Consider the following 57,671-nt stretch of genomic DNA (forward strand, 5'->3'; position numbering starts at 1 on the left):
GCGCTTTTTGGGTGTGTTTTTCTTGGTCGTTAAACATCCTACCCAAAAAGCGCTCTTCACTTACCCCCACAACGGCTCAACAACGAACTGCCACCCACGAAAACAGCAATAGAGCCAGATATCGGCATATGTCGTCCCGCCGTGGCGCGACCACCCTCCGGCGCTACGCGCCACCTCCCGCCAGCGGGAGGGAGATACGAATCACAACCGCACGGACCGGTGCCACACCACCTCCGGCCGCGACCACCCTCCGGCGCAATGCGCCACCTCCCGCCAGCGGGAGGAAGAAACGAAGGAACACCCCCTACCGCGTGGACTCGCGCGCCACCACCTCGGCCTCGCAGGTGAGCAGCTCCGGCTTCACGCTGTCCCCGTGGATGCGCTTGAGAATCCGGTCGACGGCGGTGGGCGCCGTCCATTCGAGACGCGACGACATGGTGGTGAGCGGAATCTGCAGGTACGGCGCCTCCTCGATGTCGTCGAATCCGATCACCTGCACCTGTTCCGGCACGGTCAGACCATTGGTGCGCAGCGCGGTCATCGCGCCGATGGCCAGTTGGTCGTTCAACGCGACGATGCCGTCGAACGGCACACCGGAGTCGATGAGTCGCTGCGTGACGCGCGCACCCGCGCCGATTGTCCAATCCATGTCCGTATCGCCGACGAGGCGCGCATCCAATGCGATGCCGCGGCGCCGACTCTCCTCGAGAATGCCGCGCAGACGCAACTGCGCGTTGCCCTCCTCCGCAGCGAGCAGCGCCGTCTCGTCGTACGAGCCGCGCGCACCCACCACGGCGAGACGCGTGGAACCGTGGTCGTACAGGTATCCGGCGGCGCGCGCGGCGGCGTCCACATCGTCGGGCGTCACATGGTCGGCCTTGCCCCACGTGGTGCGCGCACCCACCACGACGAGCGGGAAATCGACTTCGAGATCCTCGGGACGGATATCCTCCACCTCGCTCATGGAGAGGATCATACCGTCGGACACGGTGGCGTTGAAGTTCTGCAGCAGGTCGCGTGCGCCTTTCGCGGAGCCTTCCGCATACGTGGTGACGTACACCGAATAGTCGCGCTGCCTGGCCGCGTCGATGACGCGGTTGGCGAGTTCGGCCAGATACGGCGGGGTGAGCGACGGTACGGCGAGCGTGATGAAACCGGTATGGTCGCGGTTGAGGTTGCGCGCGGCCACGTTGACGCGGTAGCCGAGATCCTTGATGACGGTCTCGACACGTTCGCGCGTGGCCTCGCTCATGCGCCCACTACCGTTGATCACGTTCGACGCGGTTTTGAGCGAGACACCGGCCTCCTTCGCCACATCGCGCAAGGTGACGCGTCTTCTCGCGGATTTCGTCTCGCTCATAACCTCCGCCTTCCCGACCTCAGGCCTGTCGTATCGTCGCCATTGTACCCGTTCGACCCCGCGTCAACGCTCGACGGTCCTCGTGACGAGGATGGCGTTGCGCCGCAGAGCGTAGGACGCGGCCTCGCCGTCGGCGCCCGACGGAGCAAGCTCCGTGCGGTGCATGACGATCGGCTCGCCGGCGACGTCGTCCAGTTCGACCGTGTCGCGCGTGCGGTTCAGGTAGAAGTCGAACCGCATCGCACCATCCGCGCTTGCGCGCACGGTGTGGATGACGCGCGGATCGGCGTCGGCGTCGAATCCGATCGCGGGCGCCAGTGCGGCGACACCCTGACGGTCGAGGTCGCAGCCCACGTAGACCGCCTCGCCGTCGCCGTACGGATGACGGACGACGGCGGGCGTGCCGTCAAGCTCCCAGTCCGCGGCCGCGTCGCCCGCATACGCGGCGACGACGGTCGCATCCGGCGCGACGGCGGTCACGTCGGTCTGCCACAGGCGCGTGACGAGGCCGTTCGACAATCCGATCACGTCGGGCTCCCCTTCCGCCTCTTCGCCGAGGATGTTGAATTCCTCGCCGCGCACGCCGAGCACGTCGCGTAGCAGACCGTCGCCGGCACCCGGGTACCCGCCGAGACCGACATGGAAGCGTTCGTCGATGATGCCGGTCGCATAACCGACGACGACGCGGCCTCCGGACGCCGTGAAGTCGGCGATGCGACGCACGTCCCCATCGGAGAGGATGAGCACGCTCGGCAGCACGATGGTCGCGTAGCCGCTCCAGTCGTAGGCGAGCGGCGTCACGTCGGCGCGGACACCCGCGTCGAGCAGTCCCCGGTACCAGTCGCGCACGTCATGCCAGTGATCGAGCTTCATGCTTGGCAGCGTCTCGGAACGCGTGGCCCATTCGCTTTCCGCACTGAACAGAATCGCCGTGCCGGAGCGCTTCAGCTCCGTCCCCTGCAATCCGGCGTCGGAGAGGGCGGCAAGCGTCTCGCCGAGTTCGCACACGCCGCGGAACACCTTCGTGTCCTCGCCGGCATGCGGCACCATCGCGGAGTGGAACGCCTCGGCGCCGGAACGCGACTGCCGCCACTGGAAGAAGTTGATGGCGTCGGCGCCCATCGCCACGTGGGCGAGGGAGTCGCGCAGCAGTTCGCCGCCGCGCTTGCGCGTGTTGAGCGGCTTCCACTGGACGGCGGACGTGCCGTGCTCCATCACATACCAGGGCTTGCCGAGGGCGAGCGAATCCATGAGCGCGTCGGAGCAGACGAGCTCGTCGAGATGCGACTCCCCCTCGTGGAAGTAGTGGTCGTTGGAGACGAAGTCGACTTCGCCGGCCCACCGCGCGTAGTCCATGCAGCACTGGTCGGTGGAGACCATGAAGTTCGTGGTGAACGGCTTGCCGGGGCAGATCGCCTCGATCGCGTCACGCTCCGCCTTGTAGAAGTCGAGGAGCATGTCGTTGCCGAACCGCTCGTAGTCGAGCTGCTGGGGCGGGTTGACCATGCTGTCGCCGCCCATGTGGCGCGGCAGCAGCACCTCGTCGAACGAGTTGACGTGCTGGGACCAGAATGCGGTGCCCCACGCCTCGTTCAACGCGTCGACCGTGCCGTACCGACGCTCGCACCATGCGCGGAACGCGGCGAGCGCGTCGTCGGAGTAGTCGTAGCGGTTGTTCCAGCCGTACTCGTTGCCCATATGCCATGCGGTGACATACGGGTTGTCCTTGTAGTGTTCGGCGAGTTCGCGGCACAGGGCGAGCGCGTACTCCTTGAACACGGGGCTGGTGGGCCGCCACGACTGGCGGCTGCCGGCGTTGACGACGTGCCCGTACCGGTCGCGCGGCAACACTTCCGGATGACGCTCGTACAGCCAGATCGGCGCGGTGGCCGTCGCGGAGGCGAGGTCGACGGCGATGCCGGCTGCCCCGAGCCGTTCGATGACGGAGTCGAGCCAGTCGAACGTGTATTCGCCTTCGCGTGGTTCGATGCGGTCCCAGCTGAAGATGGCGAGGGCGACGGTGTTGACGTGCGCCTTCCGCATGAGACGGATGTCCTCGGCGATGGTCTCGTCCGGCCACTGGTCGGGGTTGTAGTCGCCGCCGAAGGCGATGCCCCGGCCGCCCTCGGTGAGAAGGGCCGGCCACTTGAACGTTCTTCTGGTTGTCATGATGCGAGGTCCTTTGTCGATTACGTCATCGGATCGGGCCGATGCGATCGGTCACTCCTTGACGGCGCCGGCGGCGAGGCCGGACTGCCAGTACTTCTGCAGGCACAGGAAGGAGATGACCAACGGGATGATCGTGATCAGCGAACCGGTGATGACGAGGTTCTGGATCGCCTGGCCGCCAGCCGTGCTCGCCTGGTCCTTCCACTGGTTGAGGCCGATGGTCAGCGGGTACCACTGGGAGTCCTTCAACATGATGAGCGGCAGGAAGTAGTTGTTCCACGTCGCGACGATGGCGAACAGGGCGGTGGTGACGATGCCGGGGGCGAGCAGCGGGAGGCTGATCTGGAAGAAGGTGCGGAACTCGCCGGCGCCGTCCACGCGGGCGGCTTCGAGCAGTTCGTCCGGCACGGCCTGGTCGGAGAAGATCCACATGAGGTACAGGCCGAACGTGGAGACGAGCGACGGGATGATCATCGACCACGGGGTGTTCGTGAGATTCAGCTTGGCGAACAGGAGGAACTGCGGCACCGCGAGGGCGATGCCCGGCACGGAGATCGCGCCGATGATGATCGCGAAGCACAGCTTGCGGCCGGGGAAGCGGAACTTGGCCAGCGCGTAGCCGCCCATGATGGCGAGCAGGGTCGCGCCGCCCGCGCCGACGACCACGTAGAGGATGGTGTTCACGAACCAACGTCCGAAGATGCCGTCCTGGTAGGTGAACACCGTGACGATGTTGTCCCACAGGGCGAACGTGTGGCCGAAGCCGAGACCGAACGTCGAGGTGAAGTCGGCCTGCGTCTTCGTGGCGTTGATCATCAGGTAGACGAACGGGAACAGGCAGTACACGGCGAAGATCGCGCACACCACGGTCAGGCCGATCGAGCGGGTGGGGTTCGCCGGGTTGGAGAATCCGGTCTTGGCGGCGCGCTTGCGCTCGGCGGCCTCGTCCTTGGCGATGCGCTTCTGGCGGGCCTTCTCGGCGGCCTTCGCGGCCTTCTCCTGCGCCTTCAATTCGGCGGGGGTCAGCGTCCTGATGGCGCCGGTTGCGGTTGCGTTGCTCACTTCATCTGCTCCTTCATGCTCTTGAGCTGGACGATGTACGCGATAGCCATGGTGATGATGGCCATGACGATGGCGAGGGCCGCCGCGTAGTTGGACTGGTTGCCGCTGAAGCTCAGGTTGTAGGCGTACATGTTCGGCGTGTAGTACGTCGTGATCGCGTTGCCCGGCACCATGTTCTGCAGGATGCTCGGCTCGTTGAACAGCTGGAACGAGCCGATGATCGAGAAGATCACCGTGATCGCGAGGCTGCCCTTGAGCTCGGGCAGCTTGATCTTCTTGACGATCTGCCATTCGGACGCGCCGTCAATGCTCGCGGCCTCGTACAACGAATGCGGGATGGTGGAGAGCGAGCTGTAGAAGATCAGCATGTTGTAGCCGGCGTACTCCCAGGTGTTGATGTTCGCGATGGAGGCGAGCAGCACGTCGGGCTTGAGCACGTCGAGGTTCGTGCCGAAGAAGTCGTTGAACGAGCCGACGAGGCCGTACTTCGCGCCGTACACGAAGCCCCAGATCATCGTGGAGACGACGGCCGGGACGGCGTAGGGCAGGAACGTGGAGATGCGGAAGAACTTCGTGCCGTGCAGCTTCATCGAGTCGAGCGCGAGCGCCATCGCCGCGGCGAGGAACAGCATGACCGGCACCTGGAAGATGGTGAAGATGGTGACGCGGCCGACGGAGGACCAGAACTGCCCGTCGGCGAGCAGTCGCGTGTAGTTCTCGAAGCCGACGAACTTGGTGCCGCCGATCATCTGGTTCTTGAAGAACGAGATGTAGATCGCGTACACGATCGGGATGATGAAGACGAAGACGAAGACGACGGCGAACGGCCACATGAACTTCCATCCTCGCCAATCGGCCTTGTGCTTGTTGATGCGGGCCTGCGCCGTGTGGCGTGCGGCCATGTCGGGCAGGAGGCCCGTCGCTTGTTCGGACATGATGTCGTACCTTCCGAAAGGGGGAAACTCTGGAGTGCGTCGCGCGGGGAACATCACGCCGCGCGGGAACGTCGATGGGCATGGCAAGGGCGGGGATGCCGGGAGCATCCCCGCCCCATGCCGCGTGTGATATCCGCGGCGGCCGAGGAAGGAGGACCGGAGGCGGAAGGAGGATATCGCCTCCGGTCTGATGCCGCCGCGAAGAGGTTATGCCGGGCGGGCGTCCGTCACTTGACGGTGACGGTGTAGCCCTGATCCTCGCCCTGCTTGGCGAGCTTGTCGCCGTAGTTCTTCAGGGCCTGCTCGAGGGTGATCTCCTTAGTGTAGGCCTTGGAGACCTCGTCGCCGTAGGCGGACTGGGCGAACGGGTTGTACGGCAGGTACTGGAACTTCTCGGTCGGGCGCTGCGCGGCCTCGGCGAGGACCTTGTTCACGTTCTGACCACCGAAGTAGTCGTTGGTCTTCTTGTTGGCATCGGTGGTCGGATCGGTGAAGGAGTCGGAGGTGAGGATCTTCTTGAGGGACGGGAAGGTGCCGGTGTCGGCCATCTTCTGCGCGCCGTCGCCGTGGGTGATGTACTCGACGAACTTGTAGGCGGCGGCCTGGTTCTTGGAGAGCTTCACCACGGACAGGGCGGAGCCGCCGTCCTCGGCGGACACCTCGGCGCCCTCCTCCCACTGCGGGAGCTGGGCGACGCGCCAGTTGCCGGCCTGGTCGGGAGCGCCGGTCATCAGGTTGATCGGCATCCACGCGCCGATGGTGAGCGAGGCGAGCGTACCATCGTTGAGCTCGCGGTTCCAGTCGTCGGACCAGTTCGGGGTCTTGGTGTCGACGAGGTCCTCGTCGATGAGCTTCTGGACGAACTTGATGTACTTCTGCATGCCCGCGTCCTTGGTCATGTCGATGGTGATCTTCTCGCCATCGACCTTCCACGGCTTGGCGCCGGCCTGCCAGATCTGCGCGGTGAACGGCTGGTAGTCGCCGGAGGTGCCGGCGAGGTTGGTGATGTAGGAGCCGGTGGCGCGCACCTTCTTGGCGGCCTGGTAGTAGTCGTCCCACGTCTTGATGGATTCGCCGTCGACACCGGCCTTGTCGAACACGGCCTTGTTGTAGAAGAACATCTCCGGGCCGGAGTCGATGGGCAGCGCGTACGGCTTGTTGTTGTACTGGAGCTTGTTCCACGGACCGGCGGCGAAGTCGGATTCGAGCTTGTCGGCGCCGAACTGGCTCAGGTCGACGAGGCCGTCGGTCACGGCGAACTGGGTGACGGTCGGGTCCTCGAGCATGACGACGTCCGGGGCGCCGTTGCCGGCGGCGATGGCGTTGGAGAGCGCGGTCGAGGTCTTCTCGGCGGTGCCGGTGTTGTTGAACTTGACCGTGATGCCGGGGTTCGCCTTCTCGAAGCCGGCGATGATGTCCTTCATCGAGTTGCCGGAGTCCCAGCCCCAGAACACGAGTTCGGCGTTGTCGGCGTCGCCCTGGCCGGAGTCGGAGCCGCCTCCGCAGGCGGCGAGTCCGACGAGCGTGGCCATTGCCGCGGCCGCCGCGATGACCTTCTTGACGTTGCGCATGGTATTCTCCTTAGCTTCCCATCGCGAAGACCGTTCTCCGCGATGCTCCTCCGGGTGCCTCACTGTGGTACACCCGTGTACCAACAATCCTTATGATACACCTGTGTACCAGTCCGTCAACCCAGCGTGTCGCACGAGGAGACGGGCGAATCCACGGCATCCAAGCGCACCCCCGAAACCTCCTTCCGAAACCGCGCCCCACCCCTGCGGCCGGACTAATCCAACATCCGGTCGTGGAACATACCATGGCGAAAACGCCGCACGCGGTTACACTTGATGCGTAAATCCCCCATCGATGCATTGAGAGGAAGGCGCATGGCGGGTCTGTTTCACGCTGCCTCGCAACAGCGGAACCCCTTGGGAACGGCGGTACGACCGCAGGGATCGGGACGATACACCTTCGGTCTGGCGTTGAGCGCCGGCCTCGCCGGACTGCTGTACGGATACGACACCGTCTCCATCTCCGGGGCCATCGAGTTCCTGCACGCCCGCTACCGGCTGGACACCATCATGGAGGGACTCGTCATCTCCTCGATCATGCTGGGCGCGGTCATCGGAGCCGCATGGGCGGGCTTCCTCTCCGACCGGTTCGGGCGCCGCCGCGTCCTCATCGCCGGCGGATGCTTCTTCTGCGTGTCCGCCGTGTGGAGCGCGTTCACCTTCGGCCCCTACGATCTGATCGCCGCGCGCGTGGTCGGCGGCTTCGGCATCGGCCTGACCGCCGCCCTGGCCGTCACGTACATCACCGAATCCGCGCCGACGAACATCCGCGGCACGCTCACCTTCTCCTATCAGATGTTCGCCGTATGCGGCATCTTCCTGACGAACGTCATCAACTACATCATCGCCTCCTACGGCACGCCCGCATGGGATCTGACGACCGGCTGGCGTTGGATGCTCGGTCTCGGCGCGATTCCCGCCCTCGCCTTCCTGGTCGCCATGTGGCGCGCGCCCGAAAGCCCGCGATTCCTCATCCAGCACGACCGCAGCGACGACGGCTTCCGCGTGCTCGAACACATTCTCGGCACCGAGGACGCGCGCATCCGCACCGACGACATCCAGGCGTCCGTCCGGTTGGAACAGGAGATGTCGAACGAGTTCACCGACCTGTTCCGCCCCGGTCTCGGCAAGGCCCTGCTCATCGGCATCTTCCTCGCCGTGTTCAACCAGGCCGTCGGCATCAACGCGATCTCCTACTATGGCCCCGTCATGTTCTCCCGGCTCGGCTTCGGCGGCGACACCGAATTCCTCACCTCCGCCTGCGTGGGCGGATTCGAGCTCGTGTTCACCGTGATCGGCATGTACCTGATCGACACGGTCGGCCGCAAACGGCTCATGGCCGTGGGCACCGGTCTCATGGCCATCTTCGCGATGTGCATCGCCGCCTCCTACGTCGTCGGCATGCCGCTGCTCACGCTCGTCTTCATCATGCTGTTCGCCGCCGCGTTCGCCTTCTCGATGGGACCGATCCCGTGGGTCGTCATCCCCGAACTGTTCCCCACGTTCCTGCGCGGCCGCGCGACCGGCCTGTGCATCATGTGCCTGCTGGCGGTGAACTGGGCGATCGCGCAGTTCACGCCGATGATGGTCGACGGTCTCGGCGGCGGCGTCACGTTCCTCGTCTTCGGTCTCATCGACATCGTCTGTATGTTCGGCATCGTCACGCTCGTGCCGGAGACGATGGGCCGCACGTTGGAGGAGATCGAGCACCTCTGGCAGCCGAAGACGCCGCTCGCCGCCGCGAAGTACGCGTTGAGCTCGGCGGACGCGAACATCCGCCACGCGGAGGCGACCATCGTAAGGGCCGAGAACGACCGTCTGCAGGCGATGGGCATCATGGAGGCGGCGGAACGCGCGCGCGTCGCCGCCCAGAAGCAGATCTTCGACATCCAGGCGAAGGAGCGGGCGAAGGCGGAACGCCTGTCCGCCGAACGCGCCGTCGAGGAGGCGCGGAAGGCCGCGCATACACTCATGTCCGTGCCGCTGCCGCCGAACACGTCCGGCACCTCCGGCACGGCCGGTGCCACCCGTCCCACCGCCGACGACTTCACCAGACGCGCGACGCACGACTTCACCGACGCGGATGACACGCTCATGTCCGCACCCGTCGCGATGGGACCGTCGAACACGCATCCCGAGGCGATCGCCGCCACGGAACGCGCGCACCGTATCGCCGCCGATCTCATGGCGGGCACGGTCACCGCCGACGAACTGCATAGCAGCGACGTACACCGCATCACCGTCGAATCCAATCCGATGAGCGACGCGGAAGCCGCCGCAGACACCGCCACGGCAGCTTCGGCAGCCGCGGCCGTCACCGAACCGGCGGCCCTTCCGGAACGCGATCTCGACGCGGACGCCGCGGCCGCCGTGAACACCATCGACCTGCTCGCCCCCGCCGTCAGAAACCATGACATGGCGAACATGAGGTCCGACGACGCCACGATCCCGCGGATCGCGGATCTGGATGCGACCAGACGTATGGAACCGCGTCGTCTCGCCCCCACGGCGAGCCTGCCCGATCCGGCCGTCTCCGCGCGCGAGCGCGCGCAGGCGATGGCTCTCGCGCGCGCCGAGGACGCACGCGAGGCGAAGGCCATCGATGACGCACTCGACACGCTGGACTCGTTCATCAAGGGATAGGCGGGAATCCTGCCATATACGAGAGAGCCCCGTCTCGTTGACGGGGCTCTCTCGTATCCGCTGCGGCCGCGGTCAGAACGTCACGACACGGTCGGCGATGCGCATCGCCGACTCGCGGTGCGAGACGAGCACGACGGCACGCCCCTCGGACGTGTCGCGGATCGACCGGAGAATCACCGCCTCGTTGAGCGCGTCCAACCGGCTCGTCGGCTCATCGAACAGCACGAGGGCCGCGTCGCGCAGGAACACGCGCGCCAAGCCGATGCGCTGGCGTTCGCCCTCCGAAAGCCGATCGCCGAGCTCGCCCACCGGGGTGTCGAGGCCCTTGGGCAGGGATTCGACGAGCTCCAGCGCGGATGCCTTGCGCAGCGCCTCGTGCAGACGGGCGTCAAGTTCCGCACCTCCGGCGAAGGAGCCGTCGGAGGAGTCGTTCCCGGACTGCGGCATCTGCGGCATCTGCGGCATCTGCGGCGTCTGTGGCATCTGCGGCAATGCGAGCAGCAGATTGTCGCGGATCGTCCCGTCGAACAGATGCGTCTCCTGCCCCATCAGCGCCTGCACGCGCCGACGATGATGCGCATCCACGTCAGGCAGCGGCGTGCCGGACATGGTCACGTCGCCCGACTGCGGATCCCAGTACCGCATGAGCAGCTTGACGGTCGTGGACTTGCCGCGCCCGGACGGCCCCTGCACGCCGAGGATGCCGGTTGCGGGAACATCGAGGGAACAGTCGGCGAGAACCGGTTCGGGTCGCCCCGGGTAGGCGAAGGTGACGCGGTCGAGACGCATGCCTTCATAGGCGGGCGTGGAGACGCCGGTTTCGGTGACGGCCGGCCGTTCGTCCGCGAGCGCGAACAGACGGCGTGCGGAGGCGAACGTCTGCGTGAGGTTCGCGGGCAGGGCGCTCAACGCCATCGTCGGGCCGAACGAACTGGCGATCAGCGTGAACGCGACGACCAGCGCCGGCCCATGCAAAGGCGTGCCGGCGGCGAGCGCGATGGCGATCACGGCGGCTGCCGTGGTGAGTGCGAGCACGAGCACGCCGCCGATGCCGGCGAATCGTCCGTTGACGCGGCTCAGCCGCGCGTGCTGCTCCCACAGTCGCTTCGTGTGTTCCGTGATCACGGCGACGCGCTCCTCGCCGCGTCCGAAGCGGATGATCTCCCCCAGTCCGCGCATGTCGTCGAGCATGACGTCGTCGAGCGACGACGCCTGCCTGCGGATCGTGGGACCGAGGTCGCGCACGCCGGTGGCGAAGAAGCGCGGCACGACGACGCCGATCACGAGGTGTGCGGCGATGAGCGCGAGTGCCATCCACGGGTCGAGCGTGAGCAGCAGCGCCGCGTAGACGATGGTGGTGGATACGGCGATCGCGATCGGGCTGATGGTGTGGGCGAAGAAGATCTCCAGCAGTTCCACGTCGGTGGTGACCAAGGCGATGAGGTCGCCTTTGCCGTGGCCGGCGAGCTTGGCGGGCGCGAGACGGCGCAGCGCGGCGAACGCCTTGGAGCGGAACAGGGCGAGCAGCCGGAAGGCGACGTCGTGGTTGAGGTACTGTTCGACGTAGCGCATGAGGCCGCGCAGCAGCGCGCATACGACCATGGCGACGGCGGCGGGGATTACGCTCATGCCCCACACGGGGTGTCCGGCGAGCGCGAACGCGCCGATCATGGCGAATACGGGCAGGAGCGTGGCGGCGAGATGGCCGATGGTGCCGGCGAGCGAGGCGGCCGCCATGTATTTCGCGAGCGGCCGCGCCTCCCCCAGCAGACGGCTGATGGTACGCGCGGTGGACATGGGTCGGGAGACGGATGCCGCGGTCGGCACAGGTGCGTCGGTCCCGGATACGTTGGACTCAGGAGTGCCGGGCACGGATGCGGGCATCGCGGCCCGGGGCGCGTCTGTCACCGGTTCGGCCACGTGGGACGCCTCTCGCGTTGTCGTGGAATTATCGTCGTTGGACTTCTCCTGCCCCGATGCCGGGCCGATCCGTTCGATGTCGGTCTGGGTGCGGACAAGCGTGGCGTAGCGGCCGTCCGCGGCCATGAGCTCGTCATGCGTACCGATTTCGGGCGTCGTACCGTGGTCGAAGACGACGATGCGATCCGCATGTTCGGCATTGGCCATGCGGTGGGTGATCATGATGACCGTCCTGCCGGCCGTATGCGCGAGCTCGCGGATCGTGTCGAGGATCAACGCCTCGCTTTCCACGTCGACGCTGCTGGTCGCCTCGTCGAACACGTAGACGCGCGCATCATGCAGCAGCGCGCGGGCGATGGCGATGCGCTGGCGCTGCCCGCCGGACAGGTTGGCGGCATCCTGGTCGATCGTCATGTCGAGTCCGTCTGGCTGTGCGCGCACGAAGTCGGCGATACGGGCGCGTTCCAGAGCCTCCCACATCATCGCATCATCGTCCGTCGTGCCGCTGCCGGTCATATCATCGTCGTCGCGTCGCGGCAACGCCATTGTGAGATTGTCGCGCAACGTACCGGCGAACAGGTGGCTGCGCGCGCCGATCAGCGCGACGGCGCGCGACAGCGCCTCGCCGCTGAGCGACGCGACCTGCGCACCGGCGAGACGCAGCGAGCCGGAGTATCCGGCGAGCGTGCCGGCGAGCAGCGCGGCCGCCGTCGACTTGCCGGAGCCGGAGACGCCGACGATCGCCGTCAGCTCGCCGGGCTCCGCGGTGAAGGACACGTCGGCGAGTGCGGGCGCTGCGGCAGCCGCATCACCGGCGACACCAGCGACACCGGAACCGCTGGATTCGACGGTATCGTCACCGGAATCATCGTGACCATCGGCGTACGTGTAGGTGACGTGGTCGAACGTGACCGTCGATCCGACACCGTCCCCATCCCTGTCGGGCAGGTCGGCGTCGCCGCGCACGGGTTCGGGTGCGTCGAGCAGCGCGAAGATGCGTTTCGTGGAGGTCATGCCGTTCATCGCGACATGGAAGAACGAACCAAGCTGGCGCAGCGGGATGAAGAAGTCCGCGGACAGCAGGACGATGAGCAGCAGCGAGGCGAGCGACAGCGACGTGCCCGCGAACGGGAGCAGGTAGGACAGCAGGTAGATGGGATAGGCGATCGGCCCTCCCACGCCCGATGCCCATGCCGCGAGGCCGCCGGTTCCGCTCATGGTCGTGCCGGAGTTGGCATACCGCCACAGGGCGACGCCGATGCCGGCCGCGGTGCCGCCGTAGGCGACCGCGTCCATCGCGGTGAGGGAACGCAATTGGATCTGCAGGACGCGCATCGTCATCACGCGGAAGTTCTCGGCCTTCACGTCGAGGTCGCGGGCGGCGCGGTCGTCGGCGTCGAACGCCTTGAGCGTCTCCAATCCCTGCAGGTCGTCGAGGAACGCGGCTCCCATGTCCGTGTAGCGGCCCCAGTATTTCTTGAACGTGCGGGCGGCGCTCATCGCGACCATACCGACCACGACGATGATGAGCGGCGCGCACACGAGGAACGTGACGGCGGTGGGCAGGTCCATCGGCGCGACCACGCAGAACAGGGTGAGCGGGGCGAGCACCGCGTAGAACAGCTGCGGCAGGAACAGTTCGAAGAACGATTGGATCTGTTCGATGCCCTCGCCGGCGGACTGCACGACGTCGGCGGTCTTCACGCGCGACGAATACGACGGGCCGAGCGCGAGCATCTTGCGGTACAGCCGTTCACGCAACGCGAGTTTGACGCGTTCGGACGCCTCGGTGCCCAGGCGCGCGGCGGCGCTCGTGGTCAGATACCGCACGATCGCGGCGACGACGATCACGCAGCCGTAGAACATCGCGTCGCCTGGCATCGGCGTGACGTCGACGTCGGGAGTCGACAGCGCGTCGGCGGGACATGTGGCGGGCGGCATGACGTCACAGGCGATCAGCCCCGGCGATGCCGCGTTCAGCAGATCCGCAAACAGGGCGACGACCGCGATCACGAACGCGATGTTGGCGAGCAGTCCCAGCCACATGCACGCGACCTTGCCGGCGACCAGCCGTGTGATGCCGGGCGCGAGCCGGAACAATCGTTTGTCGAACATGAATCCCCTTTCCTTGATCCTCAGCCACCGTAACGGAAAACGGGAGGGAATGGAAGAGTCTGCGAGGAAGGTCCTGTGGCGGATGGTTTGCGGCTAAGATCGCGTGGCGGACGGTTTGCAGCGGATGGTGACAATCCACAAAACACGACGCCGTGATTGTGGCATGGCGCACAACGCACGAATCACGGGCGCACGCGTACTCTTGGCGATGATCGGCCGGACTGCCGCCGCGATGGACGAATCGCGGGCGCACGGCCATGAGGAACGTAAGGAACGCGCACCATGCTTGACCACTACACCACCCCCGGATCGTCCGTCGAACTGCGCGACGACCAGACCATCTACTCGCTGCTCTCCGACCGTCTCGACCGCACCGGCGCGGACACGGTCATCGCCGAGAAAAAGCTCGGACCGGGCCACTGGGCCAACGTGACCACCGGCGAATTCCACCGCATGGTCCTGTCCGCCGCGCGCGGCCTCATCGCGCTCGGCATCGGCAAGGGCGACGCGGTGACGATCTTCTCCTCCACACGCCTCGAATGGGGCGTGCTCGACTTCGCGCTCGCCGCGATCGGCGCGGTCAGCGTGCCGATCTACGACACCGACTCCGCCTCGCAGGCCGAACGCATCATGAACGACGCGGACGTGAAGCTCGCCGTCGCCGACGACCGCACGCGCTTCGACCGGCTCGACTCGGTGAAGGACCACTGCCCGGCATTGAAGCAGATCCTCATGATCGAAGGCAACGCGCTGGGCGCGCTGGAAGGCCTCGGCGTGACCGTGTCGGACGAGGAGCTGGACGAGCGCATCGCCTCCGTGCGCATCGACGACCTCGCGACCATCGTGTACACGTCCGGATCCACCGGCACGCCGAAGGGCGTGGAGCTCACGCACCGCAACTTCGTGTCCGTCACCATCGCCGCCTCGGAGGCGCTGCACGAGATGATCACCGACGACCATCCGCGCCTGCTGCTGTTCCTGCCGCTCGCCCACTGCTTCGCGCGCTTCATCCAGTACGCGTCGATCGCCTCCGACGACGGCGTGGTCGGCTACCTGCCGGACACGAAGTCCCTGCTGCCGGACCTGCGCTCGTTCGAACCCACGTACCTGCTGGGCGTGCCGCGCGTGTTCGAGAAGGTGTACAACGCGGCCTCGCACAAGGCGGGCGCCGGCTGGAAGGGACGCCTGTTCCTTCGCGCGGCCGAGGCGGCGCGCGTGTGGAGCCGTGAGGAGCAGGCCGGCGAGAAGCACACGCTGAAGGAGATCGCCGAGCATGCGAAGTACGAGACGCTCGTCTACCGCACCGTGCGCGGCGCCCTGGGGCCGAAGATCAAGTACGTGGCGTGCGGCGGCGCCCCCCTGTCGCTCGACCTGGCGCACTTCTACAACGGCATTGGCCTGCCGATGATCCAGGGCTACGGCATGACCGAGACGGCCGCCCCGTTCGCGGCGACGCGCGTGCACGACAACGTGATCGGCACGGTCGGCCAGCCCGCGCCCGGCTCCTCGGTGCGTATCGCCGAGGACGGGGAGCTGCAGGTGAAGGGCCCGAACGTGTTCCGCGGCTACCACAATCTGCCGGAGAAGACCGCCGAGGCGTTCACCGCGGACGGCTGGCTGCGCACCGGCGACCTCGCGACGATCGACGACGAGGGCCGCATCACGATCACCGGCCGCATCAAGGACATCATCATCACGGCCGGCGGCAAGAACGTCTCCCCCATCCCGCTGGAGGAGGAGATCGCCAAGTGCCCGATCGTCGAGCACGCGGTCGTGGTCGGCGACCAACGGCCGTTCATCGGCGCGCTCGTCACGCTCGACCCGGAGGCGCTGGCCGTGTGGCTGCCCGCGCACGGGCTGTCGCTGGACACGCCGGTCGACCGCCTCGCCACGAACGCGGCGGTGCGCGACGAGATCCAGGAGTACGTGGACAAGGCGAACGCGACGGTCTCCCGAGCCGAATCGGTGCGCAAGTTCGTCGTGCTCGACGAACGCCTCACGCAGGAGAACAAGTGCCTGACGCCGTCGCTCAAGGTCGTGCGCCCGGCCGTGAACCGCGTGTTCGCCGACGTGATCGACCACGAGATCTACAACGGCAAGCGCTGACGCGGAGCCCGACCATTCGTGTCGGTCGGTTCCGTGCCATACGCGTCGGTTCCCGCCAGTCCATGGCACGGAACCGACGCCGATAAAACGGGTCATCAACGGCGGATCATCGGAGACGATGCCATACTGGTGTCCATGAACAACGACGTGCACGCATCTTCCAATGCTCCGGCAGACATACTGAAATACTGGAGGGCCATCGAACTACTGACGCCTCAGAACTTCAAACTCCTGGAGAATTCTCGGCGCACCGCTCCCTACGTTATGTACGGTCCGATCCCGGAGCCGGGAAACGAGTACGGCGATCATGAGCCTTGGCAGCCATTCGAGGTCGAAGTGCATATCGTTGCGTTCGCGGACCAGAGCGAAGCCACAGTGCCGTGCAACGCCAAGGAACGCAAGAGCCGAGCGCGACACCTGTACGGCGAGAAGCCTCATCTCATCATGAAGGTCGACTCGCATGCCGTGCTGCGCAGCGCGCATCTCACCGATGAGCCGTCAAGCGAACGCCGTTACGCGGTAAGCCCATCGGCCCAACGACGGTTGCATCTGATGACGGATACGCTCACGGGACCTGGCTCCATCATCGATGACGGATATATGGACCGTATCCTCGATCATGGCGACGATCGCGGCCGGCAACACGCGATCGTCTATCGCGTGCATCGTCCCAGGCCTTCGTCGGGGGTACGCCCCGCACATGTCATCACGGACTCCGGCGAATGCGACTATGTGCTGCACACCCGCGACGTGGCGGCACGCCGCAGACAGTACAGGGATCGATGGGAACTGCTCCGGAACAGGAACCCCATAACGTGGCTTCCCCACCACAGCTATCAGATCACCGTGGCCATCAACCAGCGGACCGCGTTCAGGACCCTTGTCCGCATACTCTCCACCGCAGCGGGGAATCCGCAGCGATGCGACGGTCATTCGCCGGAGGAAGTGGCGCTGCATGAGCAGACGCCGGACGGCCAGGCCGCATGTCTCACCGTCAGCGTCCGCGATGACGGGATGCTGCTCGATGACTCACTCCACCTGTCGCAATACGCCCGCGCATTAAGCGATCTCATCACCGCCGATTACCAAGGTATGCCGATTCCTCCTGAATCATGGCCCAGGGCAGGAAGTCCCGACCAAGCCGCCGCTCTTCTCTCCGAATGGGAAAAATCCGACGCGGGTGTCCGTTTCCATACCCCCAACGAGTTCATCACGTTCCGAGGCATCGCGAATCTCATCGGTTTTCTCCGAGCCCGACTGCGTTTCGACACCGGCAACGGCATCGATGCGAACGAGGACAGGCAGCCGGACTCTCCGCCGCTTATGGAGTGCCGGATCGTCAGCATCAATCTCAAGAACGGCATATCCCCCCTGTACACCGCGGCGGACTTCATGGACTCCTTCTATCTGCAGGATCTGAACCGGTTGGTCAGTGAGACGGAGAACAACCCGTGGTCGTCGTCACAGCCGCTCGCACGGTACCTGTCCGAGAACCATCCCGACCGCATGGATCTGAATCCGAAGTCGGAGAATGGGCGATCACGCAGCGCCCAGGTCATTTTCGACCGTGTACAGCCACGTGATATTCCGCAGGCATGCTGGCCCGCCAATCCGAAGTACACGCTCTCGCTGCACCAGCAGCTTGCCGTGAACGAAATACTCAAGGCTTTTCTGGCGGGAAGCACCCAGCCGCTGCTGGGAGTAAACGGTCCTCCCGGAACCGGCAAGACGACATTGCTGCGCGACGTGATAGCAGCTGTCGTCACGGAACGCGCGAAGAAACTCGCGAAACTCGACAAGGCTGATGATCTGTTCGCCGGCATGGTGTCCGCCGATACAAAATCCAAGTATTGGAGACCGAACGAGGAAATCACTGGATTCGAAATCATCGTGGCTTCCGCCAACAACAAGGCAGTGGAAAACATCAGCCTCGAATTGCCTTCGATGAAAGGAATCGATTCATACTGGCAGGATGAGATCAACAAGCATTTTGCATCACGCTTCTCCTCCTCGTATGGAGGATTCGCGTTCGGTAAGACCGCAACGGCGATGACGGCGAAGGACAACGATGACGAGACAAACGACTCCGCCGCCGAATCATGGGCGTTGTTCTGCGCGAAATTGGGCAACACCAAGAACATGAATCGCTTCTTCGACGGATTCGATAAGGAATTCGTCACGGGGAGATACATCCGGAACGAGCTGGTCGCCAAAAGCGTGCTCAATCAGGTCGATGACAACCGCATTGACTGGAACCACGTCTGGTTCCAGGCCAAGCAGTCCTTCGACGACGCACTGAGACGCGAAGAGAACATACGCCACCAACGCCAGAAGGACTACGAGCGGTGGATCGCCGGAATACGCCAACATATAGGCATAGAGTGGGTGGACGCCGAAATCCAGTCGCTGCAGAAGTCGATTAGCGACCAAGAAGACCGGAAGTCTACCATCGAGCGACGGATGGACTCCATCAACGGGTTCATCCGCAATCAGGTACTCGCGGGAAACGAGCTTCTTGCGTCCAAACCATCCTGGCTTCTCGTGTGGAAACGTCTCGCATGGGACAGAAAGCTACGAGACAACGCCCAGCATATCGACGAGGCAAGGCGCGAATGGCAGAACCAGCAAAATGACTGGCGAAACGTCACGCAGAGTATCGAGCAATCGCAGTTCAAGATGGACGAGTCAAGGAACCGGCGGCACGATCTGGAGAAGAAGCTTGATGATGAGATCAGGAATTATCTGGACTCTCGCGAAACCCCCTATCTTGACCGGGAGTGGAACGAGGCCCGCACCCGGGTGTTCCTGGAAGCGCTGGCACTGCATCAGACGGCGATTCTCGCGAATCATACGAGATTCTGGACGAACCTTCGCAATCTCAAATCCAGCATCTCATTGTCGGGTGAAAGCCTTCCCGCCGATATGTCCGCGGCCCTCTGGCGAACGCTGTTCCTGGTGACACCGGTCATCTCCACGACATTCGCATCAGTCTCGCGCATGTTCGGTCCGCTCGCCGGCGGCATAGGAGTCGCAAACCAGCAACGACTGGGATTGGCACTGATCGACGAAGCCGGTCAGGCACAGCCGCAGTATGCCGCCGGCCTGTTGCAACGCGTGCGTCACTGCGTGGCCGTCGGCGATCCGGTCCAGCTGGAACCGGTGGACACCGTACCGCCGCAAGTCAGACGATTGTTGGCCCGCACCTTCCATGTGACGATCGGCCCTGAATCCTCCAACGTGCAGGAGTGCGCCGACCGGCAGACCCCTCTGGGCCGGTACACGCGACTGGGCGACGCCGACCAGTGGATCGGTATGCCGCTTATCGTCCACCGGCGATGTCTTGAGCCCATGTTCACCATCTGCAACGCCATGGCGTACGAAAACCGCATGGTCCAAGGCGCCTCCTCTTCCCGAAAGACGCCGGGCACGGATGGAACGCAACCGTCGGCTGATTCCCTCGAGAAATCCTGCTGGTACGACACATCAGCTTCTTCATCGAGCGCATCCTCCAAACCGACCAAACAATGGCAACCCGACGAAGGCAAACAACTACATAAACTGTTGCACGAACTGTTCGTCCGTGGAATGATGCCACAGGACATTCTCGTCATCTCCCCGTTCAAGGCGGTGGCCGAGGAGATCAAGCCGATCTACAAGAAAGAGGTACGGGAATACTTCGACGGAAATAACGGACAGCCATATATCGATGATCAGACCGCCACGAATCTGGCGCAGAATCGTTCCGGAACCGTGCACATCAGTCAGGGGCGCGAGGCCAATGTCGTCATTCTCGTACTTGGCAGCCAGTCCGGGAACGCGGGATCGGGCTCACGTCGATGGGTCAACGGCAAGCCGAACCTGCTGAACGTCGCCGTATCCCGAGCGAAAACCCGACTGTATGTCATCGGCAACCGTGACGACTGGTCCGAGGGAAGATACTCGCATCAGCTCGTCGATGGTTTGCCCCAAGGCATAGACTTGGGACAAGACAATCCGACGGTCGATCCGGAGACCGGTGAAATCATCGACTAGACGATGGTGTGGGACGACCCTCGTGAGAATCATCCCACACCATACTCGGACCACTATCGGAAACCGGCTCAGCCGTCCGTCACTCGCGACGGCGGCGCCGGACGGTCAGGACGGCGAGGCCGGCCATGGCGAGCGTGAGCGTCGCCATGGCGAGGCCGGCGACGGCCGTGCCGGTACGCGACAGACCGGCGGTCTTGCCGGAGCCGTTGCCGGAACCATCGCCCTTGCCGCCGGTGAGCGTGCCGGCGTCCTGCTTGCCCGCACCCGGCTCACCCGCGGACGGGGCGGGCTTGAGCGCCTTCCTCGCCTCCTCGAGCCTGGCGAGCGCGTCATTCACGTCGACCTGCGAGACGGTCTTGTCGTCGTGGACGCTGATCGCGTTCTCGAGCGCGGCGCGGAACTTCTTCCACGTGGCGGGCGTGTAGTCGGACTCCTTGAGCGCGGACGCGCTCTGGATCGCGGCGGCCAGCGCCTCCTTGTTGACCGTGTTGCCTTCGGTCGGGTTGACGGTGACCGTGAACGTGGCGGTCTTCGTCGTATCCGACTTGAGCACGACGATGACGGTCTTCTCGCCGGCGGTCGTGGTGTCGAAGCCGGACGGATCGGCCAGCTCGTAGTCGTCGCCGTAGGTCAGCGTCTTGGAGGTGCCGTCGGAGAGCGTGGCGGTCACTTCGAGACCGTTGAGGTCCGGACCGGCGTCGCCCACGGCGTAGGTCGTCCTGTCCGGGGCCTTGGTGACCTCGATCTTCTCGACGGTCACTTCGGGCTGGACACTCTTCGCCGTGACCGCGGCCATCGCGTTCTTGAGGTCGGCGGTGGCCTTGGTGACCTCGGCCTGCGTGGCGCCGGTCTTCTTGAGCAGCGTCTCGGCGGCGTCGATCGCGTTTTGGAGCGCGTCCCACGCCTCGTCGGTCTCGTAGTCGGCGGCGGCGTAGCCCTTGGCTTCGGCGAGCGCCGATTCGAGGGCGGCCGTGTCGACCTTGGCCGTACCGGCGGCCTTCGCCCAGGTCACCATGCCGGTGGAGTTGCTGTTCTGCACGTAGGTCTCGCCGTCGGAGCGGTTGTTGGTCGCATAGAACGGAATCGCCTGGATGTCGATGTCCTGCGTCGTGTCGCCGTCCACGTACTTGGCCTTGCCGGTGATGATCATCATGCGGCTGGCGTCCATACCGTCGATGAGCGTGCCCTCGGCGGCCTTGAGCGTGTTCTTCTCGTCGCGCCGGATCTGGATCTTGCGCGGGTCGAAGTTGGCGATGCCGCTGTTGAGCTGCTTGTTGCCGGCCTTCTCCATGGAGAAGACGAGCGGGCCGCGTTCGACGGCGACCTTGCCCTGCTGGTCGGAGACCTTCTCGTTGCCTTCGGTGAGCTTGATCTCCATCGGGAAGTCGAGGGAGACCACGTCGCCCTTGACCCACGTGCGGTCGATGGACACGTAGCCCTTGACGGCGTCGGTCTTGATCTTCTTGCCGTTGACCTTGATGACCGGCGTCTCGTCGCTCTGGCCCTTGAGCCAGCTGGGGATGCGTACCTTGAGGGTGAACTCCTTGGACTGTTCGGGGTTGACGGTCATCTCGACGTTGCCGTCGTTCGGATAGGCGGTCTTCTGGGTGACGCCGACCTTCACGCCGGACACGCTGATGGTGGCCTCGCTGCCGATGTACATGTTGACGAACACGTTGTCGCCGTGCGTCGTGTACATGTATTCGGAGAGGCGTGCGAGCGTGCGCATGAGGTTCGGCGGGCAGCAGGCGCAGGCGAACCAGCTGGAGCGGCCGAGCGTGCCGCCGTTCTTGGTGGGCAGTTCGAGCCTGTTCGCGTAGTAGAAGCGGTCGCCTTCGAGGTTCACGCCGTCGAGGATCGCGTTGTACATGGCACGTTCGACGACGTCCGCGTACTTGGCGTCCTCGTGCACGAGGTTCATGCGCAGGTTCCAGTTCGCCAGGGCGATGGAGGCGCAGATCTCCGCGTAGGAGTCGTTGCTGGGCAGCTCGTAGTCGGTGCCGAAGTCCTCGCCGTGGCTGGCCACGCCGATTGATCCGGTGACGTACATCTTGCGGTTGACGACCGAATCCCACACCTCGTCGAGCGCATGGAGGTACGAGGTCTCGGTCTCGCCACCGACGAGCCTGGCCACGTCGGTCGCGCCCGCGTACAGGTAGTTGGCGCGCACGGCGTGTCCGACGGCGTTGGTCTCCTCGGTGAACGGCAGCGCGTCCTGCGAGTATTCGCGCTGGCCGGACGAGTAGCCGTCGTACTGGCTGTCGCGTAGCTTCGGATCCTCGCCGCGGCGGTCGATGAGCGTCTTGGCGGTCTGGACGTACTTGTCGCCGGCGCCTTCGCCCTCATGCTGTTCGACGAGTTCGGAGAACTTGGCGAGCGCGAGCTCGATCTCCTCGTGTCCGGGGACCTCGTGGCGGGTGCCGTTCGGCCCGAACAGGTTCACGATCTCGTCCGCGTATCGCTTGGCGGCCACGTACAGGCTGTAGTCGGGGTCGCCGATGCCCTCGCGGTAGCGGGTGTATGCGACGGCCGACTCGATGAAGTGGCCGGCGTTGTACATCTCGTGGTTGTTGAAGTTGCGCCAGCGGTGGGTGCCGGGGGCGCGGCCGCCGGAGTAGCTGGAGGAGCGCAGCGTGAAGTGCGTGTTGATGTAGCCGTCCGCGTACTGCACCTTCTGGATGAGGTCCACCCATTCGGCGAGCTTCTTCTCGAGGCGCGCCTTGTGCTCGAGCACGGTCGGGTCGGTCTCGTCCTTCATCGCGGCGAGCGTGTAGCTGATCGCCTCGAGGGACTTGTAGATGTCGGAGTCCTGGAACACGAAGCCCTGGAACGCCGAGTACTCCTCGCCGTTGAGCTTCTTGACGGCGTTCTCGAAGTTCGGCTCGCCGCCGGACGCCTCCTCGATGTGCCCGATGGACACCTCGAGGGACTTCATCATGTTGACCTTCTGCTTCGGTGACCAGAAGTCGTCGGTGAGGGTCACGTTCTCGAAGGTGACGGACTTGTTCGCCGTGGAGGCGGCGACCTTGCTGTTCACGGCGATCTCCGCCTCGGCGGGGAATGCGACGCCGTTGACGGACACGGTGCCGGTCACGGTGAACGTCTTGCCGACCTGGTCGGCCGCGTACTTGGCCGGATCGACCTTGTCCCAGGTGACGGGCATGAGCTTCGAGTCGAAGGTCTCGCCGAAGTCGTAGGAGACGGTTTTCTGTCCGGTGTTGTGCGTGGAGGGCGTCGGATCGTCGAACTGGATGCCGTTGACGACGACGCTGTTCGGCAGGATCGGCGCGGTGCCGGCCACGGTGGACGTCTTGTACGTGTCGACGCCGGTGACCTCCTCGACGGCGACGGAGGCGGTCGCCGTGCGAGTCTCGCCGCTGGTCTTGTCGGTCATGGCGACTTTGACGGTCCCCTCGCCCTTCTTCGCGCCGGCGACGGTCACGGTGGCCCCGGTCCTGTCGCCGACGATGGAGAGGGCGTCGCCTTCCGTGCTCCACTGGTAGGCGAAGTCGCCCGCGTAGCCGGTGGGCAGCGGGGAGGCGGTGTAGGTGGCGTTCTCGCCGTTGACGATCTTCGCCTTGCCGGTCACCTTCGCGGTGACGAACTCGTCGGTGACGGTCTCGCCGTACACCTGCCATTCGCCGATGCCGACGCCGGTCTGGCCGCTGCCGTCACGGTCGACGAGCATGCGGATCCTCGTGGTCTTGATCGGGTGCTTCGCGTCGATGGCGACGCCGTTCCACGTGCGGTTGTCGCCGTTGTACTTGCCGTCGGCGTGGTCGACTCCGACCGTGTCGACGGTCTTGCCGTCCTTGTCGAGCATGCCGGTGACGTCCGCCCACTTGCCGGTGGCGTGGTTCCAGTACTGGAGCCTGGCGCTCTTCGGATACTTGACGCCGCCGCCGTCGGCCCACCACATGACCTGCATGCTACGGATGTTCCTCGGTTCGCTCCACGTGAGTTCGATGGGCTGCGGGTATTCGAGGTCGCCCTCGCTCTTCCACGTGTTCCACGAGGTGTCGCTCTTGCCGGCGAGGTTCATGTCGTTGACGTTGGCCGTATTGGTGCCGGAGTTCGTGTAGTCGGCGGAGACGACGCCCTCGGGCGCGATGTTCTTGCCTTGGGCGATACCGGGCTGGAAGTCCTCGCCCTGCGCGCCGTACACCTCCCATTCGCTGATGCCCACGCCGTTCTTGCCGCTGCCGTTGCGTTCGACCTTCATGCGGATCTGCGTGGTGGTCACGTCGGCGGCGAACAGCACCTCGTTCCAGTACTTGTTGGCACCGTTGAGGCCGTTGCCGTCGGAGGTGTCGTACTTGACGCCCATCTGGTCGGTGGCCTTGCCGTCCTCGTCGGTCATGCCGGTGAGCTGCTTCCATTCGCCGGTGGCGTCGTCAAGGTATTCGATGGTCGCGGATTTCGGGAAGGTGACGTTGTCGGTGGCCGTGATGTCGTTGTTGTCGGCCCACCAGATGACGCGCGATCCGGACAGCTGCTGCGGGGTGTCCCATTTGAGCCACACCTTGGTCGGGTATTCGACGCCGCCCTGCGACCACGTGTTCCACGAGGTCGCGGCCGCGCCGGCCAGGTAGCCGTTGTTCACGTTGGATACGGGCGTGTTCTCCTTGTCCGCGCCTGCCTTGGCGTAGAGGGCGAGATTGACGAGCCTCTTGCCGGCCCAGTCGACCGCCGCCTGCGCGGGCAGCGCGGTGACGAGCATGGCGAGGGCCGCCAATACGCCGATCGCCGCGCGAAACGCACGGCTCTTCAGCGTATGGTTTCGGATGTGATCGAGCACATTCTCTCCTTACATGGTGACTGCACGGTACGGGCCCGAACGCCGTTGTGGGTCTGCTGTCCGCCGTGCCGTCGGCTTCTTCCTCGTGAACGCTTACAGGGCTTGTCTCCATTGACTGTGAACATTGACTGTGAACGCTCTCGAACCGATTGGTCTCAAGTTTATAACGATAAGAGCGATACCACTTGAGGAAAAGGCTTTCACCGCGTGTCGCCATTGACAACGGCGCGACTCATGTTCGCAAGTGTTCGCCCACGTTGATTCGCACACCCCAAGCGTGCGTTTTTGTGCGGATGACGCACACGTTTCACGCCCGCTCCTGCGGCAGCAGGTAGAGGTCGTCATCGTCCGTCGCCATTGCATCGGCAACCGTCACCATCACCTCGTCCTCCGTATGCCCTGTTCCTCCAGTTCGTGGATGACGCGCCATGGGGCGTCCAATTCGTTGGCATGCATGCGGATGACCGATAGCCCCTGCCGCTCCAGGCAATGCTGCCGACGACGCTCATCGTCGACGACCTCGCGAATCGCCCTGCCGGAGGTCATGTCCGGATCGACGTATTTCCGCGTTCCATCGAATTCCAATGCCACCTGTCCATCGCCCGACGTCCTCCAGAGAAAATCGACGCGATGGCAGCGATTCGGATGGTCCAGACAGGGAAATTCGACCTGGATATCGTCCGGAGGACAGCCCATGTCATGCAGCATGCCCCGCGCCGACGATTCACCGCCGTTCTCACTGCGCGCGTCCGCCAGATTGAACGCCCGCATGACGGTTTGGCGATGGCGGGAATACTTCACCGACGACGGATAGGCGAGCAGGACATCCTTGTCGACGGAGCCGGAACGCACCGACGAGTCGATGGGGGCCAACGAATATCTCAGACTCAAGGTAGCGGCGCAGTCGAACAGGGTACGCAGCAAGCCCGTCACCTTCACTCCTTCCACCTCCACGACCTCGGGATCGGAGATGACGTGCCGTTCCAACCGATTGGTATTGCGGTAGTGCGTGCCGGGAGCGCCCACGACATGCAACGGCCACGCCAGACGATAGGAGCAGTCCAACCGATGCATGACCGCTGCGGTGGGCCCGCCGAACACCCAATCGGGATGCCGTTTGGCCAATGCCCGGACGATGTGCCGGATTCGTTCGTAACGGTCGAGGGAATTCCAATAATCGACCTGCGCATATAGTCCGCGGAAAGGCTTCACGATGGCGCCGGAACGCATGCGACGCTGAATCGCCTTGAATTCGGTGTCCGTGGGAGCCACGACGCAACGCTTCTCCCGACGCGCTTCGGCGAACAGCGCATCAACCGCATGATGCCTTACCATGTCCCCATTGTAGAAGGGCCCGGCATCGCGAATCTCAGGGACGAAACCCCCGTTATCCGAGATTTACAGCACCAAACACCCGTTTTGATGGGGTTGTTCCGGGCATTTGACGCTGTGAATCGGGGATAACGGGGGTTTGGTACAGGGAGGGAAGAAGGAGGGGGGAACGACAAGGGCCCATCCCGGGTGGGATGGGCCCTGATCTACCGATCAGTCAGCGGGAACGAACGTCCCACCTCTAATCAGTGACGGTTGTCGAGACGGTGGTACATCTCGGACAGCTGCAGTTCCTTCTCGAACTGGCGGGCGGTCGTCTTGTCGTCGATGACGGCGAGCTCGACGCCGGCGATGCGGGCGAAGTCCTCCCAGGCCTCACGACCGACGGAGGTGGTCATGCAGGTGTGGTGGGAGCCGCCGGCGGTGATCCAGCACTGGACGGCGGTCTTCAGATCCGGCTGCGGCTTCCAGACGGCGCGGGCGCACGGAAGCTCCTTGAGGGAGCCCTGCGGCTCGACGACGTCGACGACGTCCATGAGCAGGCGGAAGCGCTCGCGCTCGTCGGCCATGGAGACGACGACGGCGTCCTTCTTCGGCTTGCCGGAGAAGACCAGGCGGACCGGGTCGGCCTTGCCGCCGATGCCGAGCGGGTGGATCTCCAGCTTCGGCTTGGCGATGGTGCCGATGGCCGGGGAGACCTCGAGCATGTGGGAGCCCATGTCGAGCTCGTTGCCCTCGGTGAAGTTGTAGGAGTAGTCCTCCATGAGGGAGGCACCACCCTCGAGGCCGTAGCCCATGACGGCGCCGATGCGCACGAGGACGGCGGTCTTCCAGTCGCCTTCGGCGGAGAAGCCCCAGCCGTACTCGGACGGGAAGCGCTGCGGGCCGACGCCCGGCAGCTGCGGCAGGGCGCCGAGGTCCTCGAAGTTGTCGACGCCGGCGGTGCAGCCGTTGGCGCGCATCATGTTGACCATCGCGGCCTCTTCCTTGGCGGCGATGAACAGGGAGTCGTACTTGGCGTCCAGCAGGGCCGGATCGACGTCGTACTTGGCCTTGTAGTCCTCGATGATCTCCTTGACCTGGTCGTCCTTGACGGCGTCGTACGCGGCGACGAGCTCGTTGACGGCCCAGGTGTTGATGGAGGCGCCGAAGACGCGCTCGGCCTCGGTCTTGTCGCCTTCGGTGACGGCGACGTTGCGCATGTTGTCGCCCCAGCGCATGACCTTCATGTTGTTGGAAGCGTCCCAGCCGGCGCAGGCGCGGGCCCAGGTGCCAACCTTCTCGGCGACCTCCGGGTCGGTGTAGTGGCCGACGACGATCTTGCGCGGGATGCCGAGGCGGGAGACGATGTAGCCGAACTCACGGTCGCCGTGGGCGGCCTGGTTCAGGTTCATGAAGTCCATGTCGATGGTCTCCCACGGGATCTCCTTGTGGTGCTGGGTGGCCAGCTGCAGCAGCGGCTTGGTGAGCACTTCGAGGCCGCGGATCCACATCTTGGCCGGGGAGAAGGTGTGGCACCAGGCGATGACGCCGATGACGTTCGGGTTGGCGGAGGCCTCGACCATGAACTGCTTGACGCCGTCGGAGGACTTCAGGGTCGGCTTGAGGACGATCTTGGCCGGAATCTTGCCGGTCTTGTTGAGGTAGTCGACCATTTCGGCGGAGTGCTCGGCGACCTGGCGCAGAGCTTCCTCACCGTACAGGTCCTGCGAACCGACGCCGAACCAGATTTCCTTGCCCTCGAAGGGGTTCTCCATAACCATGAGTTACTTCCTTTACTTCGTTGTGTTGGTTGTTGGGTTAAGTCTCAGTGCTGGCGTAGCCAGCGGTGGCGCAGTCGAACGCGTATCCGGCGCGTGTGTCCGCAAGGCGCACCGAGGGAAGGCGTACGAAGGTACGTCGACCGAGGAGCAACGCCGCGGACACTCCGCCGGATCAGTGCTGGCCGTAGACGTTCTGGTAGCGGTCGTTGAGCTTGTCGATGTCCTCCTGCGGAATCGGGATGATATCGCCCAGCTGGCGGGCCGCCCACATCGTGTGCGCGACCTCCTCGGTCATCGCCGCGGCCTTCACCGCGCCCTCAGCGTCCTTGCCGATCGTGAACGGACCATGGTTCTGCATGAGCACCGCCGGCGACTTCGGATACTTCTTCAACGTCTCCACGACGCCCTCGCCGATCGCCTCGGAGCCGATCAGACGGAACGGACCCACCGGCACCGGGCCGCCGAACTCGTCGCCCATCATCGTCAGACCGCACGGGATGTTCTGGCCCGTCGCCGCCCACGCGGTCGCATACGTCGAATGCGTGTGCACCACGCCGTACACGTCCGGCATGTGACGGTAGATGTACGCGTGCGACGCGGTGTCCGAGCTCGGCGCCTCGGAACCGTCGACCACGTTGCCGTCCAGATCGCACACGACCATCGAGCTCGGGGTCAGGTACTCGTAACGCAGGCCCGACGGCTTGATGACCATCAGATCCGCGGTGTGCAGACGCTGCGACACGTTGCCCGCGGTCCACACGACCAGGTTCCACTTGATCAGCTGCTCATGCAGGCTCGCGACGACCTCACGCACCTGCTTGACCTCGGCACGGACCTCAGGACCATAATCAGCCAAAGTTGCCATTGTTGGTGTTCCTTTCCAGTGTTGGATTGACGTTTGTCGAAATCGTTACTTGTCTTCGAGGTCGATGCTCTCGATGGCGGTGTGCTCGATGGGCAGGCCCTTCGAGAAGCGGGCGAAGAAGTCCTCGAAGCCGATGACGTCGCCGGCGTAGGGCTCCTCGGTGGTGGACTGGGCGTCCTTGAACACGCAGCCGTCAAGGTAGTCGGCGAGGTTGTCGTGAGCCTCGTCGGTGTGCCACAGGTAGTCGGCGAGCACGGCCATGCCCCAGGCGCCGCCTTCGGCCGCGGTGGACATGACCTTGATCGGCGTGTTGAACGCGGCGGCGAGGATCTTCTGCGCGACCTTCGGGGTGGTGAAGATGCCGCCGTGACCGACGAGGGAGTCGATCTGGACGTGCTCCTGCTTGGTCATGACGTCCATGCCGATCTTGACCGGGGAGAACGCGGAGAACAGCTGGGCGCGCATGAAGTTGCCGAGGGTCATGTTGGCTTCGGGGCTGCGGGCGAACAGCGGGCGGCCTTCCGGCAGGCCGGCGAGGAACTCGCCGGAGCGGAACGGGTAGTTGAGGAGGCCTCCGCAGTTGGAGTCGACGTCGTCGGCGATGGCGGCGCGGAACAGCGTGCCGTACAGGGTGCCGGCGTCGACCGGGTTGCCGATGGCCTTGGCGAACTGGCCGAACAGGCCGACCCACGCATTGAGGTCGGAGGTGAAGTTGTTGGCGTGGCTCATGCCGGCGAGGTCGCCGGCCGGGGTGGTGACGAGGTCGACTTCGGGGTGGAGCGCCTTGAGCTTGTGCTCGAGCACGACCATCGCGAAGATGGAGGTGCCGGCGGAGACGTTGCCGGTGCGCACGCGCACGGAGTTGGTGGCGACCATGCCGGTGCCGGCGTCGCCTTCCGGCGGGGCGAGCACGACGCCCGGCTCGAGCGCGCCGGACGGGTCGAGCAGCTTGGCGCCTTCGGCGGTGAGTTCGCCGGCCGGGGTGCCGGCGACGAGCGGCTTGGGCAGCAGGTCGGCGAGCTTCCACGGCTGGGCGGCGACTTCGGGCAGCGCGTTGAACTTCTCGATGAATTCGGTCTCGTAATCGTGGGTGGTCGGATCGATCGGGAACATGCCGGAGGCGTCGCCGACGCCGAGCACCTTCTCGCCGGTGAGCTTCCAGTGGACGTAGCCGGCGAGCGTGGTGAAGTACGCGACCTTGGAGACGTGCTCCTCCTTGTTGAGCACGGCCTGGTAGAGGTGGGCGATGGACCAGCGTTCGGGGATGTTGTACTGGAACAGCTCGGAGAGCTTCTTGTGCGCCTCGGAGGTGTTGGTGTTCTGCCAGGTGCGGAACGGCACGAGCAGTTCGCCGTTCTCGTCGAAGGCAAGGTAGCCGTGCATCATGGCGGAGAAGCCGATGTGGCCGATGTGGGTGAGGGTTTCGCCGTAGGCGGTCTTCACATCGTTGGCCATGGAGGCGTAGGCGGTCTGCAGGCCCTTCCAGATCTCCTCCTTGGAGTAGCTCCACAGGCCGTCTTCGAGGTGGGAGGCCCAGCCGTAGTCACCGGAGGCGATGGTCTTGTATTCGTCGTCGATCAGGACCGCCTTGATGCGCGTGGAACCGAATTCGATGCCCAGCGAGGTCTTGCCGGCGCGAATCTTCTCCGCGATCGTGGCGACCTGCTCGGAGGCGTTCGTTGCTGCCATGGTGTGGACTCCTTCTGACCGGCCGGTCATACCGTCCGATCGTCGTTCCTTGGGCGCCGACCGCACCCCTTCCTTGGGTGGTCGTTAACGCTCACAATTTCCGTATTCATTGTAACGGCCTTACAGCCGTATCACAACCTCGACGTGCCAGAAAAGATAACGGTTTGATAACAGGTCATCGAATCAACTGATGACCACGCCGTCACCGCAAACCGTCATCACAGACCTCCCGCGCCGACCGTCACACGCGCGGCACCGGGCCGAGCGACGTGCGATCGCACACCGTCGCCGGAACCAGTCCCACACCATGCTGCGTATTCGGCAGCGACGGTTCCTGTCCTTCGCCGAGCAGGCGCAGCACCTCGCGCATGGCGGCCGTGCCAAGTCCCTCGAAATCCGGACGCACGGTCGTCAGCGGCGGGAACAGGTTGTCCATGCCGGTCATGTCGTCGAAGCCGACGAGGCTCATGTCCTGCGGGATACGCAGCCCGTGTTCCTGCAGCGCGCGTGCCACGCCCACGGCCTGCGCGTCGTTCGCGGCGACGACGGCCGTCGGCAGTTTCGCGCCGGTCACGCCGGCCGTGTCGATGAGACGGTTCATCTTCGCGTACGCCTCGCCCGACTCCCATGTGTCGCAACGCATCACCTGCGTATGGATCGACTCGGCGGCCGACAGCGTCTCCCATGCCGTCAGACGCGTCGCCGCGTCGCGCCACTCGCGGGGACCCGCGAGATAGAGCACGCGGCGGTGCCCCGCGGATTTGACCAGACGCATCACGTCGGCCATCGCACCCCACTGGTCGATGCCGACGAACGACGTGTGCGCGAGATCGTCGGCGGGGATGAGCGAGCGCGCCTCGCGCATGCTCATCCGCCCATGCGTCGAGGTGACGATGACGCGCGGCTGGCTGACGCGCGCACGACAGGCGACGTCGAGCATCACGTCGGTGGGGGTCAGGAAGATGAACGCGTCGACGTTCTGCTCGTTGAACGTGTCGATGAGGTCGTCGAACTCGGCCTGCGTGCACAGCGCCTCGTGCACCATCATCACGCTCATGAACAGGCCATGACCGCGCGCGATCGATTCGATGGACGAGATCGCGGAGATCGGCCCGAAGAACTTGAGTCCGCCTGCGATGAGTCCGATCGTGCGCGAACGGCTGGAGGCGAGCGCGCGCGCCGAGTTGGACGGGCGGTAGCCGAGTTCGCGGATCGCGGCCTTCACGCGGGCGCGGGTCGCGTCGGACACGTCGGGGGAATTGTTGATGACGCGGGAGACGGTCTGATGACTTACTCCGGCGAGCTTCGCCACCTCGAACATCGATGGGCGTTTGTTGGTCCTGCGGCCGGAAACCATACTTCCTCTCCTCCCGCGCGGCACTGCACTGACCTTAACAGAGTAGCGCAAAACAAAACACGACACGTGAACGTTCACACGATTACCGTGCGCCTCTGCCCACGATTGCAGCGAGTCGGGGAACCGCAGGCGCGCAGGAAGCACGGGGATTCCCGAGCCCTATACCCCCGGAATCAATGCCATCAGGACCGAGGCGCCGAGACCACGCCGCCAGACCAGACACCACCGACGCCGCGCAACCCGGCATCAGACGAGTTTCCAGGAAACGCGGTGCAGGTCGCACGGGCCCTGCGCGGCGATCGCCGCCTTGTGCGCCGCCGTGCCGTACCCCTTGTTGTGCGCCCACTGGTACGCCGCGTATTCGGGGCGTTCCGCGAGACGTTCCATGATCCGGTCGCGCGTCACCTTCGCGAGAACGGCGGCAGTGGCGACGGTCGCGCAGGACCGGTCGCCCTTCACCTTGGTGGTCACGTCGGCGGGAACCGGTACGTCGGGCGCGTCGAACGTGTTGAGCGCCTTGGTGATGTAGTCGTGCGGACCGTCGAGGATCGCGGCGACGCGCACGCACCGCTCCCCCGCCACGGCGTCGTCCGCCGCGCCCGCCGCAACGAGCCCCAGCTTCTCCTCCGCCGCGGCGAGCGCGCGCAGAGCGGCGATGCCGAGCGCGTGGCCGATACCCCATTCGTCGATCTCCGTGTTGCTCGCCTCGCCGATCGCCCACGCGGCGGCCCAGTCGGCGAGCTCGTCGTAGATCGCCTCGCGGCGATGTTCGGTGAGGAGTTTCGAGTCGGCGACGCCGTCGGGCACGGCGAGACCGTCGCCGGACACGGCACCGTCCGCCGCGCCGCCGGTCGCGTCATGCGCCGCGCCGGGTGCCAGGTCGCGGGCGCGGATGATGGCGCATCCGACCATCACCGGCCCGGCGAGCGCGCCGCGTCCCACTTCGTCGAATCCGGCGATGAGATCGTAGCCGCGGGAGGCGAGCTCCCGTTCGAGGTCGAGCGTCGGGATGATCATCAGTTCCCCAGCCCGTCGTTCGCGTGCTTGGGGTCAATGGTCGTCACGTTCGTATCGGACATGGTCGAGCCGGACGACGTGGTCGCGGCGGCGGAGGCGCTGGCGTCCGGCACGTCGGCGAACACCTCGTGGTGCGCGTCGAGCGAGCCGAGACGGTTGAGCGGCCAGTAGCGGCACAGGCCCACGCCGACCACGTCGGAGATGGGCACGAGACCATGGTCGCCGTCGTCCTGATGGTAGCGGGAGTCGGCGGAGTTGGCGCGGTTGTCTCCCATGACGAAGACGTGATCCGCGGTGACGGTCACGCTGAACGGGAATGCGCTCGGCTGCACGCCGTCCTTGAGATAGGCGGTTTCGGTGACGGCGACGCCGTTCACCGTGATCGGCTGTCCGGCACCCTCGCAGGAGACGGTGTCGCCGGGCAGGCCGATGACGCGCTTGATGAGATAGTCGCCGGCGAGCGGGCTGGAGGTCTGCTCGTTGGCGAGCCAGCCGGCCGGATCGTGGAAGACGACCACGTCGCCGCGTTCGAGGCCGAAGGTCTTCGGCGCGAGTTTGAGGGTGACGACGCGGTCGCCGGGCTCGATGGTGCTTTCCATCGAGCGCGTGGGAATCTCGTAGAATCCGACGAGGAACACGCGGATGAGGATCACGACGAGAATCGGAATGCCGCACCAGATGAGCGTGTCACGCCAGGAGAAGCCGTCGTCGCGGCGCGGCTTTCCCGACGATTTGCCGTGCGCGCCCGGATTCCCCGCCGTCGCGGCCGGCAACGGCATGACGGCCGGGTCGACGCCGTGGTCGGCCACCCGGACGGTGTGACGGTCGCGCTCGTCGTTGTCGTATGGCATGTGCCCTCCTGTTCCCCGCGAAAAACTCCATTCATCGTAATCGGGCGCATGCCCATGAGCGGATCGCACGCGCCGAATACGACGAGAGGCCCGGAACCGTGGGGTTCCGGGCCTCTCTATGCCTCGCGTGAGTCAGCGGCTCACTTGGCGCGACGCTCGACGATACGAGCGGCCTTGCCGCGCAGCGCGCGCAGGTAGTACAGCTTGGCGCGACGGACGCGGCCCAGACGCACGACCTTGATGGAGTCGATGGACGGGGAGTGCAGCGGGAAGCGACGCTCCACACCGGTGCCGAAGCTGATCTTGCGGACGACGAAGGTCTCGCGCAGACCGGAGCCCTGGCGGGCGATCACCACGCCGGTGAAGGTCTGGATACGGGAGTTGTTGCCTTCCTTGATCTTGACGTCGACGGAGACGGTGTCACCGGGACGGAAGGCCGGGATCTCCTCGGCCGGCTTCATGCGCTTGGCTTCGAAAGCCTCGATGGCGTTGACCATGATGGTTCCTTAGGTGCCGCCGCATATCGGCCACCGGACGGGGTGCGCGCACCTCCGCGTCTTCCCGCGGTTCCAGGCTTCCCGCCCGGTGATGCACGTACCGATGTTCCTTCCCCGCAGGTCTGCCTGCGAGGGGTGCCGATCCGCCGGGAATCGCGCCTTGCGGCGGACCGGCTGGACCTTGTGCGACGGGGGTTTATGCGGCGACCCCCGCCACGGCACACAGCAATCATCCAATATATTGTGTGGCCGGGACAGGGGTCGTGGGTTTATCGGCGGGACGGGCCGCCGTCGGCGGTCTCAGTGGTCTCGGCGGCCTCAGCGGTCCAGGCCCTCGTTGACCTGCTGGATCGCCTTCAGCGCCGAGTCGACGGTGGCGTCGCCGGTGTAGATGTTCTGCATCTGCACGCCGATCTCGTCGTTGAGCTCCTGGGAGGTGAGCTTGCGCTCGAGCTTGGACTCGGACTGGCCCTTGGTCACCAGGTCGATGCTGGCCTTGGCGGACTCGGTGGCGTCGGACGGCACCTGGACCTTCATGTCCTTGGCGACCGGGGCGCCCTGCAGCGTGTTGATCCATTCCTGCTGGCCTTCACCGGTGGTCATGAACTCGATGAACTTCATGGCGGCCTCCTTCTTCTTGGAGTCCTTGTTCACGGCCAGGCCGAAATCCACGCCGGTGGTGGGGCCGGTGTCCTTGTCGCCCACGGTCGGGAACTCCATCATGCCCAGCTCGTCCTTCTCGACGGCGGTGCCCTTGGTCTCGTCGTTCGGCAGCACGGCGGAGACATGCCAGGAGCCGGTCGGGAAGAACGCGGTCTTGCGGGCGTAGAAGTAGTTGTCGCGGGCGTCCGGGTAGGTGGAGGTGCCCACGGCGCCGTCCTGGAACAGGCCGTCGTCGATCATCTGCTTCCACGCCTTCATGGTCTTGACGAAGGTCGGGTCGGTGAACTTGGCCTTGCCGGCGGCCGCCTTGTACACGTCGCCCTCGCCGTACTGGTTGGACAGCCACACGAAGATGTCGTCGAGGTGCCAGCCGTCCTTGGCGCCGAGCGCCATCGGCATCAGGCCCTTGGATGTGAGTTCCTTGTTGGCTTGGACCAGCTCGTCGTAGGAGGTGGGCACCTTGACGCCGTTCTCGTCAAGCAGGGTCTTGTTGTACAGGATGTACTCGGAGCCGGAGGTGATGGTCGGCATGGCCACCATCTTGCCGTCCGCGTTGGTGGTCTGCTCCACGGCGCCCTCGGCCACCTTGGAGTCCCAGCCGGGCATGTACTGGTCCGCCAGGTCCTTCATGTCATCGGCGAAGCGGCCGTACTGTTCCACCGTGGAGCCGGCCTGCACGCCGAACACATCCGGGCCTTCGCCGCCGGCCATCGATGTCTGCAGCTTCTTCTGGTAGTCGGCCATCTCGGAGGTGCGCCACCAGTTGATCTTGATGTTCGGGTACTTCTTCTGGAAGGCCGCGTAGATGGTCTTCCATTGGGCGTCGGTGGGCTGCCAGGTCCAGAAGGTCAGCTCGACCGGGTTGTCCTTGGTGCCCAGGCCCTCGTCGGACCCGCCGGCGGAGCTGGAGCCACAGCCGGCCAGCAGGCCCACGGACATGGCCAGCGCGCCCACGGCGGCGACCGTCTTCTTCATGGTGAACATGATGGTTCTCCTTTTCTTGTTCCTTGTTCCTTGTGTTGGTTCACTCCGTTGTGGGAAGCGGGGAAATCCACGATTCCGGGCGCCGCTCGGGGACGAGGGACGTCCTCGCGTACCCGGTCAGCGAGGTGCGGTCGAGGACGATGCGCACGCGGGCGTCCGCGTCCTCGAGAGGCACCCGCCAGGTACGGCCGCGCACGTGCATGCGCATCACGCCGCCGACGGCCTCGACGCGCACGGTGAGCACCGCGCGTCCGAGACGGTCCCGCCGGACCGCCCCGCCAATCTCTCGCAGGCGTTCCGGGGCCGCGGCCGCGGCCAGCGGCTCGCCGCCGTGCATCAGCGTCGCGCCTCCCGCGGTGATGGACAGCCGGTAGCCGCCCACGGCGATCAGCGTTTGCCCGCGGTCCGTGTGCGAGGCGAAGTCGAGCACGAACCGGGTGCCCTCCAGAGGCCGGTCGAGGGCGATCGACGCGGGGCGCACGCCGCGCGGACGCACGCCGTCGTCAATGACCAGCCGTTCGTCGGTGCGGATCTCCCGGCCGAGGTCGCGCAGGCGGGCACCCCACAGGTTCACGTGTTCGGTGGCCGCGTACGCACCGAACCCGGCGGCTGTGCGCACGGCGAACAGGCCGGTGCGGCCGGGCGCATCGCTGATGGTGCAGGAGGCGAAGGCGCGTCCGTCGATGGACACGTCCAGCCGGCAGTAGCGGCGTTCGACACGGTATTCGTGCCAGGCGTTGAGGTCGAGTCCCGCGAACCCGGGGCGGACCACGCGTTCGGAGGCCACACCGCCGATCACGTCGACGACGGCGACCAGGCCGCGGCCGGCGTCGACCTCCACCTTGGTGAGGTTGAGGTCGTCCGCGTAGCGCACCACGATGCCGAACCGCGCGCCCAGCGGGGTCACGGGGGCCTTGGCCCAGACGTCCACCACACGCGTGGCGGAGGGTTCGCCGGCCACTGCCATGAAGGAGGATTCCTCGTCGGCAACGAGCGCCGGGTTGCCGAGGTCGGGGTCGGACGGATCGCGGCCGGCCGTACCGGACACCACGGTCCAGTCGGGGCCGAGGCCGTCCGCGAAGTCGTCATGGACGGTGCCGGCGAGCGGCGCGTCCTGCGCATCGGCGGTGGGGCCGGGGGTGTCGAGCCCGTTCTCGGCGTAGTAGAGCGGGTCGATGCGCATCACGCGCTGCTCGGTGCCCACGTACAGTTCGTCGTCGGCGTTGCGGCCGTGGTAGACGATCCAGTCGTCCACGGCGTTGGGCGCGCGCACGATGGAATTGTGGCCGGTGCCTTCCACGCGCGGGCTGCGGATGAGCAGCGGGTCGAAGCCGGAGCCGTTGAGCTGCTTGGTCCAGTCGAGCCCGTCGATGTGCGCTTCGGCGCGGTCGTCGGACAGTGCGGCGTGCGAGTAGCCGACGAAGTAGTCCTCGTGCTCGTAGGCGTTCGCGGAATAGGTGATGAACGCCTTGTCACGGTAGGTGAAGTAGGTGGCGCCTTCGATGGTGTGCCAGTCACGGCCGTCGCCGAAGCGGTTGCGGGCGAAGATCTCCTCGTCCATCGTGGGTGTGATGAGCGGGCGGGGCCGCCCCTCGCGCTCGAATGGGGTGACGAGGCGGTCGATCATCACCGACGTGCCGGGACGGTCGTCGGACAGCCCGGTGACCTGGTTGTCGGCGTAAAGCAGGTAGAGCCGCCCGTCATCGCCGTAGACCACCTGGGAGTCGATGGCGAAGGTGTCGAACAGCACGGCGCGCTTGGCGAACGGGCCGAGCGGGTCGCGGCTGACGGCCACGCGCATGACCTCGGTGTGGGTGTCTGTCTCATCCTGCGGCATGTTCGAGAAGTACATGTGGAACACGCCGTTGATGAGGATCACGGAGGGGGCCCAGAAGTTCCTCCTCCCCTCCTCGGTATAGCAGAAGCCGTGCGAGGTCCAGTGGACGAGGTCCGGCGAGGTGGAGACCAGGATGCCGTGCTCGTCGGTGGCGTAGCAGTAGTAGAGACTGCGGTAGCGAATCACGAACGGGTCGGGTGCGGTGTGGGACGCGCCGTCGGCGTACGGGACCGGGTTCGTGTACGTGCGCGCGGTGATCGGAGCGGTCCCGACGGGCGCGCCGGCCGTGCGGGTCGGAACGTTTGCGTTGGTCATCTCACTCACCTCAGCTCTTAACCGCTCCGGCTGTGATGCCGGACTGCAACCACTTCTGGCTGATCAGATAGACGATGATGGACGGGATGGTCATGAGGATCAGGGCGGCGTATTCCTGCGCCACCATCTCCGGGGTCTGGCTGCGCGTCTCCATGAAGTACGTGGAGGCGAGGGTGACGGTGTACTTGGTCTCGTCGCGGATGAGCAGCAACGGGATGAGGTATTCGTTCCAGGAGTAGACGAAGGTGAGCACGCCGGTGGTGGCGATCATCGGGGTGGACACGGGCATGAGGATGCGCAGGTAGATGCCCCAGGTGGAGCAGCCGTCGACGCGCGCCGCCTCGATGAGCTCGTTGGGGATGCCGTCGAAGTAGTTGCGCCACAGCAGCAGCATCTGCAGGGCGTTGAACGCGACGAGCGGAATGATCATGCCCAGGTAGGTGTTGGTCAGGCCGAAGGTCTTGATGGTGAAGAACAGCGGCATGGTGACCGAGGCGATCGGTACGGCCATACAGGCGAGCATGAGCACGTAGATGACGTTGCTGCCGACGAACTTCATCTTGGAGAAGGCGAAGCCCGCGAGCGAGGTGATGAACACCACCACGGCCGCCGTGACCAGCGCGATGAACAGCGAGTTGAACACCACACGGAAGTAATGCACGTCCGGGTTGGTGATGACCGACCGGTAGCTTTCGACGCCGCCGACCTGCAGGGACTTGGTGATGGCCGTGACGATGGGGAACAGCCAGATGGCCAGGAAGAAGAACAGGACCACGTACATGATTGTCGTGGTGCTGATTTTGCGCTTCATGATGCGTTCCTTTCCCGTTTCACCGGTTGGCCCGGTTGTTGACGACGACCTGGATGATGGAGAGCACCACGGCGATGATGAGCACCATCACGCCGATGGCCGCGGAAAGACCGCCGTTGAACTGCTGCACGCCCGCCTTGTACAGGTAGGTGTTGAGGAATTCGGTGGAGCGGCCGGGGCCGCCGCCGGTGGTCTGGATGACGATGTCGAAGGTCTTCAGGGAGCCGACGATGCCGAGCAGGATGAGCGTGTTGGTCGTGCCGGACAGGTTCGGGATGGTGATGCGGAACAGGGTGTTCCAGAAGCCGCAGCCGTCGATCTTCGCGGCTTCGTAGATGTCCTCCGGGATGGACATGAGACCCGCGTAGTAGATGATCATCGAGAAGCCCATCCATTCGAAGATGTTGATGGCGCAGATCGAGTAGAGCGCTATCTTCGGGTCGCCGAGCCAGCTCTGAGCCAGGAAGTCGAGGTGCAGGAAGCGCAGCGCCTCGTTGACGGCACCGACGTTCGGGTCCATGATGATGCGGAAGATGGCGGCGATGATGACCGGCGCCATGGCGATCGGCATGAAGAAAATCGCCTTGAAGAAGTTCGATCCGGGCAGCCGTTCCTTGAGGATAACGGCGAGGATGAGGCCCAGGCCCGCCTGAATCACCACGGTGACGACCATGAAGATGATGTTGTTCTTCAGCGCGGTCCAGAACACCGATCCGGGCATGAGCAGCTTGGCGTAGTTCTTCAGCCCGATGAAGTCCATCTCGTCGGAGATGCCGTCCCAGTCGGTGAACGACGTGGCCACGGTGAAGCCGATGCAGTAGTAGATGAAGACGCCGGAAAGGATGACCAGCGGCGCGATAAACAGGTAGGGGCGCAGCTTGGAACGCCACGAGTTCATCGATTCGCCGCCGGTCTGCCCACGGCGGCGCGATGGGCCCGTCACCCCTCCCCCGCGGACCGTGGCCGTCTTCCGGGCCGCGGAAACGCCCTGTGCGTTTGCCGTCATGATGACCTCCCTTGGTTCTTCTCAATGCCCGAACGGTTTTTCTGTAACGTTTCAGAGCCGATGCGCGAAAACCGCCCTCCGATGGAACCACGAGATGGGACGGCGACACCGTCCCCATCAATCCGGAGCATCTGCGCCCGCGATTTTCTAGAACGTTTCAGATTTTGTTGACAGCCACTATTCTATAACGATTCAGAACTTTGTCAATCCGATTGCGACGCCGTCCCAGCACCCCTTGGAACCGTTGGCGACACGCACGACGCCCCCGGCGTCTACACCTGCGGCGAGGAATCGCGGTACCTGAGCCGGAAGGCGACATCGATGCGGCTGCGCGGGGCGCGGGAGCCCCCGTCGAGCTGCCCCAGAATCGACTCGATCGCCAGCCTGGCCACCTGTGCCCGGTCGGGATCCACAGTGGTCAGCGAGGGAATCGTGTACTTCGCCTCGTCGATGTCATCGAACCCTACCACGCGCACGCTCTCCGGCACGCGCACGCGCATCTCGCGCAATTGGCTGATCACGCCCATGGCCAGCAGGTCGTTCAACGCGAAGATGCCGTCCGGACGGATGCCTTGCGCATACATGTCGCGCACGGCCTTGGCGCCCTCGGCGCTCGTCCAGTCGCCGAGCTCGCGTACCAGTTCGGGCCGCAGCGGACGCCCGTAATCGGCGAGCGCGGACGCATACCCCTTGGTTCGCATCGAGCGCGACGACGACACCGTGGCATCCAGAGTGCCCCCGACCACCGCTATCGTGCGGCAGCCGGCCTTGAGCAGATGCTCGGTGGCGGCCCGCGCGGCGGATTCGTTCGCGATCATCACGTGCGGGGCGGGTGCGCCGAATACGCGCTCGCCCAGGATGACCAGCGGGTAGTCGCCTTCGAGCTCGTGGACGTCCTCGGCCCTCAGCTGGGTGGGGCTCAGAATCAGTCCGTCGGTCATGTTGCTGGCCATGGCCCGGGCGCTTTCGATCTCGCGGCGGCGGTCGTTGCCGGTCGATTCGATGATCACACGGTAGCCGCGTTCGCGCGCCTGCTTGATCGTCTCCTCGGCAAGTTCGGCGAAGTAGATCTGGTTGAGGTCCGGCAGGGACAGGGAGATGAGGCCCGTGCGGCCGGAGCGCAGGTTGCGCGCCTGCCTGTTGGCCACGTATCCGAGCTCGTCGACGGCCTTCCGGATGCGTTCGCGCGTGGCGGGTTTCATGTACGGATAGTCGTTGAGATAGTTCGAGACCGACGCCACAGAGACGTGCGCACGTTCCGCCACGTCGTGAAGCGTCGCCTTGCGTGAGCCCGCGGCCATCCGAATGCCTCCCCCCTGTCGCGCACCGCGCGGACGATTCGACGCCGACGCGGCTGCAGAACGTTCTGAAATGATTCAGATTCCGGTTCCAGCATAACCCATGCCGCACGCATCCACGGGGCCGACGCTCCACGGCGAACGTGACGACCGGGATGAGCACCCATTGCAGCACGAGGTCGGACAGCTTGGCGTGCGATTCACCAGCCACACCCCGCGCACTTCCTACCGAGAACGACGTGCTGCCGCCATAAGTCGACCGACCGCCGCCCTCACGGCCACCTCGGCCTCGGCCGGGTCGTCGATGTGCTCCACCGAGCGCTCGATCGGGCACATGCCGTCGCCCGCACGGTTGAGAATCACCGGCACGAGCGTGCCGTATGAGGCTTCGATGCCGTGGGCACGCAGAGCGGCGAACCCAGCCTCGCTCATCGTGCGCGCCCATACGGCCTTCGCGCCGAGACGCGCGTAGAGCAGCGCCGCACCCTTGCCGACCACGCGGTCGGCGGCCGAATAGCCGTCCAAACGCACGCCGGCGGCCAGCCACACGAGCAGCGGCCGCACTCCCCTGCCGGTACCGGTCAAGGTTTCGGCATCGCCGCGGCAGGCCACACAGCCCAGCGCGGAATCGGATTCCAGCACAATCCGAGCCTGTTCGATATCGGACATCAGTGCCCCTTCAGATGACGGATTCCTCGCCGGACCGCCGCCGTGCAACGGCAAAGCCTCGGCGAGGAATAATGCCACGGACGATGCGACCGCTCAGTCGCGACGACGCTCCACGGCGAACATGATGATCGGGATGAGCACCCATTGCAGCACAAGGCCAGGCAGTCCGGTGCCGACGGCCGTCCACACGCTCGCGACGGACATCTGCGCGTTGCCGAGCAGATAGACCGCCACGGCGATGGCGAGCGCGTCGACCAGACGGCCGCCGATCTGCGCGGCGACGAGCTTGCCCAGCCAACCGAGCGGTTCGGGCACAGCGGCGGGCAGGCGCACGCCGCGCAGGAGCCCCGCGAACAGGCCGTAGGAGGCGAGTTCGATGACCATGAACGGCACCATGGGAGCCATCGGCATGCCGGTGAGCAGGAAGCTCACGATCGGGGCGAGTGCGCCGGTGGCGAGGCCGGCGAACGGACCGGCCAAAAGCCCGACGAGCAGCACGGGCAGGTGCATGGGCAGCAGCGTCTGGCCGATCATCGTGCCGAGGCCCATCGCGGCGCCGGCGAGATGGAACACCTGCGGCAGGGCGACGGCGGCCACGACGGCGATGATGGCGGCGATGGACTGGAACTTCACGGACGGCAGCGCGTAGGCGCGGGCCGAAACGGAGGATTGCGATTGCATGATGGTTCCTTTCACGATGATTGCGCAGGGCTATCGGGCGTCGAGGTCGATGAGCTGGTATTCACGGCTGCCGAGCCCCATCTCGACGGCGTGTTCGATGGTGTGGATGCCGTGGCGTGATTCGATGCGTTCGATCAGCGGCTCCTTGTTGTCGTGCGACACGTAGACCATGTCAACGCATGCCTGGTCGACGGCCACCGGGTCGAGCGAGGCGCAGATGCCGATGTCCGCCATGACGGGCGCGTGCGGGTTGCCGTCGCAATCGCAGTCGACGGACAGGTTGTTCATCACGTTGACGAAGCACATCTCGCCCTTGAGCGTGTTGAACACGGCGGTGGCGGCCTCGGCCATCGCTTCGAGGAACGCGTCCTGGTCGCCGCTGAACGGGTTGGCGAGGATCTCGTCCTGCCCGGAGTGGAGACGCTTCTTGCCCCGCGAGGAGGCCATGCCGATGGAGATGTTCTTCAGGGCCCCACCAAAGCCGCCCATCATGTGGCCTTTGAAGTGCGAGAGCACGGCGTAGTAGTCGTAGTTCGGGAAGTGCGAGCCGACGATGTCGGCGGTGATGCGCCGCCCTCCCTCCACGGGAATCTCCATGTCGCCGTCCTCGTCCTGAATGTCGCATGGCGCGATGTCGAGGAACCCGTGTCCGCGGATGGTCTTCCAGTGGTGTTCGGTGGTGTCGCGGGTGCCCGCGTACGCGGTGTTGCATTCGACGATCGTGCCGTTGAGGTGGTGGACGAGATCCTTGATGAGCGCCGGCTGCAGGTAGTGCGTGTTGCCCCCTTCGCCGGAACTGAGTTTGACGGCGACCTTGCCTTGCGGCTTCGCGCCGAGCGCCTCATAAGCGCGCATCAGTCCGGCCGGGCTGATGTCGCGCGTGAAGTAGACCTTCGCCGCCATCGGATAGTCGGTCTCGTACGCGCCTAAGGTGCGGGTAGTCGTGTCCATGATGCCTCCTTGCCTTCATTTGCGTGACTTCCCGTCTTCTAGGATACGTCCATCCGATGAACGACCAACCGAAGCGGGCCACGTGACGTGGACGACCCGCTCCGGTATGAAAGACCGATCACATGAGCCAGTGGGTGGCGCAGGCGGCGAGGAAGACGAGCAGGCCAAACCACATGACCGGCACCATGCCCATGCCAAGCCACGAGTAGGCGCCGGGCTTGGCCAGCGCGTTCCAGCGTTTCGTGGAGACGCGCAGCAGCGCGACGGCCGCCACGACGAGCACGATGAACACCGTCCATCCGATGGAGGATGCGGCCTCAGGCTTCGACATGTCCGAGTACATGGCTGGCAGGAAGATCCATGAGGCGCCGCACAACGTGGTGAACCCCGAGGTAACGCCGATGCGCGTGTAGTCGGCGCCCCTCCCCCTGCCGTGCTGGAGGTTGTTCCACAGGAACGACACGGCGACGACGAGCGCGGCCGCGATGACGAGATACGCGGCCCAACGGATGTAGGTCACGTCCGTGTAGAACTCGCTGGGCAGCACGACGATCGCGGAGACCACGAACGTGACGGCGGCCACGGCGCGGCCGAACACCGCCTGCGAATCGTCGCCGCCGAACGGCCACCCGACGATGAGCAGCATCGTGGCGGACATGGCGAGCATGCCGGACGCCATGATGCCGCCAGGGGTCAGCACGCCGAGCGTGTAGACGATGCCGAAGAACAGCGCGTACGCGACGAGCTGGGTGATGACGACGGTGAACTCGCCGTGCACGGTCATGCCGAATCCGGGACGTCCTCCGCGGCTGCCGCCAGCGCTCCGGACCGGTTCCGACACACCGGAGCGCGGCCGCTCCCTGCGCCCGTCCGCCTGCGGCGCGTCGACGCGCCCACTGCGGGCGTTGCGGCGCGCGGCCTTGCGCTTCTTCTGTGAATTGCTTGCCACCATGTGCTTCTGTCTCTCCTTTGTGCCAATGGCGCCTCGCGTCATACGGATGATGCCCGGCGCCTCCTCGGCGCCGGGCATCATCATGCGTTCCGATCTGGAACCGGCACTTCACCGGCCCCTGTTCCGCCCTGTTCCGCCGGCCGTCTCGTCAGAGGCGGGGCGAAGCGGGAATCGGAGTCACGAATCAGAACTCGCGGTTCTTGCGGTAGAACTTGATCAGGGACTGGGTGGAGGCGTCCTGGGCGGCGAGGGCCTCGTCGTCCTTGGAGATGGCCGGCGTGATCTGCTTGGCCAGCTGCTTGCCGAGCTCGACGCCCCACTGATCGTAGGAGTCGAGACCCCACACGGTGCCCTCGACGAAGGTGATGTGCTCGTACAGGGCGATGAGCTCACCGACGGCGAACGGGGTCAGAGCCACACCGAAGATGGACGTGGTCGGACGGTTGCCGGTGAACACGCGGGCCGGGACGATCTCCTCCGGCGTGCCCTCGGCGCGCACCTCGTCGGCGGTCTTGCCGAACGCGAGCGCCTTGGTCTGCGCGAAGTAGTTGCCGAGGAACAGCTCGTGCACGTCCTGGTCGCCGTCCTTGGTCGGGTTCGGGGTGTTGACGAACGCGATGAAGTCGGCCGGGATGAGCTGGGTGCCCTGGTGGATCAGCTGGTAGAAGGCGTGCTGACCGTTGGTGCCCGGCTCGCCCCAGAAGATCTCGCCGGTCTCGGTGGTGACGGGGGTGCCGTCCCAGCGCACGGACTTGCCGTTGGATTCCATGGTGAGCTGCTGGAGGTAGGCCGGGAAGCGGTGCAGGTACTGGTCGTACGGCAGCACGGCGTGGGAAGCGACCTTGAAGAAGTTGCGGTACCAGACGTTGAGCATGCCGAGCAGCACGACGACGTTCTTCTCGAACGGCGTGTTGGCGAAGTACTCGTCGATCTCGTGGAAGCCGTGGAGGAACTCCTCGAAGCGGGCCGGGCCGAAGACGACGGCCAGGGAGGTGCCGACGGCGGAATCGACGGAGTAGCGGCCGCCGACCCAGTTCCAGAAGCCGAACGCGTTGGCCGGGTCGATGCCGAACTCCTCGACCTTCTCCAGGTTGGTGGAGACGGCGACGAAGTGCTTCTTGATGGCTTCGGCCTTCTGGGCCTCATCGTCGGCGGAGATGGCGCCGTTGGCGACGAGCTCCTCGAGCAGCCAGGTGCGGGCCTCGCGGGCGTTGGTCAGGGTCTCCAGCGTGGTGAAGGTCTTGGAGACGATGATGAACAGGGTGGTCTCCGGATCGAGGCCCTTGGTCTTCTCGGCCAGGTCGTTCGGGTCGATGTTGGAGATGTAGCGGGCGGAGATGCCGGCGTCCGCGTACGGCTTGAGCGCCTCGTACACCATGACGGGACCCAGGTCGGAGCCGCCGATGCCGATGTTGACGACGGTCTCGATCTTGCGGCCGGTCACGCCGGTCCACTTGCCGGAGCGCACGTCCTCGGCGAAGGCGTAGATGCGGTCGAGCACCTCACGGACGTCCTTGACGGTGTCCTGGCCGTCGACGATGTACTTGCCCTCGTCCTCGACCGGGCGGCGCAGCGCGGTGTGCAGCACGGCGCGGTCCTCGGTGTTGTTGATGTGGACGCCGCTGTACATGGCCTTGGTGCGCTCGGCGAGCTTGACGTCCTTCGCGAGGTCGGCGAACAGCTGGAGGGTCTCCGGCTTGATGAGGTTCTTGGACAGATCGAAGTGCAGGTCACCGGCGTCGAAGCTCAGCTTCTCGACGCGGGTCTCGTCTTCGGCGAACCACTTCTTGAGGCTGATGCCCTCGGCCTGAAGCTCGTCGTAGTGCTTCTGCAGGGCGCTCCACGCCGGGGTCTTGGTGGCGTCAACAGGAGGATTGATGGCCATGGATTCCATTCCTTTCATCATTGATTGGACACGGCGCCTGGCCGCTTGGCTATCGGCCCGCCTACCGTTCCGTATCATGCAACAGAATACTCACAAAAGAGGACACAACAACACAAAAAGAACACCGGACTACGCGTCGGCTACGGTGCGGTGAACGAACGGCGTGTCGCGCAGGCACCGCATAGTCGGCGCAGGTGCGGCACGCATGGCGACCGCGGCGACGGGAGACGCCGGAGCCGGGCTCACACGCCCATGAGCGCATGCGCGCCGGCCATCATCACGAGGGCGATGATGGCGGTGAACGCAAGCGAGAATCCGGCGAGCTTCGCGTTGCCGAGCACCTTGTCGGTGAACAGCGTGGAGAAGATCGCGATCGGTGCGAGCACGCAGATCACCAGTACCGCGCGGATCTCGGCGGAGAACGGCAGCAGGAACCATGCGACGCACGCGAACGCGACGGCGAACGGCAGACGCCACGCGACCACCGACAGCACCTCCTTGACGTCATGCCCACTGCGCGGCAGATCCATGAGCATGCCGACCATGAACATCGAGCAGAACGCGTTCGCGCCGCTCAACGGCTGCATGACGGTCGCGATCCAGCCGGGGATCGGCACGTTCGCGATCATGAGCACGATCATCAGCATGTACGTGTCGAACGGCACGGAGCCGAAGAAGCTCTTGAACACGTTCCCGGCGAGGGCGCGACGGGCGAGCCGGCGGGCGTCACGGTCCTTCGGCCTCTCGTACGGCACGGTGGGCGCGTCGCCGGCATGCTGTTCGGCGAGCGTCCTGCCGGGCTGGATATGCAGCAGCTGCTGGGTCATCACGTTCGTGCCGGCGGCGACCATGACGCAGTTGCCGATGTCGAACATGGCGGCGGGCACCACCGCGCCCGCGCCCCAGAACGAGGTGACGACGGGAAAGCAGAAACAGCCGAGATTGAAGCCGGCGCCGTTGAGCATGAGGAACGCGCGGTCGGCCACGTTGCGCCGGCGCGTGGTCAGATAGATGAGGACGGGCGGGACGAGCGCACAGCAGAACCCGAACACGCTGATCCACAGGTAGCTCACGTCATGCGGGTTCGTGGCGAACGAATAGACCACCGCGCCCGGCAGCACGATGTTGAATTCGGCCGTCTGAATGACGCGGTAGTCCTTCGCACCGAACAGTCCGAAACGCTTGAACAAGTATCCGGCCAGGATGATGAGCAGCAGCGAGGCCGGGCCGAGTATCACCGACATGGTCTTCCCTCCCCACCCCGGCAGGCTCCCGGACTCCCGGATTCGGGCGGGGCCGGGGTTTGTATGATGCGTGCGCGAGATGGGACTCGAACCCACACGTCCGAAGACACAGGAACCTAAATCCTGCGCGGCTACCATTACGCCACTCGCGCGCAAGAAGACAATCTATCAGCCGGCTGGGAAAACATCGGCCGGTCGGAACAACGAAAAACCCGGACTCGGCGAACCGAATCCGGGTGGTGGAGCCACTTGTCAGAATCGAACTGACGACCTGCTCATTACGAGTGAGCCGCTCTACCGACTGAGCTAAAGTGGCTTTGCGCTTGGGAAGCGTACGCTACCCATGCACAAGAGAAAAAGTATAGGGCGCATCACACAAAACGCAACTCGGCGTGTCCACAGCGTGTCGCGCCGTATGCACGGCGGCGCGACACGCATGCGGAGGTCGCCCGCGGAGGCGACGCGGACGCTACCGCAGCAGCGCCTCGATGGCCGGCACGAGCGCCTTCAGCGCCTTGCCGCGATGCGAGATCGCGTTCTTCTCGGCCGGCGTCATCTCGGCGCTGGTCAGCGGTTCGCCCTCATGATCAGGGTCGTCGCTGGTGCGGCCCGGCTGGTCGTCGGGCACGAAGATCGGGTCGTAGCCGAAGCCGTGCTCGCCGCGCGCCTTGCGGATGATGCGCCCGGGCATCTCCCCCACTTCGACCGTCTCGGAGACGATCTCGTGGTGGGCGGCGAGCGCGGCGGCGCCCCCGGCGGCCACGGCGTCGCCACCGGTCGCGTCGACCGCCTCGCCGGGCACGACGAGCGCGGCGGCGCAACGGAATCGCGCGGTGCGCTTGGCGTCCGGAATGTCCTCGATCTGGGCGAGCAGGAGCGCGTTGTTGGCCTTGTCGTGGCCGTGCGCGCCGGCCCAGCGCGCGGAGAGGATGCCGGGGGCGGCGCCCATCACGTCGACGATGAGTCCGGAGTCGTCGGCGATGGCGGGCAGTCCGGTGCGGCGGGCCACGTCGCGGGCCTTGAGCAGCGCGTTCTCCTGGAAGGTGACGCCGGTCTCGACCGGGTCGGGCAGGTGCAGCGAGCCGGCGGAGACGAGCTCCACCTGCGCCGCGTCGTCGCCCAGATCCTCGGCGAGGATGCGGCGGATCTCCACGAGTTTGCCTTCGTTGTGTGTGGCTACCACGAGTTTCATACTGGTTCCTTTGCCTCTCAGTCGAGTGCGAGCGCAGCGCGCTGGGCTGCCTGCAGCTCCTTGTTGCCCTTCTCGGCGAGGTCGAGCAGCGTGCCGAGTTCGGCGCGCGTGAACGGTCGGTGTTCGGCGGTGCCCTGCAGTTCGATGAACTCGCCACGTCCGGTCATGGCGACGTTCATGTCGGTCATGGCCTGGCTGTCCTCGACGTACGGCAGATCGAGCATCGGCGTGCCGTTGATGACGCCGACGGACACGGCGGAGACGACGTCCTTGATCGCCTTGTCGGCGGACTTGATGTGGCGGTTCCTCTCCGCCCAGTTCAGGGCGTCGACAAGCGCGACGTATGCGCCGGTCACGGACGCGGTGCGCGTGCCGCCGTCGGCCTGAAGCACGTCGCAGTCGAGCTGGATTTGGTTCTCGCCGAGCGCCTTCATGTCGATGACGCCCCTCAGGCAGCGGCCGATGAGGCGGCTGATTTCGTGGGTGCGTCCGCCGATCTTGCCCTTGACGGATTCGCGGTCGGTGCGTTCCTTGGTGGCGCGCGGCAGCATCGCGTATTCGGCGGTCACCCAGCCGAGTCCGGAGTCCTTGCGCCAGCGGGGCACTCCCGGCGTGAACGTGGCGGTGCACATGACGCGCGTGTTGCCGCATTCGATGAGCACGGAGCCTTCCGGCGCGTCGGTGAAGTGGCGGGTGATGCGCACGGGACGCAGTTCGTCGACCTTGCGTCCGTCCTGACGAGTGATGGAGCGATTGCCCAGCATGTCTGTGATTTCAACCATGACGCCCAGCCTACCCCACCCGGATGGCATGTCCTCAGCCGAGCAGCGGCTTCTCGGGCAGGATGCGGTCGACGACGAACACGATGAGGCTCAACGTGAGGAACCCGACGGCCAACTTGCCGCAGTTCATGCCGAACTGCGCCCATCCGAGCGTGTTGAGGTCGATGAACGCGTACGGGTACGGGCTGCCGCCGGCCGCCGGGCCGGATGCGGGGAACATGGCGGCGCGCACGAGCACGAACGCGAGATATGCGGGGAAGTAGATGAGCCAGGAGAACATGTAGTGCCATGGGAACCGGCGGTGCGGGTCGAAGAGCACGAAATCGACGACCGCCATGATCGGCGCGACCCGATGCAGCCACGTGTTCGTCATCAGGCCGAGCACCTGCGGCACGTAGGCGGGGTCGTCGGGCGGCATGAGCAGGAACGCGACCACGGCGGTGACGATCGCGTACAGGGTGAGGCACCCCTTAAGCCAGGCGGGAGGCTGGATGCCTTTGAGGATCGTGGCCGCACCGGCCCACAGCATCACGAATCCGAGCGCGAATCCGGTCTGGAACGTGAAATACGTCCAGTATTCGGGTCGGCTCCACGCCTCGTAGGTGCCGACGAAGCACATGGCGGCGATCGCCAGCCGCCATAATCCCGCGATGAATCTCATGTCTCATAGTCTACGCAGTTCACGATTCTTCCGCCCGACAAATCGTGAACCAGAGTAGGCTGATAACGGTACCCCACAAGACCAAGGGAGCGAGGAACATGGATTATTCACCGGCGCTGATGACCGACATGTACGAGTACACGATGCTGGACGCGTGCCTCAAGGACGGCACCGCCAACCGCAAGTGCGTGTTCGAGGTGTTCACCCGTCATCTGCCGGCCGGCCGCCGCTACGGCGTGGTCGCCGGCACCGGACGCATCCTCGACGCGCTCGAACGCTTTCACCTCGACGGCGAGGACCTCAAGTTCCTCGCCGACCGCCACGTGGTGAGCCCCGAGACCATCGCGTGGCTGGAGAACTTCCACTTCTCCGGCTCCATCAAGGGCTACCGCGAAGGCGAGATGTTCTTCCCGAACTCCCCGATCCTCGAGATCGAAGGCACGTTCGGCGAGTGCACGCTGCTCGAGACGCTCGTGCTGTCCATCCTCAACTACGATTCCGCGGTCGCCTCCGCCGCCTCCCGCATGGTCTCCGCCGCGAAGGACCGCCCCTGCATGGACATGGGCGGACGCCGCACCAACGAATGGTCGGCGGTCGCCGCCGCCCGCGCCGCCGTGGTCGGCGGCTTCAAGGGCACGGCGAACCTGCTCGCCGCCCAGATGTACGGTCTCAAGGCGATCGGCACCGCCGCCCACTGCTTCACGCTCGTGCACGACAGCGAGCGTCAGGCGTTCGAATCGCAGATCGCCGCGCTGGGGAGGAACACGACGCTGCTCGTCGACACGTACAACATCGAGGAGGCCGTGAAGACGGCCGTCGAGGTGGCCGGCCCGGAGCTCGGCGGCGTGCGCATCGACTCGGGCGACCTCGCCCTGATGGCACAGCGCGTGCGCAACCAGCTGGACGCGCTCGGCGCCACGAACACGAAGATCACCGTCACCAACGACCTCGACGAGTACGCGCTCGCGGCGCTCCAGACCGCGCCCGTCGACTCGTACGGCGTGGGCACGATGCTCGTCACGGGCTCCGGCGCGCCCACCTGCGCGATGGTGTACAAGCTCACCGAGCGCGAGGGCGCGGACGGCACGATGCAGACGGTCGCGAAGAAGTCGAAGAACAAGGCGACCGTGCCGGGCAGGAAGCTCGCCTACCGCTCCTACGAGTACAATCTCGCGGACGTCGAGCACGTGGTCTCCGGTTCCGAGGACCAGCTCGCCGCGTTCACGCCCCAGGAGGGATGGAAGGATCTGCTCGTGCCGTTCGTCGACCACGGCGAGATCGACCACCAGTGGCAGGGGCATGACGCGATCGTCAACGCGCATGAGTACCGCGCGAAGGCCCTCGCCGAGCTGCCCATCGCCGCCCAGAGCCTTATGCGCGGAGACCCGGTGATTCCTACTGAAATCACCGTTCTGTGATTTCAGTAGGAATCCTTCGCGACTGTCGCCGCTCGCTTCGCCTACGGACACCCCACCGGGGTGTCCGCTTCACGGCTCGAACCGCAATAACGGGCGGCTTGCGGCCGGTGATTTCGGAGCCACGCACGTTCCAGCCGGCGGCCTCACCGGATTCACGTTCGGGAACAGCTCTGTCACACGTCCGGTGACGGGCAAAGTGGCAAGGAGACGATATGGGAATGTCGACCATGCGAGGGGAGGCGCGCAAGAGCGTCCATACGTCCATTGCGCCCGACGGGGGCCGGCGGCTGCGCGTCGTCATGCTGACCGTCATGGTCGTGCTGTCCGTGCCGATGTGCGCGTATGCGTTGTGCGCGGTCACTCCCGCATGGAACACCTCCGCGGTGATGCAGGATGTCGTCCGTCCCATCTACCCCGCGTTCAATGGCTGGTTCCTCCTGGCGGCGCCGGCGATTGTCGCCGCATCGTCGTCGTTCGCCTACGGCGACGCGCAGGCGCATCGGCGCTGGCGGCGGGGCGTCGTGGCTCCGCTGGCGGGCGGTATCGTGCTGTGCGTGGCGGTCGGCGTGGCCCGCGCGGCGTTCGTTCTCGTCGTACGGCGGGCGTATGTCGCGTCGAATGCGAAGGGCGTGGTCGGCACGGCGTTGTGGTCGCAGGTGGCGGATTCGTACGGCGCACTGTGTGACTGCATCGAGATTGCCATGGCGGCAACCGGCACGGCATGCGCGTTGCTCCTGTGCGTCGCGGCGGCGTGTTCGCTCGTCATGGCGAGACGCGGCACGCCCGTATCGCCGATGCCGGGAAGCCGGACGGCCATGACCGCGGCGTTCGTCACGGCGTTCGTCGCCGCCGTGGCGAAGACGGCGTACAGTGTGGCGATGCTGGCGCAGGAGATCAGGGAGATCGCACGCGACGGGGGCGTCGTCGACTCCATCAGCGGCCATGGCACGCAATCCTATCGTTTGGTGCTCTCCTCCAGTGACCTGTTGCAACGGGTCGCCGTGTACGGGGACTTCGTCAATGTCTCCCTGCACGTGGCGGCCTTCCCGCTGATGGCGGCGGGAGGTCCGTTGGCGGCGGTTCTGCTCGTGACGGGCGGCAGGCTCTCGCATCGGTGGCGTATCGCCGCCCGCACGTGCGCCGCGTTGCTGTCGGCGGGCGGTGTCGTCGCCGTCTGCCAGGGCCTGTACGCCGCGTCGTTTGCGATATGGGTGCAGTACCCGTATCTGGAGGTGAGGGACGTCTACTCGATGCAGGGGAACGCGAACACCGCCGCAAAGACGGACGCCATGTACGCCGCCTACTACACGGCCGCGGGATGGTACCGGGCCGCGCGCATGATGGACACGTACGCCATACTGGTCGTGTGGTTGGCGGCGGCGGTATGCGCTTCGGCCGCGGCGATGGTGCACCGTCGGGTCTGGCTGTCGCGGGAGGTGTCATGAAGCAGGGTGTGCGGGTCATCACGGTGGCGGTCGTCGGCCCCTCCGACACGGAGAGCGCGAAGCGTCACATCGAACGGGCGGTCGGCATGTGGACGCACGTGAACCGGCGTCTCGACATCCGTTTCGAAACGCAGCGGTGGCCGCGCGACACGACCCCGCTGCTGCGTGACGGCAGCGATGGTCAGGAGATCACGAACGAGCAGATCATCGCGAACGCCGACATCGTGATCGCGGTGTTCGCCTCGCGTTTGGGCACGCCCACGCCCCGCAACGGGTTCAGCGGCACGGCCGAGGAGATCGACTATGCGTTCCGTGAACTGGACAAGGCGTGCCACGTGTACTTCCGCGAAGGGGAACCCGATGCGGGCGCGGATCCGGAGGAATATCGCCGGCTGAAGGAATACCAGGCGAAGCTGCAGCGCAACACGGGACTGACCGGCGTGTGGCCGGACGACACTGTCGAAGGGTGGTTCGTGGCCGTCTCCGACGTTATCGACCGGTATCTCGTGGCGCACGGAATGGCCGGAATCCGTGCGGGACGGCCCCGTCCGGGCGTGTTCGGCGGGCCCATCATGTCCCGCGCGGCGGGCGGCGCCGTCGCACGGCGTTCCGGCCGTTCCGGCGGCGGGACCCGCGCCGTCGGCCGTCGTCGTGTGGCCGTGGCGTGCGCCGCGCTGCTCGCGGTGGTGCTCGCGGTGACGGCGACGACGTACCTGAGGCTCGTCAGACCCGCCGCTGAGCGGATCGTGCAGGCCCGCGCCGCGCTGGCGAACGCCACGCCGTACGACGCCACCTCCAATCAGGGCGACGAGACGAAATATCTCAAAGCGCTCTCCTGCGACTCGGATCCGTACTATTACATCGGCTACCGCGACCTCGTCACCACGATGCGGGACCGTTATCGGGCCGAATCCGCCGACGGGTCGATCTACGACGGCCTCACACAGGACGACTCCGGCAGGGAATACGTGCGCATCTTCCTCGCGGCGATCGACGAGGCCGCGGACCGGATCGACCATTGCCCGTCCACCACGTCGCAGGACGAACTGGGCGACTACTACAAGGTGCGGCTCAACGCGGTCTCGGCCCTGAACGATCGGTTCGAAGCCCACGAGGAACTCGGCGTCTCCATCACCACCGACAACGGCAGGACGTCATACCTGCTTCTCGAGGAGCCGCGGATGCCGTCCTCGGCGCAGCTGGGCCGCCTGGAGCGGGCGGTCCGCAACGTGGACACGGGCGCAGACGGCGACGGCACGTACCGGGCGGCCGGCGAGGCGCTGGCCAAGGCCGCCGGCCTCGATGTCAGCGACGACACGGACCGGCTCGCCGCCCATTGTTCGGGCACATATGCGAGCGTCAGCGCCTACTGTCCGACGGACCCCACGGTGCTCACCATCAACGTCCACTCGTCGTCATACCCGTCCGCGGCCAAGGATCCCTCCTACGCGGACCAGATCAGATACGACATCGCGAAATACTTCGTGTACGCGCGTTGCGGCGCCACGAATCCGCCGATGGGCGTCGCCGGCGAGGGCATCGCGGCAAGCTACGCCGTGAAGTACCTCGGCGCGGACAGACAGAAGCTGACGGAAGCCAAACGTGCCGTGCCATACGAGGAACGGTACGTGATGACCGCCGCCACGGACGACGCGGCGAAGCTCGTCCACGGCGGCGCATGCACGGTGGAGACGGACTAGTCCGCTCCATGGTTCGTGGCTTCCGGCCCCCACAGCCACTGCACCGGCGTGGGGCCGTACCCCGGCTCGTCATGGTCGAACCGGGAGCCGACGCGCAGCATGAGCCAGACGGGGACCACCGCCACGGCGCCGCCCACGACGAGCGAGGCGGCGGTGAACCCGTAGACGAGGATGCGGCCGAAGCCGATCGTGGCCACGGTCACGGCGACGCCGCACAGGCACAGGTGCACCGGGTAGGCGGGATTGCGTTGGACCAGCGCGTACGCGAGATGCCAGGTGACCTGCACCGCCAGATACAGGCCAATCAGGGACAGCCATGCCAGGGAGAACGGAGCCAGCGTCGGAGCCCCGTCGGCGACGTCGTCGCCCAACGCCCCCACGGACAGCGAGTACGCGAGGATGACGGCCACGATCGCCGGGCACAGCGCGAAACGGAGCCGGCGACGGCGTTCCGGAGCGCCGCCCGCCGCCATGTCCGCGAGCATCAGCGCCGTCCAGCCGGTTTCGGCGACCAGCAGGACGGTCAGCAGCAGTCCGCCGGCGGCATCGGTGAACACGACGGAATCGCCCCCGTCGGCACCGCTGCGCGAGAACAACGGCCACAGCAGCCGCGATCCGGCAAGCATCCGGCGCACGCCGCGCCGCGCGGCCCAATCGGACGCGAAATCGCCGACGCGTGCCATGCCGTAGGCGTCGTGCAGCAGCATCGCGGAGCGCATCACGGCGACCGCCAGGAACGCCAGCTGCGGCAGATGGCTTATCCGGCACCACAGGCGCGCCGGCGGGCTCATGAGCATCAGGGCGATTCCGGTGGCGGGGCGGTGCGGTGGCGCGGGAAGGCCGGCTGGAAGGTCGTTGGGAAGGCCGTTCGCTCCCTCGGCGTGGAGGCGGCTCATCGGGGTTCCCGCTTCGTTCCGGCTCCTCTCGGCTGCGGCGGGGCCTTATACGGGCTGTAGCCGTGCACGCCGTCGTACAGCCAGTCGTCCGACTCCGGCAACGCGATGACCGACACGGCCTGCGGCGACGGTTCGAAACTGGTGGACAGCAGGCATGTGCCCGGGGCGAGTTCGGCCAACGCCTGCGACGACTGGTCCGGCATGCCGAGCATGTCCGCCGCCAGGCGGATGTCCCTCGTCCGCGTGAGCCGGTGCACGATCTCGACGTCGACGCCGGGTTCGGCGGCGCGCGCGATGTACGAGGGGCTGGGGGTCACCAGGACCACCGATTCGCCGAAATGCCAGGCCTCCGCCCTCATGTCGGACAGCAGACGCGCCATGTCGTGGCGTGCACGGTACGGTTCCATGGCGTCCGGTTCCACGGCGTCCTCGGGCGGGGGCAGCAGGCGGTGCGCATCCTCCAGCACGAACAGATGCCGCCAGTCTGCGCCGCGGAACCGCGCATGCCGCCACACGGTTCGGATGAGCAGCAGCATGAGCAGGGACCTGTCCCTTTCGTCGGGCAGGTCGTCGAGGGCGACCGCGGTGGGACGGTCGAGCAGGTCGTTCGCCATAGGCGAATCGGCGTCCTGCGATGCACCCGGCGCCATGAGGTCCCTGCGCAGCTGCGAGCCGTGCACCACGCGCAGACCGCCGTCATAGCGGGAGACGAAGGGCGTGCTCGAACTTCCGGTGGGGTCGACGAGCAGGAACGGGATGCGATGCCGGTTCCACGCCTCGGAGAGCAGGCGGTGCATCGTGGTGGTCTTGCCGCTGCCGTCGTCGCCGCAGATCAGGATGCTGTTGCGTTCCAGATCTTCGATGGGGAATCCGGCGCGTATGGACGTGCCACGGAAGACGCCGAGGCGGACGGAGCCGCGGGTCGCGGGATCGCGCGTCTCGAACGTATCCAGATCGATGCGGTCGTTGCGGAGCCGGGCATAGGTGTCGAGGCGTCGTGTCGCCGGCAGCGGCGTGCGCACCGCCAGTCCGGGCATGCCGTACCGGGGCGGTGCCAGCAGCGCTCCGATCTCGTGGATGGTCAACGTGCTTTCCGGTTCCGGCGCGTGGTCGTCGCGCACCGCAGGAGCGGAGTACGTTTCGTAGACGGTGCCGTCCGCGGCGATGACCGAGCCGCGCAGCGCGTCGACCACCCGGAGGGCGTCCTTCTCCTCGTCGGACATCACGAAGGTGCGTACCGACCATGCGCCGTCCGCCGGCGCGCAGCACAAGGCCAGCGTCCAGTCGCCGGGCAGCATTCCCAACCGCTCGAGCAGCGGGAGTCCGCTCGGCGATCCGGCGTGTCCGGACGGCCGTGCGGCGTCGCCGGGCTCCCCCGGCTCCGGCATGCGGAACACGACGCCCCTGACGCATCGGGGGTCCATCGGTTTCACGTCCTTGGGATGCACGCGGTACAGCACGGCCGTGGGGGCGCACACCAGGCGCGCCTTGTCGATGCCGTATTCGGTGGAGAATCCGCCGATCATGAGACGCAGTTCATCCCCGCAACGGCGGATGACGACGTCGATCTCGCCGTCCCCCCTGTCCCACGAGAGGAACAGGCGTTCGAACATGGTCGGGCGGTCCGGGACGGCCCGCTCGATCTCGTCGGCGGCGACCCACAGGAATAATCCGCCGATCCGGCTGCGGCGCAGCACGTTCGGCGCGGTGGTCCGTTCGGTCATGATGGCCCCTTCGCTCAGCGGTCCTTGCGACCGAACACCAACACGCGGGCGCGGACATGGTCGATATGGTCGTCATCGGTAATGGACCAGTCGACCACCATCCGCGCTTCGGCAGGCAGATCCGGTCCCATCGGCAGCATGCCGACCTTCCTGAAGCTCATGGAGTTCGGCATGACGACATGGAACGACGCCTGGAACGCGGCGGGCAGCAGTTCGCCGATTCCGGCGTCCGCCAGCGCGCGTTCGCCCAGCGAATCGATGGCAGGCTGGTCGTCGGTCGCAGCCGTGGCCGTGCCGCACCAGACGTAGTCGCTGCTCTGCGCGAGCTCGATGAGGTTCTCGAGGTCGCCATGGGCGTCGGAAAGCCGTGGGAGGGTTTCGCGCAGCAGCTCGGCGAAGGCGTGGATCGCCTGCGCCGAGCCCTCGGCGCGGGCGGCGTCGGTGTCGGTAGTGGCGGTGGTGGCGATGATGCCGG

At 65.7% G+C, this 57,671-nt stretch carries 38 protein-coding genes and 2 tRNA genes (1 of these 40 running past the window's edge); 6 read left to right on the top strand and 34 right to left on the bottom strand.

Going from position 1 to position 57,671, the window contains the following annotated elements; all coding sequences use genetic code 11:
• Positions 1 to 304 precede the first annotated feature (304 nt).
• The 5 genes from AC1AYR_RS05750 to AC1AYR_RS05770 form a co-directional block, all read right to left on the bottom strand.
• Positions 305 to 1,360, bottom strand: coding sequence for a LacI family DNA-binding transcriptional regulator (locus AC1AYR_RS05750; protein WP_476511889.1), 1,056 nt, complete (start codon positions 1,358 to 1,360; stop codon positions 305 to 307).
• A 63-nt stretch (positions 1,361 to 1,423) separates the two neighbouring features.
• Entirely contained in the window at positions 1,424 to 3,529 is a 2,106-nt protein-coding gene (locus tag AC1AYR_RS05755; protein ID WP_476511890.1) for a beta-galactosidase, read from the bottom strand.
• A 51-nt stretch (positions 3,530 to 3,580) separates the two neighbouring features.
• Entirely contained in the window at positions 3,581 to 4,591 is a 1,011-nt protein-coding gene (locus tag AC1AYR_RS05760; RefSeq protein WP_476511891.1) for a carbohydrate ABC transporter permease, read from the bottom strand.
• Positions 4,588 to 5,526 (bottom strand): carbohydrate ABC transporter permease, encoded by a 939-nt coding sequence (locus AC1AYR_RS05765; protein WP_476511892.1) that lies wholly within the window; start codon positions 5,524 to 5,526, stop codon positions 4,588 to 4,590. Before AC1AYR_RS05765 ends, AC1AYR_RS05760 begins: the two co-directional genes overlap by 4 nt.
• A 227-nt stretch (positions 5,527 to 5,753) precedes the next feature.
• Positions 5,754 to 7,097 carry an ABC transporter substrate-binding protein gene (locus AC1AYR_RS05770; protein ID WP_476511893.1) on the bottom strand — a complete coding sequence of 448 codons (1,344 nt, stop codon included), beginning with the start codon at positions 7,095 to 7,097 and terminating at the stop codon, positions 5,754 to 5,756.
• Positions 7,098 to 7,412: 315 nt separating this feature from the next.
• Between AC1AYR_RS05770 and AC1AYR_RS05775 the strand changes: the two genes are divergently transcribed.
• Positions 7,413 to 9,740, top strand: a complete 2,328-nt coding sequence (locus AC1AYR_RS05775; protein WP_476511894.1) for a sugar porter family MFS transporter — start codon at positions 7,413 to 7,415, stop codon at positions 9,738 to 9,740.
• Between the two features lie 72 nt (positions 9,741 to 9,812).
• On the opposite strand, the gene AC1AYR_RS05780 is transcribed toward AC1AYR_RS05775, so the two are convergent.
• Positions 9,813 to 13,775, bottom strand: a complete 3,963-nt coding sequence (locus AC1AYR_RS05780) for a thiol reductant ABC exporter subunit CydD/CydC (protein ID WP_476511895.1) — start codon at positions 13,773 to 13,775, stop codon at positions 9,813 to 9,815.
• Between the two features lie 282 nt (positions 13,776 to 14,057).
• Here AC1AYR_RS05780 and AC1AYR_RS05785 point away from each other — a divergent pair, with 282 nt between their 5' ends.
• Together AC1AYR_RS05785 and AC1AYR_RS05790 are read left to right on the top strand one after the other, a co-directional pair.
• On the top strand, positions 14,058 to 15,881 hold the full coding sequence (locus AC1AYR_RS05785) for an AMP-dependent synthetase/ligase (protein WP_476511896.1): 1,824 nt from the start codon (positions 14,058 to 14,060) through the stop codon (positions 15,879 to 15,881).
• Between the two features lie 135 nt (positions 15,882 to 16,016).
• Entirely contained in the window at positions 16,017 to 19,913 is a 3,897-nt protein-coding gene (locus AC1AYR_RS05790; RefSeq protein WP_476511897.1) for a DEAD/DEAH box helicase, read from the top strand.
• Positions 19,914 to 19,992: 79 nt separating this feature from the next.
• Here AC1AYR_RS05790 and AC1AYR_RS05795 read toward each other — a convergent pair whose 3' ends face one another.
• The 25 genes from AC1AYR_RS05795 to AC1AYR_RS05915 form a co-directional block, all read right to left on the bottom strand.
• Entirely contained in the window at positions 19,993 to 24,711 is a 4,719-nt protein-coding gene (locus AC1AYR_RS05795; RefSeq protein WP_476511898.1) for a beta-L-arabinofuranosidase domain-containing protein, read from the bottom strand.
• Positions 24,712 to 25,089: 378 nt separating this feature from the next.
• Positions 25,090 to 25,941 carry a CTP synthase gene (locus AC1AYR_RS05800; protein WP_476511899.1) on the bottom strand — a complete coding sequence of 284 codons (852 nt, stop codon included), beginning with the start codon at positions 25,939 to 25,941 and terminating at the stop codon, positions 25,090 to 25,092.
• 347 nt (positions 25,942 to 26,288) lie between these two features.
• Positions 26,289 to 27,806, bottom strand: coding sequence for an L-arabinose isomerase (araA, locus tag AC1AYR_RS05805; protein WP_476511900.1), 1,518 nt, complete (start codon positions 27,804 to 27,806; stop codon positions 26,289 to 26,291).
• Between the two features lie 172 nt (positions 27,807 to 27,978).
• Positions 27,979 to 28,671, bottom strand: a complete 693-nt coding sequence (locus AC1AYR_RS05810) for an L-ribulose-5-phosphate 4-epimerase (protein ID WP_476511901.1) — start codon at positions 28,669 to 28,671, stop codon at positions 27,979 to 27,981.
• A gap of 45 nt (positions 28,672 to 28,716) precedes the next feature.
• On the bottom strand, positions 28,717 to 30,360 hold the full coding sequence (locus AC1AYR_RS05815; protein ID WP_476511902.1) for a xylulokinase: 1,644 nt from the start codon (positions 30,358 to 30,360) through the stop codon (positions 28,717 to 28,719).
• A 241-nt stretch (positions 30,361 to 30,601) separates the two neighbouring features.
• Positions 30,602 to 31,717 carry a LacI family DNA-binding transcriptional regulator gene (locus AC1AYR_RS05820; RefSeq protein ID WP_476511903.1) on the bottom strand — a complete coding sequence of 372 codons (1,116 nt, stop codon included), beginning with the start codon at positions 31,715 to 31,717 and terminating at the stop codon, positions 30,602 to 30,604.
• A gap of 246 nt (positions 31,718 to 31,963) precedes the next feature.
• The gene (locus AC1AYR_RS05825; RefSeq protein WP_476511904.1) at positions 31,964 to 32,734 is read right to left on the bottom strand and encodes a ribonuclease HII; all 771 of its coding nucleotides are present in this window, start codon (positions 32,732 to 32,734) and stop codon (positions 31,964 to 31,966) included.
• Entirely contained in the window at positions 32,734 to 33,585 is an 852-nt protein-coding gene (gene lepB, locus AC1AYR_RS05830; RefSeq protein WP_476511905.1) for a signal peptidase I, read from the bottom strand. Before lepB ends, AC1AYR_RS05825 begins: the two co-directional genes overlap by 1 nt.
• A gap of 140 nt (positions 33,586 to 33,725) precedes the next feature.
• Complete coding sequence (gene rplS, locus AC1AYR_RS05835; RefSeq protein ID WP_476511906.1) at positions 33,726 to 34,082, bottom strand: 50S ribosomal protein L19; 357 nt, start codon at positions 34,080 to 34,082, stop codon at positions 33,726 to 33,728.
• Between the two features lie 318 nt (positions 34,083 to 34,400).
• Complete coding sequence (locus AC1AYR_RS05840) at positions 34,401 to 35,729, bottom strand: ABC transporter substrate-binding protein (RefSeq protein ID WP_476511907.1); 1,329 nt, start codon at positions 35,727 to 35,729, stop codon at positions 34,401 to 34,403.
• Between the two features lie 40 nt (positions 35,730 to 35,769).
• Positions 35,770 to 37,881 carry a glycoside hydrolase family 43 protein gene (locus AC1AYR_RS05845; protein WP_476511908.1) on the bottom strand — a complete coding sequence of 704 codons (2,112 nt, stop codon included), beginning with the start codon at positions 37,879 to 37,881 and terminating at the stop codon, positions 35,770 to 35,772.
• Positions 37,882 to 37,891: 10 nt separating this feature from the next.
• Complete coding sequence (locus tag AC1AYR_RS05850) at positions 37,892 to 38,692, bottom strand: carbohydrate ABC transporter permease (protein WP_476511909.1); 801 nt, start codon at positions 38,690 to 38,692, stop codon at positions 37,892 to 37,894.
• A gap of 19 nt (positions 38,693 to 38,711) precedes the next feature.
• The gene (locus AC1AYR_RS05855) at positions 38,712 to 39,698 is read right to left on the bottom strand and encodes a carbohydrate ABC transporter permease (RefSeq protein ID WP_476511910.1); all 987 of its coding nucleotides are present in this window, start codon (positions 39,696 to 39,698) and stop codon (positions 38,712 to 38,714) included.
• Positions 39,699 to 39,970: 272 nt separating this feature from the next.
• On the bottom strand, positions 39,971 to 40,999 hold the full coding sequence (locus AC1AYR_RS05860; RefSeq protein WP_476511911.1) for a LacI family DNA-binding transcriptional regulator: 1,029 nt from the start codon (positions 40,997 to 40,999) through the stop codon (positions 39,971 to 39,973).
• Between the two features lie 222 nt (positions 41,000 to 41,221).
• On the bottom strand, positions 41,222 to 41,665 hold the full coding sequence (locus AC1AYR_RS05865) for a DUF1893 domain-containing protein (protein ID WP_476511912.1): 444 nt from the start codon (positions 41,663 to 41,665) through the stop codon (positions 41,222 to 41,224).
• A gap of 93 nt (positions 41,666 to 41,758) precedes the next feature.
• Positions 41,759 to 42,346, bottom strand: coding sequence for an ECF transporter S component (locus AC1AYR_RS05870; RefSeq protein ID WP_476511913.1), 588 nt, complete (start codon positions 42,344 to 42,346; stop codon positions 41,759 to 41,761).
• A 30-nt stretch (positions 42,347 to 42,376) separates the two neighbouring features.
• Positions 42,377 to 43,297 carry a DUF362 domain-containing protein gene (locus tag AC1AYR_RS05875; protein WP_476511914.1) on the bottom strand — a complete coding sequence of 307 codons (921 nt, stop codon included), beginning with the start codon at positions 43,295 to 43,297 and terminating at the stop codon, positions 42,377 to 42,379.
• Between the two features lie 118 nt (positions 43,298 to 43,415).
• Positions 43,416 to 44,249: a hypothetical protein gene (locus tag AC1AYR_RS05880; protein WP_476511915.1), complete on the bottom strand. Its 834-nt coding sequence runs from the start codon at positions 44,247 to 44,249 to the stop codon at positions 43,416 to 43,418.
• A 184-nt stretch (positions 44,250 to 44,433) separates the two neighbouring features.
• On the bottom strand, positions 44,434 to 46,134 hold the full coding sequence (gene pgi / locus AC1AYR_RS05885; RefSeq protein ID WP_476511916.1) for a glucose-6-phosphate isomerase: 1,701 nt from the start codon (positions 46,132 to 46,134) through the stop codon (positions 44,434 to 44,436).
• 242 nt (positions 46,135 to 46,376) lie between these two features.
• Positions 46,377 to 47,378, bottom strand: a complete 1,002-nt coding sequence (locus AC1AYR_RS05890; RefSeq protein ID WP_476511917.1) for an AEC family transporter — start codon at positions 47,376 to 47,378, stop codon at positions 46,377 to 46,379.
• A 71-nt stretch (positions 47,379 to 47,449) separates the two neighbouring features.
• Positions 47,450 to 47,530 (bottom strand) — tRNA-Leu (locus tag AC1AYR_RS05895).
• 88 nt (positions 47,531 to 47,618) lie between these two features.
• Positions 47,619 to 47,694 (bottom strand) — tRNA-Thr (locus tag AC1AYR_RS05900).
• Between the two features lie 153 nt (positions 47,695 to 47,847).
• Entirely contained in the window at positions 47,848 to 48,570 is a 723-nt protein-coding gene (locus tag AC1AYR_RS05905) for a non-canonical purine NTP pyrophosphatase (protein WP_476511918.1), read from the bottom strand.
• 17 nt (positions 48,571 to 48,587) lie between these two features.
• The gene (gene rph, locus AC1AYR_RS05910) at positions 48,588 to 49,352 is read right to left on the bottom strand and encodes a ribonuclease PH (protein WP_476511919.1); all 765 of its coding nucleotides are present in this window, start codon (positions 49,350 to 49,352) and stop codon (positions 48,588 to 48,590) included.
• Positions 49,353 to 49,386: 34 nt separating this feature from the next.
• Positions 49,387 to 50,013, bottom strand: coding sequence for a Pr6Pr family membrane protein (locus tag AC1AYR_RS05915; RefSeq protein ID WP_476511920.1), 627 nt, complete (start codon positions 50,011 to 50,013; stop codon positions 49,387 to 49,389).
• A 62-nt stretch (positions 50,014 to 50,075) separates the two neighbouring features.
• On the opposite strand from AC1AYR_RS05915, the gene AC1AYR_RS05920 reads away from it, so the two are divergent.
• From AC1AYR_RS05920 to AC1AYR_RS05930, 3 genes are all read left to right on the top strand, one after another.
• Entirely contained in the window at positions 50,076 to 51,431 is a 1,356-nt protein-coding gene (locus tag AC1AYR_RS05920; protein ID WP_476511956.1) for a nicotinate phosphoribosyltransferase, read from the top strand.
• A gap of 212 nt (positions 51,432 to 51,643) precedes the next feature.
• On the top strand, positions 51,644 to 52,876 hold the full coding sequence (locus tag AC1AYR_RS05925; protein ID WP_476511921.1) for a hypothetical protein: 1,233 nt from the start codon (positions 51,644 to 51,646) through the stop codon (positions 52,874 to 52,876).
• Positions 52,873 to 54,576: a hypothetical protein gene (locus AC1AYR_RS05930; protein WP_476511922.1), complete on the top strand. Its 1,704-nt coding sequence runs from the start codon at positions 52,873 to 52,875 to the stop codon at positions 54,574 to 54,576. Before AC1AYR_RS05925 ends, AC1AYR_RS05930 begins: the two co-directional genes overlap by 4 nt.
• Here the strand turns inward: AC1AYR_RS05930 and AC1AYR_RS05935 are convergent.
• From AC1AYR_RS05935 to AC1AYR_RS05945, 3 genes are all read right to left on the bottom strand, one after another.
• On the bottom strand, positions 54,573 to 55,373 hold the full coding sequence (locus AC1AYR_RS05935; RefSeq protein WP_476511923.1) for a hypothetical protein: 801 nt from the start codon (positions 55,371 to 55,373) through the stop codon (positions 54,573 to 54,575). The genes AC1AYR_RS05930 and AC1AYR_RS05935 overlap by 4 nt on opposite strands.
• 95 nt (positions 55,374 to 55,468) lie before the next feature.
• On the bottom strand, positions 55,469 to 57,196 hold the full coding sequence (locus tag AC1AYR_RS05940) for an AAA family ATPase (protein ID WP_476511924.1): 1,728 nt from the start codon (positions 57,194 to 57,196) through the stop codon (positions 55,469 to 55,471).
• A gap of 14 nt (positions 57,197 to 57,210) precedes the next feature.
• On the bottom strand, positions 57,211 to 57,671 hold the 3' portion of the coding sequence (locus AC1AYR_RS05945; protein WP_476511925.1) for a hypothetical protein. The gene runs 34 nt beyond the window's last position; only the last 461 of its 495 coding nucleotides appear in the window; its start codon lies beyond the right edge, outside the window; its stop codon occupies positions 57,211 to 57,213.

This window comes from Bifidobacterium sp. LH_417 (genome assembly GCF_056357035.1).

Coding starts and splice junctions, on each gene's coding strand:
- AC1AYR_RS05750 (WP_476511889.1), bottom strand. CDS start 1,360: ATGAGCGAGACGAAATCCGCGAGAAGACGCGTCACCTTGCGCGATGTG.
- AC1AYR_RS05755 (WP_476511890.1), bottom strand. CDS start 3,529: ATGACAACCAGAAGAACGTTCAAGTGGCCGGCCCTTCTCACCGAGGGC.
- AC1AYR_RS05765 (WP_476511892.1), bottom strand. CDS start 5,526: ATGTCCGAACAAGCGACGGGCCTCCTGCCCGACATGGCCGCACGCCAC.
- AC1AYR_RS05770 (WP_476511893.1), bottom strand. CDS start 7,097: ATGCGCAACGTCAAGAAGGTCATCGCGGCGGCCGCGGCAATGGCCACG.
- AC1AYR_RS05775 (WP_476511894.1), top strand. CDS start 7,413: ATGGCGGGTCTGTTTCACGCTGCCTCGCAACAGCGGAACCCCTTGGGA.
- AC1AYR_RS05780 (WP_476511895.1), bottom strand. CDS start 13,775: ATGTTCGACAAACGATTGTTCCGGCTCGCGCCCGGCATCACACGGCTG.
- AC1AYR_RS05785 (WP_476511896.1), top strand. CDS start 14,058: ATGCTTGACCACTACACCACCCCCGGATCGTCCGTCGAACTGCGCGAC.
- AC1AYR_RS05790 (WP_476511897.1), top strand. CDS start 16,017: ATGAACAACGACGTGCACGCATCTTCCAATGCTCCGGCAGACATACTG.
- AC1AYR_RS05800 (WP_476511899.1), bottom strand. CDS start 25,941: ATGCGTTCCGGCGCCATCGTGAAGCCTTTCCGCGGACTATATGCGCAG.
- araA (WP_476511900.1), bottom strand. CDS start 27,806: ATGGTTATGGAGAACCCCTTCGAGGGCAAGGAAATCTGGTTCGGCGTC.
- AC1AYR_RS05810 (WP_476511901.1), bottom strand. CDS start 28,671: ATGGCAACTTTGGCTGATTATGGTCCTGAGGTCCGTGCCGAGGTCAAG.
- AC1AYR_RS05815 (WP_476511902.1), bottom strand. CDS start 30,360: ATGGCAGCAACGAACGCCTCCGAGCAGGTCGCCACGATCGCGGAGAAG.
- AC1AYR_RS05820 (WP_476511903.1), bottom strand. CDS start 31,717: ATGGTTTCCGGCCGCAGGACCAACAAACGCCCATCGATGTTCGAGGTG.
- AC1AYR_RS05825 (WP_476511904.1), bottom strand. CDS start 32,734: ATGATCATCCCGACGCTCGACCTCGAACGGGAGCTCGCCTCCCGCGGC.
- lepB (WP_476511905.1), bottom strand. CDS start 33,585: ATGCCATACGACAACGACGAGCGCGACCGTCACACCGTCCGGGTGGCC.
- rplS (WP_476511906.1), bottom strand. CDS start 34,082: ATGGTCAACGCCATCGAGGCTTTCGAAGCCAAGCGCATGAAGCCGGCC.
- AC1AYR_RS05840 (WP_476511907.1), bottom strand. CDS start 35,729: ATGTTCACCATGAAGAAGACGGTCGCCGCCGTGGGCGCGCTGGCCATG.
- AC1AYR_RS05845 (WP_476511908.1), bottom strand. CDS start 37,881: ATGACCAACGCAAACGTTCCGACCCGCACGGCCGGCGCGCCCGTCGGG.
- AC1AYR_RS05850 (WP_476511909.1), bottom strand. CDS start 38,692: ATGAAGCGCAAAATCAGCACCACGACAATCATGTACGTGGTCCTGTTC.
- AC1AYR_RS05855 (WP_476511910.1), bottom strand. CDS start 39,698: ATGACGGCAAACGCACAGGGCGTTTCCGCGGCCCGGAAGACGGCCACG.
- AC1AYR_RS05860 (WP_476511911.1), bottom strand. CDS start 40,999: ATGGCCGCGGGCTCACGCAAGGCGACGCTTCACGACGTGGCGGAACGT.
- AC1AYR_RS05865 (WP_476511912.1), bottom strand. CDS start 41,665: ATGTCCGATATCGAACAGGCTCGGATTGTGCTGGAATCCGATTCCGCG.
- AC1AYR_RS05870 (WP_476511913.1), bottom strand. CDS start 42,346: ATGCAATCGCAATCCTCCGTTTCGGCCCGCGCCTACGCGCTGCCGTCC.
- AC1AYR_RS05875 (WP_476511914.1), bottom strand. CDS start 43,297: ATGGACACGACTACCCGCACCTTAGGCGCGTACGAGACCGACTATCCG.
- AC1AYR_RS05880 (WP_476511915.1), bottom strand. CDS start 44,249: ATGGTGGCAAGCAATTCACAGAAGAAGCGCAAGGCCGCGCGCCGCAAC.
- pgi (WP_476511916.1), bottom strand. CDS start 46,134: ATGGCCATCAATCCTCCTGTTGACGCCACCAAGACCCCGGCGTGGAGC.
- AC1AYR_RS05890 (WP_476511917.1), bottom strand. CDS start 47,378: ATGTCGGTGATACTCGGCCCGGCCTCGCTGCTGCTCATCATCCTGGCC.
- AC1AYR_RS05905 (WP_476511918.1), bottom strand. CDS start 48,570: ATGAAACTCGTGGTAGCCACACACAACGAAGGCAAACTCGTGGAGATC.
- rph (WP_476511919.1), bottom strand. CDS start 49,352: ATGGTTGAAATCACAGACATGCTGGGCAATCGCTCCATCACTCGTCAG.
- AC1AYR_RS05915 (WP_476511920.1), bottom strand. CDS start 50,013: ATGAGATTCATCGCGGGATTATGGCGGCTGGCGATCGCCGCCATGTGC.
- AC1AYR_RS05925 (WP_476511921.1), top strand. CDS start 51,644: ATGGGAATGTCGACCATGCGAGGGGAGGCGCGCAAGAGCGTCCATACG.
- AC1AYR_RS05930 (WP_476511922.1), top strand. CDS start 52,873: ATGAAGCAGGGTGTGCGGGTCATCACGGTGGCGGTCGTCGGCCCCTCC.
- AC1AYR_RS05935 (WP_476511923.1), bottom strand. CDS start 55,373: ATGCTCATGAGCCCGCCGGCGCGCCTGTGGTGCCGGATAAGCCATCTG.
- AC1AYR_RS05940 (WP_476511924.1), bottom strand. CDS start 57,196: ATGACCGAACGGACCACCGCGCCGAACGTGCTGCGCCGCAGCCGGATC.